The sequence below is a fragment of the Rhodococcus sp. 05-2255-1e genome (genome assembly GCF_002259025.1).
Taxonomy (GTDB): domain Bacteria; phylum Actinomycetota; class Actinomycetes; order Mycobacteriales; family Mycobacteriaceae; genus Rhodococcoides; species Rhodococcoides fascians.
Window position 1 is genome coordinate 112,640 of the sequence record NZ_NOZE01000005.1, and the last position, 57,055, is coordinate 169,694.

Below are 57,055 nucleotides of genomic sequence, written 5' to 3' on the forward strand. Positions count from 1 at the left end.
GCCCTGCCCCGTTCCGACGGATCCGCCCGTCGACCGCACAAAGGACAAGCCACGTGACGACGAGTAGCCAGATCGCCACCGGTGCCACTCAGATCACCGAATTGATGGCCGGAATGACCGACGCCGAACGCGCGTCGGCCACGCCCTGCACGGAGTGGACAGTCGCTGACCTGACGGACCACCTGGTGCACACCGCGGCCAACCTGGTGACGATGGCGCGAGGTGGGTCGATTGACTGGTCGGCCGCACCCGAGCCCTCCTCGGATCCGGTTCCGCTGTGGACCGCCCGGACCCGCGAACTGCTGACCGAGCTCGACGCAGGTTCACCGCTGCCGGCCGGCATGGTCGCTGCTGAACTTTCGGTGCACGCGTGGGACCTTGCGACCGCGCTCGGGCGCGGTACCGACGACTTCGACCAGACCGTGGCGGAGGAGGGGATGGTGTTCATGTCGGCCAATATGACCGATGAGCGCAGGGGTGGTGCCTTCGATCCCGAGCAGCCTGCACCCGACGGAGCAAACGCGTACGAGCGCATCGCGGCTTTTGCCGGGCGTACTGTTCGACGGTCCTGACACGTCCAGCGGCGCTCACTCCCACGGGATTCGATAGGGCTGAGACAGGGCTTCGGTCGTCGATGTCGGCCATTCCGACGGCCACACGATCAGCGGATCGGCTGTGAGCTCGTCCACCTCCGGAGGCAGCGGATTCGCGTCCACCTGGATTCGTTCCCAACTGCATTCACCCGACGCGACGCGGCGTGCGTAGTGGATCAGGTCGGCCGACGCTCGCGGTGAGGAGGCCACGCGGGCCAGTAGTTCCGTTGTGACGGTCCGGGTTTTCAGGTCTGCGTTCGAGGCGCGTGTACGCATGGCTTCGAGCTCTCCGCAGGATGCCATCAGTCGGTCGTAGGCAGCGCGGGCGTGCGGAGGCAGTGACTCGATCATGCGTCCCGCCATGGTTCGTCGCCGGTGCCGACGGAGAAGTCCTCGTCCGGTGTGTCGAGTACCGGTCGGATATCCGCGGTCTTGCCCGCTTCGACGGCTTGCTTGCCGTAGTCGAGGAGGTCGTTCAGCGGTCGCAGTGTGTCGTCGATCTGCTGGCCCACCTGGCCTTCGGGGTCGCCGAGCGCGTCGAGGAACCCGCCGAAGTCGTCGACCACCTGCTCGATCTTCACAATGAGATCCTTGGTCAGATCCATTGCCGTCAAAGCATATTTCGATGATGCTCTCCACCTGCCATGCAGTGCCGACCACCGGCACTTTCTTGAGCACGACCTTCAACGCACCGCGGGCGTTGTCGAGGGCCACTTCGGACTCGAGCAATTCGACGATCTTGCGGACCACTGCCAGCGCTGCGCCACGAAGTTGCTCGGCGATGGCTGTACAGATTGCGGCGATCGTTCGGCCGGCATGCCCTTCCCATCGCATTGCGGCGAGTTGTCGGTCGGCATAGTCGGTGAATGCCTGTGCGGCTGCACCGGTCCAGTGACCGTCGACGCGGCGTACTCCTGCAGCCAACGACTCGGCTGCGGCTTCCATGGCGTCGCCCGCAATCTGGTACGCCTGACCGATTCGACGGATTTCGTTCCAGGTGCCGGTGACAGGAATGGTCGCTTCGCGTAGCGGACTCCACCCGGAGAGTTCGAAGATCGTTCGGTCGATCTCGCCGAGCCACTCGGAGGCATCGGCGAGCACGTCGCGGATGTCGTCGATGGCGGGATTGGTTGGAGGATAATCGATTCCGTGAGGATGACCGTAGTCAGCGGCACCGTCGAATTCGTCTACATGCCCGGCCGCGGCGTGATCCGAACTCCCGCGGTCGCTGCCGGGTAGCGGTGGCACAGATGTGTGGGCGTTGAGCAGGTCGTAATTCTTTCGATCTTGATCGGCATACAACCAGGCAGCTTTGTTCAGCTCGGCCCCCATCTCGCCGCAGTTGGCCGACAGGTGAACGTGTCGGGTGCGGGTCATCTCTTGGAAGCGCGCGATATACGGACGCAGCTTCTTCAGAATCTCTCCGACCACGTTCTCGCCGAGGCCCGCGTTGTCGAGCAAGTAGTGGTGACTGGCCAGGGTATCGGCACCGATGCGATCGAGAAGATTACCGAGACCGGCGATTTCGGATGTTTTCGCCGCGAGCTGTTCGGTCATTCCGTCGAGCTCTTCCGTAGTGAGGAGATGAGGCCTTCGACGTCTTCGTCGGTCAGTGCGTTCTCGACATCACGGTCGGCAAGCACGACGAAGACCGCGACCTCTGCGGTGGCGAAACCGGTAGTCGTGACGACGTCGAATGTCGCTCGGGGAGGAGGGCAGTACGGCGAATCCGGTATGTCTTCCACCAGGGCTGTGTAGTGGACAGCCGGAGCTCCGTCGATCTGCAGATACTTGGGGTCCCCGATCCGAACGGTGGGTTCCAGAGACCCATCTTCGTTGGTGAAGATCATCGACGCTTTCTGCACCTCTCGATAGGCGAGGACAGTCAAGTCACCGGCACGACGACCGGTCATTCCGCTGATTGCCGAAGACTCGAACTCACCGCCTTCGCAATCGAATCGTCCGTGGAGACCCATTGCGCCGTATGTTGCGGTCGATCCGTCCTCGCCGACCCACTCCGAGAATCCGTCGTTCCAATTCTCCCAGTCAGCCGGAATGTCGTAAGTCCAGCCGAATTTGGTGGCGATGGGCTGCGGCTGCCCGTCGGGCACCTCGATTTGCGGTGGCGGGCGTTCCATCGACGGAAAACCCGGCGGCAGGGGCGGCGGCACTGTCGTCGAGCCCGTGGGTCTGGGTGACACCGGTGGCAGAGTCCGTACACCCTCGAACGGTTCCGGCACTTGCGGAGCCAGCTGCGGAATTGCCCACATGAGCCCGAACAGCAGCGTTATCAGTGCCGCGAGACGGACAAGAATTTTTCCCAGACCCATTGACGTACTCCCCCGGAAGTCGAACAGAAGCTAGCACGCGCGCCCGACAAGAACGGCCGACCACGTAAGCGGTGCAACTCTTGCTCCACTCGAATGTCTCGTCGCCGGGATCCTCACCGTTGGGGCCTGGCGTGGAGCATCCCGTGCAGCGACACCCTCGCCGGAGTGGCCGGTGGACTCGACAAGAACGGCCCGCACGACCCTCCACCGGTAAAGTGCCTGTTCATGAGAATTCTCGTCACGGGTGGGGCCGGGTTCATCGGCGCGAACTTCGTACATCAGACCCTCGCGCAGCGCCCCGACTCCCAGGTCACCGTGCTCGACAAGCTCACCTACGCCGGCAACAAGGCCTCCCTGGACCCCGTCGCCGATCGCATCGACTTCGTGCACGGCGACATCGCCGACGCCGATCTCGTCGACCGCCTCGTTCGCGAGACCGATCTCGTCGTCCACTTCGCCGCCGAATCCCACAACGACAACTCATTGACCGACCCGTGGCCGTTCGTCCACACCAACGTCATCGGCACCACCACGTTGCTCAACGCGGTCCGCGAACACGACGTCCGCTACCACCACATCTCCACCGACGAGGTCTACGGCGACCTCGAACTCGACGATCCGGCGAGATTCACCGAATCGACCCCGTACAACCCGTCGAGCCCGTACTCCTCGACCAAGGCGTCGAGCGACCTGCTGGTGCGTGCCTGGACCCGATCGTTCGGCGTCCGCTCCACCATCTCGAACTGCTCCAACAACTACGGCCCGTATCAGCACGTGGAGAAGTTCATCCCGCGTCAGATCACCAACATCCTCAGCGGCTCACGCCCCAAGCTCTACGGTGCCGGGCAGAACGTGCGCGACTGGATCCACGTCGACGACCACAACAGCGCCGTCTGGGCCATCATCGACGGCGGCCGCATCGGCGAGACCTACCTCATCGGAGCCGACGGCGAAGCCAACAACCGCACCGTCCTCGAAGCGATCCTCGAAGAAACCGGCAACGCACCCGACGCATTCGATTTCGTCACCGACCGCCCCGGCCACGACCTGCGCTACGCCATCGACTCGACGAAATTGCGCACCGAATTGGGTTGGACACCAACCTATGTCGACTTCCGAGCTGGACTGAAAGCGACCGTCGACTGGTACCGCGATAACGAGCAGTGGTGGCGACCGCAGAAGGACGCCACCGAGGCCGTCTATGCGACGAAGGAATCCGTACTGCCCTGAAAATCCGAAACGCTAGCTGCTGCGCGACATCCGATGTCGCAGCAGCAGGTACACGGCGCGCCGCATGAACGAGGTCATGAGTGCCTTGGCGTTCCCGATGCGAACGTCACTGTCGGACAACAACGTCGGGTCGCTCGCCTGGAGGGAGCGGTGGAAGTCGGCGGCCTGACGGGCCTGCTGGGTGGCGAGCTCGACGCTCCACTGTCCCGAGTTGATGCGAAACGACGCCAGCGGCTGGGGAATGGCAACGATGTCGCCGCGCAGCGCTACGGCGATGAAGGTGGCCTGGTCGATCAGGTACGGATGACTGTTGTCCCACAGTCCGACTGCGCGCAGTTCCGACAGCTTCATCATGACGCCACCGGGTTCACCGAAGATGTTGGCTCCGGCCCGAACTGCCGTTCTCGCGGCCACTCGACCCGACGTCTTTCCCTGTAGTCCGCCGAGTCCGCGCGCGGCGATGACGGTTTTGCTGTTGGCGTCGATCAACGTGCGCTGCGCGGCGACGAGTACCGCGGTCGGATAGGCGTCGAAAGCCTGTACCTGGGCGGCGAGCGCGGTGCGGTGGATGGTGTCGTCACCACACACGAGTTTGATCAGCTCCCCCGATGCTTCTTCGGTGACGCGATTCCAGTTGGCCTGTGCCCCGCCGCCCGCGGGTGTGGTGAGGAGGCGAATGCGTGGATCGTCGTACTTCTGGGCAACGGCCAGGGTGCCGTCGGTCGACGAGTGGTCGGCAATGACCAGCTCGAAGTCCGTGAACGTCTGGGCGAGAATCGAATCGATGGTCTCGGCCAGGTATTCGGCGTTGTTGTACGCCGGGACGACGACGGAAACTCGGGGTGTCATGGTGTGGGGTCCTGGCTCTTTCTGCGAAACGAGAAGTCGCGGTAGCCGAAGAAGCTGACGACTGCCATCACTGCTGTGACGACCAATTGGGAGGGGATGGGCGGGAAGTGGAACACCGAGACGGCGAGGGTCATCAGTGAGATGTTGGCGAGGAACGCTCCGAAGTTGACCACGAAGAACCGGAGCAGATCTCTGAAGAAGTGCCCGCGAACGCGAAACACGAGGTAGCGATACATCGCGAATGCGCACAGTACGTTGCAGAGATACCCGAGCACGATGGCGGCGTGGTAGCCGTATCGCTCGCCGATCAGCAACTGCCACACGATGAACCATGCGGTGCCCAGTGCGGTGTTGACGCCGCCGACGAGCAGAAATGCGATCTTCTGATTCTTGACGATGCGCATCAGTGGTCCCGGTGCACCGTTCATGCCGGCCGGAGGCGCGGGAGTCTGCGGTTCGGTCATCGGCCCACCGCCAGTGCCTGACGCGTCGCGAACAGGGTCGAGGCGATACCCGCAGGCAGTGTGCGGTGGGTGCGTCGATCGATCTGCGGCCAGACGGTCGACCGCAGTCGTAGGTCGCGTCCTTGGAACGCCGCGAGGGGAGAGGCGGCAAGCACTACGTTGGGCCGTCGACGAAAGACCGTTCGGCAGGCGCCGAGAATGGAACCGATGGTGACGGCCTCACCCGAGGCGAAGATCTTGACGGTCGGCGCGATACGTCGTTCGGCGGACACGGCGAGGGCGTCGGCCACCATTTCGGCGGCGTCGCTGACGTAGAGGTAATCGCGCAGGGTGTCCATGGGGACGTAGATCGACACCGGTGAGGCCATCAGGTATCCGCGGCACAGGTGCGAGATCAACCCTTGAGGTTTCGCGAGATTCTGTCCAGGGCCGTAGAGGTTGGCGAATCGGCCGACGACAACGTTGACCCCGGTGCGGACGCCGAATTCGGTCGCGACCGACTCGGACTGCAGTTTTGCGAAACCGTAGTCACCCAACGGGATCGGCGGTGTTTCTTCGTCGTGTGGGGCTCCCGGTGCGCCGGCGTAGACGCCTCCGGCAGACGACGCGAGAAACACCGTTCCGGTGTCCGTGCGGTCCGCAGCGACGGACTCGACCCGGGCCAGTACGGTCCGGATCAGATCGTTCTCTTCGGCGAATTGTGCTGCGCTGGTGCCGTTCACGCCGGCTCCGGCGGCCCAGACGACGTTCCACGCGCCGGTCCGAAACGAGTCGAAAAAGGCCGAACAGCGTTGCAGCAGAGTTTCTTCGGCCAGTGATCGGTCGGACCACGGGATTGCACTGGTGTGCACGTGATGTCCGCGTCGTCGGGCTTCCCGCGTCACCGATGCGCCGAGCAGTCCGCCGCTGCCGACGACCCAGGTGTGCGTCGCGTTCACGCCGGCGGTGCGGGATCGGTCGACGGTTCGGTGCGTCCGAGCGGCCCGTTTCCAGGGTCGGTCACGATCAGGTACGGCGGCTTGCCCATGGCGGTCTTGACGTTGACGCCGACGTACTCGGCCACCACTCCGAGTGAGAACAGGGTGGCTCCGAAGCCGAACAGTAGGATCACCATCGTCGATGCCCAGCCTCGCACTTCGGCACCGGAATCGAAGACGAAGTACGACACCAGCACATAGGCGACGAGAACGAGGCCCAGTAGCGCGAAGGCGATGCCGATGAAGGACACCAGTCGCAGACCTTTGGTGCCGCTGGAGAGCACCATTCGCCAGAAGTGCGACAGAAGCGTCCGCAGCCGGTATCCCGATCGACGGTCCACTTCTTCTCGCAGGGCCACCGGGCTCGTCGTGACGTCGCCTGCAATCCACCCGAGTGCGATGTCGAGGTATGCCTCGGAGCCGGCGTAGGCGGCAACGGATCGACCGACTTCGCCGAGGACCAGGCGGTAGCTCTGGTAGTCGACGGTGTTGTCCCCGGCCAGAGCCTTGGCGATGAGCCACTTCGCTCCGCGTGAGGCGGCGTTGCGCCAGAGTCCGTGCGGTGCGACGTTCGTCGGCTTGGCGTAGACGACGGTGGATTGCCGGTCGAGGGCGGTATCGAGCATGCCGCCGATCGCGGCCGGGTCATGCTGGCCGTCCTCGTCCATCGTGACGATCCACTCGCCGCCGCTCGATGCCATGCCGGCGAGGGTGGCGGGGTGCTGGCCGAAGTTACGACTGAGCCACACGCCACGAACGAACGTATGCGCCTGGGTCAGCTGCCGGATCACGGCTGCGGAGTTGTCGGGTCCGTGATCGAACACGAGGAGAACTTCCTCGACGATCATCGGCCGCCCGAGGGGCGTGTGGGTGACCTGCGTCAACGGGATGATCTCGTCCATCAGCGCGCTGAGCGTCCGTTCGCCCTGGTAGACCGGAACCACGATGGAGATGCGGTGCGGAGCAGCAGCGTCGGACGTCACGAGGTCTGACCCTATCTGCTGGACGTCGTACTGCCGAACTCCGGCGCGGAGGGGCGTCGACGTCGTCGAACATCGAGTACGACCAGGCCGATCAGCACCATCACCCCACCCGCCATGGCAGCGAGTCCGAGTCGTTCCCCGGGCGGCCGGAAGGTGAGTTCGAGGTCCGCTGCGTCGGTGCCGGGCGGCAGGTCTACGTACAGGAAGATATCGGCCAGGCCTTTCGTTTGCAGCGGCTCACCGTTCAGAGTGGCGGTGTAGCCGGGCCAGGCCAACCGCGAGAAGACGACGCTGCCGCCGGCGGGGGCGGAGACGGTGACGTGCTCGGAGTCCGCGTCGGACGAGATCGGGTCGGCGGAGGCGTTCACCGTCGCTACGACGCGTCCCGACGCGGCAGGAATCAATCCATCGACGCGTTCGAGGACGTAGACCTGCCGAGCGGAGTCGGGGGTGGGCGCGGTGACCCACTGCCAGCCTGCGGGCGCGGCCTCCCTCTCGGCCAGCGGATACTGCAGTTTCTGCAGCACGACGCGGTCGAGCTGCATCAGATCGGCATAGGTCTTGCCGGTGTACGGCTCGATCTCGAAGAGCCGATCGAAGGCGTCGGTGCAGGTCGAACCCTCGTGCTCGAAGCACAGCAGGTTTGCGAAATCGAGGTAGCCGACGGGGGTGTAGGCGTTGACGTAGTCCAGGCCCATCACCTTGGCGGAGTTGCCGTAGACCTGCGAGTGCCACGGCAGTTGCGGGTCGTCGGGCCCGTCGGCTTCGGTCTCGGTCAGCGCACGACTGCCGAGCTGCAGCGTCGAGCCCTGCCACTGCGGGAACTGCGCCTTGGCCTCGGACTGCGAGGTGGGGAGCCACCATTTGGCGAACGGCGGTTGATATCCGGCCACCTGGTACATCGCGATCGGCGCGATCGTGACCAGGATCAGCGCGGCGGTGGCCAGGGTGGAGAAGCGGTGGGCGAGCAGCAGGGCGAGTGCGCCGACCAGCAGGATCGCGAGCGCAGCAACGATGTGGCGGCCGAAGAACTCCGGACCCGACGAGCCTGCACGCAGCAGCAACACCAGCGTCAGCAGGCCGGCGGCGAGCAATCGGGGCCGCAGCTTGTCCAGAGTTCCGTATCGGCTGATCAGGGTGACGACGAGGATCAACGCGACGATGGCGACGAAGGGGAGGATGCGCGCTGGCCAGCGGATGGGGCCGATGTCGCTGGGGCCCGCCGTGAAGACCAGCGCGAACGCCAACAGAATCAGTGGTGCGGCCAGCTCACGCAACGCCGCGGGCACCCGACGCCACGCGATGAACGCGAGCGCAGGGACGAGGAACCAGGCGATGTAGGTGACCGGGGCTTCGGTGGTCTCGCCTGCCCACGATTCGATGCTGGTCACGGCCGTCGGGATGCTGGCGGTCAACGATTCCGACCACGGTGCCGTCAGGAAGTTGTCGTTGAACGTTCCCTCGTCACCGCTGCGCCAGGTGACCGCGGAGGTCAGTACTCCCGGCAGGAAGGTGACGGCCCCGCAGGCGGCCGCGGCGATGCCGACGCTGCACACCTTCAGCGCCGGACGCCACAGGCGCTGGAACAACCGTTCACCGATCGCGACCGAGCCGATCATGACGCCGGCCATGACCGCGGCGTGGACGTATCCCACGCTGATGGCCAGGTAGAGGAACACGAACGGCACGACGGGGCCGCTGTGGCCGCGGGCGTACTTCACCGAGCTCGCCCACGCGTTGGTGATGTACGCGGTGCCGATGAGGGCCGTCACCCACGAGGTGTTCTCGAAGAACAGGGTGAAGCCGACGAACGGCGCGCTCGCGCCTGCGACGGCGGCCCAGTTGGCGCGTGCCCCGTAGACGAGCGCGACGCGGTACACACCCCAGGCCAGCAGGATCGAGAAGCCCAGTTTGACGACCGTCGCGAGCAGTACCAGGTTGTCGATCGAGGGCGAGACGTAGTTGATCGCCATCTGCACCGGGTTCCACAGTCCGCCCTGGCCTTCGACGGGATAGTTGCCCGCCATCCACTGATCGAGCACGAGGGACGGGAAGTGACCGTCGCGCATGATGCGCCCGAGTTGAAGCCAGTTGGGGATGGCACCGGATTCGGTGTCGTCGATGTAGAAGAAGCGAGGGTCGACGCTGAGCACCAGGAGATAGCCCAGCACGACGACGGCAGCAATTGCCGCTCCCCATACGAGGCGCTCTCGTCTGCTGTCGGGCAGGGAGCTGCTCGCGATCTGGGTATCCGTGGTGGGCAAGGGTCAACTCCGTGAGTTCGGGCAAAGACACCCGACTGTAGCTGTCGTCCTGCTCCCGAGCCGAAACGCCGACGCATGCATCACGCAGATGTCCGCAGGAAAGCGGCTATTGCGAGTGACCACTCTCTAAGTTATGGTTTCGTCATTCTATGACGGAGGTCACATGAACCCGAACATTCCTTTCGATGTCGTGATCGCCGGCGGAACCGTGTACGACGGATCCGGCGGCCCTGGAGTTCGGGCGGATGTGGGCATCGTCGACGGCGTCGTGCGGGCCGTGTCGTCCACTCCCCTCGAGCCGAGCGCGACGACCGAGGTGGTCGATGCCACCGGCAAGTGGGTCACGCCGGGGTTCGTGGACGTACACACCCATTACGACGCAGAGGTGTTGGTCGGGCCGGGTCTCGAAGAATCCGTCCGGCACGGGGTCACGACGGTTCTCCTGGGCAACTGTTCGTTGTCGACGCTCTATTCCACTCCGGTCGACATCGCGGACCTGTTCAGTCGGGTCGAGGCGCTGCCGCGCGATCATGTGCTCAAGGCCGTCGATGCGCACAAGACGTGGACGAGTCCCGAGGAGTACATCGCGGCGCTCGAGCACCTGCCTCTCGGTCCCAATATCGCTGCATTGGTGGGTCATTCGGATCTCCGTGCGCACGTCATGGGGCTCGACCGCTCGACCGATCGCAGTCAGAAGCCCACCCGCGAGGAATGGCGTGCCATGTCCGACGCGCTCGAGAAGGCGCTCGACGCCGGGCTGCTCGGAATGTCGACCATGACGAACCCGTGGGACAAGTTGGACGGAGATCGATACCGGTCTCGTTCGTTGCCGTCCTCGTATGCGCGGTGGAGCGAATTCCGTTCTCTGCACAAGATTCTGCGTCGACGCGGTCGGCTGTTGCAGAGCATTCCGAACCTGAACACCAAGTACGACATGTTGTTCTTCCTCGCCTCGGCCACCGGGGTCGGCCGCACTCCGCTCAAGATCTCGTTGCTGGCGGCGGCCGATGCCAAGGCGTCGCCGTGGATCCATCGCGTCTTCGGCCCGCTCGCCCGGATGGTCAACGGCCCGGGCAAGGGCCAGTTCCGCTGGCAGCACCTCCCCACCACGTTCGACGTGTATTCCGACGGCATCGATCTCGTGGTGTTCGAGGAATTCGGCTCCGGCCGCGCCGCGCTACATCTGCGAGAAGAGTTGGGCCGCAACGAGTTGCTCTCCGACGAGGCCTACCGCCGCTGGTTCCGTGCCGACTTCGAGAAGAAGTTCAGCTCGCGCGTCTGGCATCGCGACTTCGCCGACGCCGAGATCACCGAATGCCCCGACGCGTCGGTCGTGGGAAAGAACATCGCGGAGGTCGCAGCCGAACGCGGTGTGCACGTGGTGGACGCATTCCTCGATCTGGTGGTCGAGCACGGCCGAAAGTTGCGCTGGCACACGACGGTTGCCAATCACCGCAAGCGGCAGATGGACAAGCTGATCAATCAGCCCGGGGTGACCGTGGGGTTCTCCGATGCCGGTGCTCATCTGCGCAACATGGCGTTCTACAACTTCGGCATTCGGTTGCTGCACCGCGTGCACGACGCGCGAAACGATCGCCGGCCGTTCATGACCGTGGAGAAGGCCGTGCACAAGCTCAGCGGCGAACTGGCCGACTTCTACGGTGTCGACGCCGGTCACCTACGGGTGGGGGACCGTGCCGATATCGTCGTGATCGACCCGGAGGGCCTGAACGAGGATGTCCTGGCCTATCGCGAGGAGACCATGCCGGAATTCGGTGGCCTGAGCCGCATGGTCAATCGCAACGACCGAGCAGTCACCGCCACTCTGGTCGCGGGCCGAGTCGTGTTCTCCGGCGGCACCTTTGCGCCCTGGTTCGGTGTGTCGGAGCGGGCCGGTAGCTTCCTGCGGGCAGGCACTCCCACGGCTCCTCGACGCCGGGAGCGTGTGTGAGTGGCGAGTCAACAACAGCGCCGAACCGAGACCATCGGAAAACTGCTCGACGCGACTATCGCATCGTTGTGCGAGAAGGGCTACGCCGCAACCAGTGTCAGTGAAATCGTCAGCCGGGCCGGGGTGTCGTCCGGTGCCATGTTTCGGCATTTCGACACCAGGCTCGACCTGATCGTCGCCGCAGCCGACGAGGTTCGTCGACGTCAGTTCGAGGAGTTCCGCCGCGGCCTGTCCGGTTTCGGTAGCGCGTCCATCGAGCACTGTCTCGAACTGCTCAGAGCAGCGTGCCGCGCCCCGATCAACGGGGCCTGGTACGAGCTGTTGACCGCCGCCCGCAGCGACGACGAGCTGCGAGAGAGACTGCAGCCGTTCACCGTTCGATATCACGAGCAGATCGCCGAACTTGCTCGTGCGCTTCCCGTTGCCGGCGTGATCGATCCGCAGCATCTGGAAACGGTGGTCTTCAGCGTCGTCCACCTGCTCGACGGCGAGGCGTTGGCAGCCGTGGTCCATCCGCAGCCCGAGCAGGAAGCCATGCGGCTGAGGATGATTGCTCACCTGTTGCGTGGCGGCGCACTGCATCCCCTGACCGACGCGGGATGACCCACTGGACGGTGCGCATCGCCGGTGCCGAGCTTCCCGTCTTCGAATACGGAAACCCGGCTGCGCGCTCGACGGTGTTGCTGGTGCACGGCTATCCCGACAACCGTCACGTGTTCGATCCGCTGATCACTGCGCTCGGCGACACGGTCCGGGTGATCGCCTACGACACACGAGGCAGCGGAGCGTCCGTGCTGGAGCCTGCGGCGGACGTTGCCATCGAGCAGCTGGCGCGGGATGCCTTCGCGGTGGTCGAGTCGATTCCGGGCCTCACCGGCAAGGTCCATGTGTTCGCCCACGACTGGGGGTCGGTCCAGATGTGGGAGGCGATGGCCTCGCCTCGGGCGAGCACCGCATTCGCGTCGTACACGTCGGTGTCGGGGCCGAGTCTGGATCATCTGCGGCAGGTGGCACGGGCGCGGTCGGTCCGGCCGTATCGATGGCCGTCGCTGGTGGGGCAGTTGGCCAGGTCCTGGTACGTCTTCGGGTTTCACGTGCCCGTCCTGCGAACGCGAATACCGGCACTGCTGGCCCGACTGCAGGCCGAGGGCGAGCCGACCCCGACGGCGGCCGACCAGCAGCGCGGCATCGCGCTGTACCGGGCCAACGTGCTGCGGCGGGTGTTCCGTGGACCCGATCCGCGCTGCGTCGTCCCGACCACCGTGGTGGTCCCGACACACGACCCGATGCTGTCGACGAACCTCACCGAAGGTCTCGATCGGTGGATCCCCGACCTGCGCGTCGTTCACGTCGAGGCGGGCCACTGGTGGCCGCACACGCACCCGGCCGACGCCGCTCGGGTGCTGCTGGAGAGGGTGCGCGAAGGGGAGTAGGTGGCGGGCAGTGCGGCGAGCGTCGGACGGATCGGCCTCGGGCTGTGCAACCATGGTCAGTGGTCTTCTTCTCGGTACGGCCACACCTGTGATCGCTCGAACTGTCACTACTCGAACTGGATGGGGTATTTCTCGGTATGGACGGCACTGCTCTCGATCGTCTCGGTTCCTCGGACGTGCCGGCTGCCGCCGGCGGTGACGACGCGGCCGAACTGACAGTTCAGAGGCTTCTGTTCGACGGCCCGTCGCCCCTGGTCAGCGCGGACATGTACAGCGAGGTCAGGAAGGGCAACGCCGAGCGCACCCGCACCGGTGTCCGGATCGCCAAGCGCAGCGTCGTACATACCAACAGCTACTTCGGACGGTTCCCGGCCAGCTACTGGCAGCGGTGGACCACCGTCACCGAGGTGGTGTTCCGGGCGACCGTCGCCGGTGCCGGCCGGATCGATCTGGTGGCCACGGACTACAAGGGTCACGAGCGCACGATGGCCAGCACAACGGTCGATTCCGCGAACGCGTCGACTCAGTTGGCCGTTCCCGTCGCCACCACGCAGTTCCTCGACGGCGGCGCGCTGTACGTCCGCTTCACCACCACATCGAGCGAGTTGTCTGTGCAGGACGCGGAATGGACCGTCGCCGCACCGGAGAAGCTGCGTCCCACCTCGGTGGTGATCTGCACGTTCAATCGCGCCGACGACTGCGCCAACACCGTCGCAGCCATGGCCGACGACCCGATCGCTCTGCTCGGCGTCGACAACGTCTACGTCGTCGATCAAGGCACCGATCAGGTGCAGACTCGGGAGAAGTTCCAGCGCGTGGCGGCCGAGCTCGGCGACAAGCTCGTCTACATCACCCAGCCCAATCTCGGTGGTGCCGGCGGGTTCACCCGTGGCCTGTACGAGGTGCAGGGCAAGGGCGGCGATCCGGCCAACGTGATCTTCATGGACGACGACGTGCTGTGCGAGCCCGAGGCGATCGTGCGCATGAACTCGTTCGCGAACATGACCGTCGAGCCGGCGATCATCGGCGCCCAGATGCTGTACCTGCTGCACCCCGACCGCGTGCACGTCGGTGCCGAGGTGGCCAACCTGCAGAAGCTCGAGGCCGGAGTCCACGTCAAGAACGCGGTATCGGACAAGAGCGCATTCAAGCGCAAGCGTCAGCAGGACGTCCGCGTCGATGCCGGATACAACGGCTGGTGGTCGTGCCTCATCCCGTCGGAGATCGTCGGGCAGGTCGGCTACCCGTTGCCGCTGTTCTTCCAGTGGGACGACATCGAGTACGGATACCGTTCGCGCGCAAACGGATTCGCCACCGTCACGCTGCCGGGCGCAGCGGTGTGGCACGCCGACTTCGCGTGGAAGGACTGGGACGAGTGGCACCGCTACTTCAACCTGCGCAACGGCATGATCACCGCCGCCCTGCACATCGAACTCGACGGTAAGGCGCTGGCCAAGCAGCTGTTCACCGATCTGCTCCGCTACCTGGTGTCGATGCAGTACGGCATGGCGTACACGCTGATCAAGTCCGTCGAGGACTTCCTGGCCGGTCCGGAACATCTGCTCGACGGCGGCATGGACGCGGCCGGTTCTATTCGGCGTGAGCGCGCAGCCTACGGAGAAACCAAGCGGCACAACGCCAACGACGTTCCGGGGGTGCGTCCTGCCGATATGTTCATCACCCCGGCCGGCCCGCACCCGAAGAAGAGCATGGAATTCGCCGTGCTCGCCAAGCGCGTCCTCAACCAGTGGCGCGGCACGGTCGATCCGGGCCCCGTTTCCATCTCGGCCGACGACGCGCACTGGTGGCACGTCTCGCTGTTCTCTCACGCAATCGTCACCGACCGCTCGCAGGAAGGCGTCCGAGTTCGCAAGCGCAACAAGGCACATGCCGTCGAGCTGCTCAAGCGCGGTGTGTCGGCACTCAAGCGTCTGCGCACCGAGACACCCGCCGTGGCAGCGTCGTACCGCGCCGCCGTCCCGCAGCTGACGAGCCGCGAGAACTGGGCACGCCTGTACGGGCAGTAGCTAGTTCGTGCGGACCTTGGGTGCCGTGCGAATCCGTACGACGACCTGTTCGTTGTCGGCGGTGTACCCGAGGTAGTCGAATTCGGTGCCGGTGCGTGCGACGAATTCCGTCCAAGCCCGGTACTCGTGGTTGCGCCAGCCGGGGAAGTTGAAGTACTCGTCGAACACGATGACGGTGCCCACTGCGAGTCGATCGGCCACGAGGTCCAGCACGGTGACCGTCGACGAGTACAGGTCGGCGTCGAGGTGCAGGAAGGCCAACTTCTCGTGGTGGCCCTTCAGGAATCCCGGCAGAGAATCCTCGAACAGCCCCGGGACGATCTGTGCGCCGGGCACTTCGGGGATCGTGTCCTGCTCGAACAGTCCCTTCGGAAAGCCCGTACGCCAGGTCTCGGGTAGGCCGGAGAACACGTCGAATCCGGCGACGACGGTGATGTCCTTACGCGACGCCAATTCCTCGGCGATGATCTCGAGCGTCGTCCCGCTGGCCACTCCGAACTCGAGCGCCATGCCGCGGATGGAGACTTCACCGAGGGCGAATCGCAGAGTGGCGTGCGGCCGCAGGAAGGTCGGGGCCTCCGGCATCATCTCTTCGGCGAATTCTGCGCTCTGGGCGGCGGCCTCGACGTCGGAGGCGTACGGAATGTCGCGACGCATCCGCATCTCGAGACCGCGAATGAAGGCGTGCAGGTCATCGATCTCACGTCGTTGACGTTCGAGGACGTCGAGCAATTTCGCTTGCTGATCGCTGGTCTGCTCGGCCAGCTGCGCGGTCTGCTGCGCCAGAACCTCACCGATCGCTCGTTGGAGTTTCTCCCGTGCCGACGACTTGATGCGATCCGCGAGCTTCCGAGGTTCCGTCATGGGCACACGGTAGCCGGTAAGGGCGCGTTCGCAAACACGTCAGGGCTTACGAAAGTGCTCTCGACGGCCGAGTCCGCGCAACCGGAACCACTCCGCCAGACCGCGAGGATTCCTGGTGGTGATCAGGAAGAACCAGGTGAAGCGAATCCACTCCTGCGGCAACAGCTTTCGCATTCCGGGCTGCGACATGAGGTAACCGCGGTTGCGGTAGGTGAAGTACCGCTTGGTCGCATCCTCCGGGTACTGCGTGTGCATCCGGCCACCGAGGATCGGCTTGAATTCCTCGGCTCCGTTGGGGTGCACGTACGCGGTGGTGAGACACGTTCCGAACTTCAGGCCCGAGCGCTGCAATCGGCGGTGTACTTCCACCTCGTCGCCGCGCACGAACAGGCGCAGATCGGGCACGCCGACCGCATCGATCGTCGACGCCTTGAACAGGGCACCGTTGAACAACGATGCGATGCCTTCGAGCAGATCGTCGTCGGGATTCTCTGGGTCGATCAACTCCGAGCGAAGACGACGCCACTCGACGCCGCGTCGCAGCGGAAACGCCAAGCGATCCGGATCCTCGATGTCACAGACGACGGGGGAGACCTCGTCCAGTCCGTGCGCGAGCGCGCAGTCGTAGAGGGTCTCGAGCACCTTCGGGCCCTCGGGGCGGCCGTCGTCGTCGGCGAGAAACACCCAATCCGCGCCGAGCGACAGCGCATACAGAATGCCCAGCGCAAATCCGCCTGCGCCGCCCAGATTGTGCTGCGAGCCGAGGTACGTCGTGGGCAGGGCAGTCGACTCCACCAACTCACGCACGGCCGGCTCGTTCGCATTGTCGACGACGACCAGATGATCGAGCGGACGCGTCTGGGCACCGATGACGTCCAACGACAGAGCCAACAACTCCCGACGCTTGTGCGTGACGATGACCCCGACGATCTTGTCAGGCACCGGCTGTATCTTCCCGCTCGATCTCTTTCAAGATCTGCGCGACGTGGTCCCCGGCGTCGTCGCCGTCGTATGCCCGCACCACGTCCTCGATGCCGCCCTGCTGGCGAATCTGGCCGTGATCGATCCACATCGCGGTGTCACACAGCTGAGCCAGGAATTCGTTGGAGTGGCTGGCGAACACCAGGATTCCCGAGCGCTTCACCAACTGCTGCAGTCGGTGCCGGGCCTTCTTCATGAACTCCGCGTCGACAGCCCCGATGCCCTCGTCGAGCAGCAGGATCTCCGGGTCGATGCTGGTGACGACGCCCATCGCGACGCGCACCCGCATACCTGTGGAGTAGGTGCGCAGCGGCATGTCGAGGTAGTCGCCGAGTTCGGTGAAATCGGCGATCTCGTCCATCTTCGCGAGCATCTGCTTGCGGGTCTGGCCGAGGAACAGCCCACGAATGATGATGTTCTCGTAACCGGAGATCTCCGGGTCCATACCGACGCCCAGATCGAACACCGGCGCGACGCGGCCGCGGATGGTGGCGCTGCCACGCGTCGGCTCGTAGATGCCCGAGAGCAGCCGCAGCAGCGTCGACTTGCCCGCGCCGTTGTGACCCACCAGACCGACGCGATCGCCGTCCTTCAGGTTCATCGTGATGTTCTTGAGGGCCTCGACGACGACGACGTCGGAGGAGTTGCGGTCGATGGCGCCACCGGCTTTACCGAGGAACGCCTTCTTCAAGGACCGCGTCTTGGCGTCGAAGATCGGGAAGTCGACGCATGCGTCATGAGTACTGATGCTGATGGACAACTGCTGACCCCTAAACCCAGTAGGGCACGCGGGCCCGGTACTTCTTGAGAGCGACGATAGCCAGCGCCCACCCGACGACGGTGAACCCGAGCACGATGTACCAGTGGTACGCCTGCTGGTCCTCGCCGATCAGAGGGGCCCGGATGATGTCCAGGTAGTGGAACAGCGGGTTGATCTCGACGAGCTTGGCGCGTTTCGCGGCCTCGCCGCCCATCTGGACCAGTCCCGAGGTGGTCCACACGATCGGCGTCATGAAGAACATCAGCGTGACGAAGCTGCCGAGGATCGGGGCGATGTCGCGGTAGCGGGTGGCGATGATGCCGAAGAGGATCGACACCCACACCGCGTTGAGCAGGATCAAGACCAACGCCGGGATCGCGAAGATCACGGTCCAGTGCAGTCCGCCGGGGGGCCAGAAGATCGCGATGATGATCACGTAGATCAGCAGGTTGTGGCCGAGCAGCAGGAGCTGACGCCACACCAGGCGATACACGTGCACGCTGAGCGGACTGGGCAGCTGCTTGATCAGACCCTCGTTGGCGACGAAGACGTCTCCGCCCTCGAGAATCGCGGCACTGATGAGGTTCCAGATGATCAGGCCGACCGTGACGTGCGGCAGGAACTCGCGCAGGTCGATGTCGAGAAGCACCGAATACAGCAGGCCCATGGCGATGGCCTGAACGCCGGTGGCGATGGTGATCCAGAACGGGCCGATCACCGACCGTCGATAGCGCTGCTTGATGTCCTGCCAGCCGAGATGCAGCCACAGCTCACGCTGGTTGAAACCGGTCCGCAGATCGCCGAACGCGCGCCGATAAGTCTGTGAGTCCGAAACCGGAGCAGGCATCTGTTCTCCTGCCTCGCTCTCGGGATCCTTCGCTGGTGCCGACACGACGGTCGACACTACCTGCAATCGACCATGCAGCTCATTTTGCAAGCGTGTGTGTGGTGTTACAGGTACTGGCCGGTACCGCTGCCGTGGCCGCCGCCCGGTGTGGGCATGACACCGGGAGGCAATGCGCCCTGACGCATCTGCTCGAGCTGGGCCCGTGCGGCCATCTGCTGAGCGAACAGTGCCGTCTGGATGCCGTGGAACAGTCCTTCGAGCCAGCCGACGAGCTGAGCCTGCGCGATCCGCAGTTCGGCGTCGGTGGGCACGACGTCGTCGCCGAACGGCAGCACCAGACGCTCGAGCTCGTCGCGCAGCTCCGGGGCCAAGCCCTGCTCGAGCTCCTGGATGGACGATTTGTGGATTTCCTTGAGCCGATTGCGGCTGGCGTCGTCGAGAGGTGCCGCGCGCACTTCTTCGAGCAGTTGCTTGATCATCGTGCCGATGCGCATCACCTTGGCGGGCTGTTCCACCATCTCCGAGAGGTCCGATCCGTCGGACGACTCCTCGTTTGCCGCCGAACCCGAAGCGCGGGCTGCAGCAGCGGTGGCTTCTTCGCGGCTCAGTGCGAGTGGCTCTCCGTTGGGGCCGATCACGACGACGTGATCGCCGGATGCATTGTTCGACTCGGATTGCGTCATGAATCCATCTTTACGCGTCGCCTGCCGTTGCGCGATCGACAGGGGCGATTATCCTGGTTCGGTCGTTCGCAACCGGGGTGTCAGGAGGATCGAAGCGTGCGTTGTTGGCTGCCGTTCCCTGGGGAAACGGGACGTGAAACACACCCTCGGCGGGTCGGCGCTTAGAGTGTCCGGCATGGGGTACGACGTCGCACGGGTCAGAGGGTCCATTCCCTCCCTCGGCGACGGGTGGATTCATTTGGACCCTCAGCTGGGAATGCTGATTCCGGATCGCGTGTCGACGGCCGTCTCCACGGCGTTCCGGCACAGTGCGTCCAATCATTCGGCCGGCAACATCGCTGCCAAGCGGAGTGCTGCTCTGCTCGAATCCGCCCGCGTCGCAATCGCAGATCTGGTCGGTGCCTATCCGTCCGGGGTGGTCATCGGACCGGATCGGGCGACGCTGCTGACGTGGCTCGCCGATTCTCTGAGCTCCCGGCTCGGGCTGGGAACCGGCTTGGTGCTCTCGCGTCTGGATGAGGAAGCCAACGTCGCGCCGTGGCTGCGGGTCGCCAGCCGAACCGGTGCACACGTGCGCTGGGCCGAGGTCGAGATCGATACGTGCGAGCTGCCCACGTGGCAGTTCGAGGAACTCATCACCTCCACCACCCGGCTCGTCGCGGTCACCGCGGCGTCGCCGATCGTGGGTAGCGCTCCCGACGTTCGCGTCGCGGCGGATCTGGTCCACGAGGTCGGTGGACTCATCGTCGTCGATGCCGCCGGAGCAGCCCCCTACGCACACGTCGACATCAAGGAACTCGGAGCCGACGTCGTCGCGATCGACGCGGCCGCGTGGGGTGGGCCGTCGGTGGGTGCGCTGATCTTCCGCGATCCGACACTGCTCGACCAGTTGCCGTCGATGTCGCTGAACCCGTCGGCGAAGGGGCCCGAGCGGCTCGAGGTCAGTGGTCATCAGTACGCGCTGCTGGCCGGTGTCGTGTCGTCCATCGACTACCTGGCGAACCTCGACGACGCAGCGACGGGCACCCGTCGTGAGCGGCTCGAGCTGTCGATCGGGTCGCTGCAGCACTATCAGGATCGGCTCTTCGAGCATCTGATGGCTGCGCTCGCCACCCTCGATCACGTCATGGTGCTCGGCACTGCGCCCACGCGTATCCCGACCGTCAGCTTCACCGTCGACGGTATGCCCGCGGTGAAGGTGTCCGAGCAACTGGCGCAGGCGCGAATCGGCAGCGTCAGCGGGGTCCACGGTGGCAGTCGTCTGCTCGACGCCCTGGGCGTCAACGACGAAGGTGGTGCCGTCACCATCGGACTCGCTCCCTACACCACCCGGTACGAGATCGATCAGCTCGTGAAAGCTCTCGCTGCGCTCGCCCTGTGAGAGCGGCTGCGCCGCACGTGCGCGAGGTGCGTCCGGGTCGTTCCGCAGGCTTCACTCCGGCCTCGTAGCCCACTACGAAGTTCCACTCACGACCCTCGGACGCACATCACTGCACGCGCAGGATGACTTTCCCGATCGTCTCGGCGTCGTCGAGCATCCGATGGCCTTGTGCTGCTTCGGTTATCGGGATTTCGGCATGCACGACGGCGGTGACCCGGCCCTCGGAGATCATCGGCCACAGGTGTGCGGTCATGTCGGCGACGATGTCGGCTTTGCTCGACGGTCCGGTCTCGGGGCGTCCCCGCAATCCGGCCGCGTGTACCGAGCCACGCTTGGCGATGAGCTTGCCGAAGTTCAGTTCACCCTTCACGCCGCCCTGCATTCCGATGGTGACGACGGTGCCGTCCATGGCGAGCGCGTCGAGGTTTCGGTCGAGGTATTTCGCGCCCATGTTGTCCAGGATCAGGTCGGCACCGTGATCGTTTGTCTGTGAACGGATTTCGGTGACGAAGTCCTGATTCTTGTAGTCGATGAGGATGTCGGCACCGAGGTCCGCGCACATGTCCAGCTTGTACTTGGATCCGGCGGTCACGGCGACGGTGACGCCCATCTGTTTCGCGACCTGGATTGCGTGCGTACCGATTCCGCTGCCGCCGCCGTGGATCAGCAGTACTTGGCCCGAACGCATGTGCGCATCCATCACCAGGTTGGACCACACCGTGGACGCGACCTCCGGAAGTGCTGCTGCCACATGGAGATCGAGGCCCGCAGGGATCGGGAACAGCTGGGTGGCAGGCACGGCGACCTGCTCGGCGTACCCGCCACCTGCCAGAAGCGCGCAGACCCTGTCGCCGACGTTCCAACCGCTGACGCCGTCACCGAGCTCGGAAATGATTCCCGAGCACTCGAGACCGAGGATCTCGCTGGCACCCGGGGGCGGCGGGTAGTTGCCCTGACGCTGCATCAGATCGGCACGGTTGACGGCGGTGGCGGAGACGTCGACGATCACCTGTCCGCGGGCCGGTCGTGGATCGGGAACCTCGGTCCACTCCATGACGTCGGGATCGCCGAATTCTTTCAGTGTGATTGCACGCATGCATCCATGATGCGCCACCACTGTCGCAGGCGCTTTACAGGTCCCAGAGGTTGATGCCGAAGTCGCCGGCGTGACTGTCGATCTGTTCGAGTTCGGCGTCGGAGAAGTCCAGATTGTCCAGCGCCGCGACGTTGTTCTCGAGCTGCTCGACGCTCGATGCGCCGATCAGTACCGACGTCACTCGCCGGTCGCGCAGCGCCCAACTCAGCGCGAGCTGAGCCAGTGACTGACCGCGGGCCGACGCGATGTCGTTCAGTGCGCGAAGGTGCCCGATGTGGTCGTCGGTGAGCCAGTCCGGGTTCAGCGACTTGCCCTGTGCTGCGCGCGAATCCGCGGGAATGCCGTCGAGGTACTTGTCGGTGAGCATGCCTTGAGCGAGGGGAGAGAATGCGATGACGCCTGCGCCGATCGCGTCGAGGGTACCCAGCAGTTCGGGTTCGATCCACCGGTTGACCATCGAGTAGCTGGGCTGATGGATCAGCAGCGGAACACCGGCGTCGGCGAGCAGATCCGCCATCTTCTGCGTGCCCTCGGGCTTGTACGAGCTGATGCCCGCGTACAGGGCCTTCCCCTGCTGGACAGCGCTGATCAGCGCGCCGGCTGTCTCTTCGATGGGGGTGTCGTGGTCGGGGCGGTGGCTGTAGAAGATGTCGACGTGGTCGAGTCGCATACGCGTCAACGACTGGTCGAGTGAGGACAGCAGGTACTTGCGGGAGCCGCCGAAGCCGTACGGGCCGGGCCACATGTCCCATCCCGCTTTGCTGGAGATGATCAGTTCGTCGCGGTACCCGGCGAAGTCCTCGGAGAAGATGCGGCCGAAGTTCTTCTCGGCGCTTCCGTACGGCGGACCGTAGTTGTTCGCCAAGTCGAAATGGTTGATTCCCAGATCGAAAGCGCGACGAAGAATCGCGCGCTGCTTCATCAATGGAACGTCGTCGCCGAAGTTGTGCCACAGGCCCAGCGACACAGCCGGCAGTACCGGCCCACGCGATCCCACTCGGCGATACGACATGGATTCGTAGCGATCGGCGGCGGCAACGTACGGAGGGTCGATGTAGGGATCTGTCATAACTCGACCCTAGGTCGCATCGGCGAATCGGACCCCGAACCACGGCAAGCTACTCGTGAGTAGATTTCCTGCCTAAGATGACTCGCGTGACGGCCGAATTAGCCATTGGTCCCGGGGGGGACCCGCAGTGGCTCGACACTGCGGAAATGAGAGCTTGGCGTGCCTATGTCGACGGCGGTCAACGATTGATGGAGGTATTGAACAGGGATCTACAGGACAGACACGACCTGTCGATGGCGGAGTACCGCATCCTGGTGATGCTGTCCGAGGCGGACGACGGCTCCATCCGCATGAGCGAGTTGGCCGACGGGGTCCTGTCCTCCCGAAGTCGCCTCACCCACCAGATCAGGCGGATGGAAGTCCAGGACATGGTGCGCCGCAGTACCTGCGCGCACGACGGCCGTGGCGTCCTCGCCGTCATCACCGAGGAAGGTCGACGACGACTGACGGAGGCAGCACCCACGCACGTCCGCAGCGTCCGGCAACATCTGGTCGATCTGCTCACCCCGACCGAACTCGAGGTCCTGGGCGACATCTTCCAGAAGGTGGACGCCGCAATGGACGCATCGGCAACCCGACCCCGACGCTGACAGACCGGCAACGAGGGGCGATTGGGCCGGTGCCGCCCTGGCCGTTAAGATCGCACACGGAAGCGTGGCAGAGCGGCCCAATGCACTCGCCTTGAAAGCGAGAGACGTGTAAAAGCGTCCGGGGGTTCAAATCCCTCCGCTTCCGCCATATGTCGATTGATCGAGCCCGGTCCGCCCGCGAGGGTGGACCGGGTTTGTTCGTTTGCGAAGCAGCGAATTCTCGGCGTGGCATCAATACCGGTTCAGTGGGTACTACCTGCCAATGAGCGAAGAAGCGCGGCGCAACGACGGCGACAACGAGGGACCTCTGGAAGAGGAGCTCGAGGAAAGTTTCGACGCTGTCGTCACCGAAGGCGGGGAGCGATTGCATCGCACCGTACGCACCGTGCTGATCACCGGACTCTTCGGTGGACTCGAGGTCGCTCTGGGGGTGATGGCGTACCTGGCGGTGCTGGACGAGACCGGCAGTCACCTGCTGGCGGGCCTGGCGTTCGGAATCGGCCTCGTGGCCATCTATCTCGCGCATGGTGAGCTGTTCACCGAGGATTTCCTGATGCCGATCGCCGCGATTGTGGCCCGCAACGGCACGCCTGCGCAGCTCGCGAAGTTGTGGATCGGGACGCTGCTCGCGAATCTGCTCGGCGGTTGGTTCGTGATGTGGTTGATCGCGCACGCGTTTCCGCAATGGCTCGAAGTGTTGTCCGAGTCGGCGCATCATTTCGTCTACGCACCCTTGGATCTTCAGTCGATCTGCCTCGCTGTTCTCGGCGGCAGCACGATGACACTGCTGACCCGCATGCAGCAGGGAACCGAATCCGACGTGGCGCGGATCATCGCTGCCATGGCGGCGGGTTTTCTGTTGGCCGGATTGCAGTTGTTCCACTCGGTTCTCGATTCCCTGCTGATCTTCGGGGCCATCCACGCAGGAGCGGACGTGAGCTACCGCGAGTGGATCGAATGGTTCGGATACACAGTGCTGTTCAACATCATCGGCGGCGTCGTGTTGGTCACGGCGCTGCGCTTGGTGCGCACGAAGGAACTCGTGAAGTCCGAGCGTGACCAGAATTCTGAGTAGTCAGCGGAACCGGGAGTCACGGACTGCTGTTCGACACCCAGCGCTCCAGGCTCCGCCGAGTCTCGAAGCGTCGTACAGCTTTCGAGATCGGGTCGATGAATTCGATTGCACTGGCGAGTAATTGGAGTGGAGCAGTGAAATCGTCGACGGCTCGCCCGGTTGCCGTCGGGTAGAGATCGTCACCCAGGATGGGGATGCGCAACGAGTTCATGTGCAGACGTAGCTGGTGGGTTCGTCCCGTCGACGGTGTCAGTCGATACCGTCCGATGCCCTCGCGGTGTTCCAAGAGTTCGACGACGGTGTGCGCGTTGGGTTCTCCGGTCACTTCGCGTGCAGTGAACTGGCCCTTGTCCGAGACGATTCGACTGCGTACCTCGGTAGGCAGGGTGAGGGACGGTTCGTAGGTCGCGATGGCCTCGTACTCCTTGCGGACCTTTCGATCCTGAAACAACGTCTGATACGCCCCGCGGAGGGCAGGGTCGACGACGAACAGCACCAGGCCAGCGGTGACGCGGTCGAGTCGATGAGCGGGCACCAGTTGCGGCAGATCGAGTTCGAGGCGTAGTCGCACCAGAGCGGTCTGCAGAATGTGGCCGCCGCGCGGGATCGTCGGTAGAAAATGCGGCTTGTCGATCACCAGTACGGCGTCGTCCCGGTGCACGATCGAGATGTCGAATGGCACAACGGTTTCCGTCGGCAGGTCGCGGTGGAACCAGACAGCATCGCCGGGGACGTACGGCGCATCAGCGGATACAGGCCCGCCCATGTCGACGACCTCGCCCGCAGCGAGCATCTCGTCGATGCGTCCCGGCGAGATCCGTTGCTCGGTCGCCGTCAAGAACTCGCGGACGGTGGGCCATGTCCCGTCCTCGGGCATTCGGACGCGTGCGGGGTCGAGGCCGTAGCGCTTCGCCAGGGGCGGTTGCTGGCGTCGTCTCACCGACCGAGCGTATCCGCCCGCCGAGATCGCACTTGTGCAGACAATCGACAGCGATTCACCTACACAAGTGCGAACTCGCTACTCGCAGCCGATGCCGTCGTTGTCGCGGTCGAGGTGGGGGCCATAGCCGTACTCGTCGCGGTAGACCGGTGCAGCTCCGGCGTCGCGGGCGGCGTCGCAGTTCTGGTACTGGAACCCACCGTTGGGCCGGGGTGCGGGGGCGGGCGCACCCTGCGGTGCGGGCGGGGGAGCGAAAGCAGGCGGCGGCGGAAGGATGCAGAACTGAGCCGAGCCGGCACCGCACAGGAAATCGGTGATCGGATCTGCCGAAGCAAGGGCGGGGGTGGTGACCATGGCTGCCGCAGCGATCACGCTTCCGATGCCGATTCTGACCAGCAGATTCTTCGTCTTCATGTTGCTCCAATTCGAGGGGGGTGCGATGGAGCTTCCTCGACGGATCCTTGAACTGTCAACGAAGTCATTCGCGCGACCGACAGCCGTGCTGAGCAGGGCGGCACCGAAATGCGCAGGGTCGACGCGTTTGGAAACCGTCACGAGGGCGTATTTACGAACGTATGAGCGAAAACGAGCAGGTCAACCAGAACCCCGAGAAGGATCCCGACGACTGGGTCACCGGCGACGAGCCGATGACCGGTCCGCAGAAGAGCTATCTGAGCACCCTCGCTCAGGAAGCAGGGGAGGAAGTTCCCGACGACCTGAACAAGGCGCAGGCGTCGGAAATGATCGACAAGTTGCAGGGCGAAACCGGCCGCGGTTGAGCCTGCTCCGTCAGAAGTCCACTCGATGTGACATCGACCCCCGAAAAGTCCACCGAATGTCACATTGAGTGCCTTCCGAAGCACCTCCCAGTGGCAGCATCCGACCAGGTAGACCGTTATTTCTTCGGTACATGTAACAAAGGATTACGCAGACTTTTGTACCCGGGATTTCGCGGCTACTGTGAGCGGACCCACAGCCCTCGGCGTGTCTGCGTCGCGGTGGGTACGTTGTGAAACGGATGTTGTTTGTGTTGCGCCCGCGAGGGTGCGCCTGGGGAGGATGGCAGATCAGATGCACCGTCGTGTGTTGGCAGTAGCGGGGGCTGCGCTGGCTGTGACCTTGCTGTCGTCGGGTATCGCCGGAGCGCAGCCGCTTCCGGGTACCGGCAGTGCCGATGGTGGCGGGGCGGCACCTGGCATGCAGGCCCAGTCCGCGCCCAAGCCTGCCGCAAGAATCGACCGAGTCGACATGCTGACTCCGCGTCGTGCGGCCGTGTGGGTCGATTCGCCGGCCATGGGTCGGTCGATCCAGGTGCAGGTTCTTCTTCCGGCCGCGCAGGCCGTGTCCCGTCCGACGCTCTACATGCTCGACGGGGTCAGTGCCGGCAAGGAATCCGATTACAAGGAAAGCACTTGGACGCAGAAGACCGACATCGTCGATTTCTTCGCAGACAAGCCGGTCAATGTCGTGTTGCCGGTCGGCGGATCGAGTAGTTACTACACCGACTGGAATGTGCCCGACCCCGTCTTGGGCGTCAACAACTGGGAGACGTTCCTGACGGCGGAGTTGCCGCCGCTGATCGACGCGCGGTTCTCCGGTAACGGCACCAATGCCATCGGCGGAGTGTCGATGGGTGCCCAGGCCGCGATGGATCTGATCACTCGTCACCCCGATCTCTACACCGGAGTTGCCGGTTTGAGCGGGTGCTACGACAATTCGCAGAACAACCTCAAGGACGCCGTGCGCGCCACGGTCGCTACCAACGGCGGCAATGCCACCAACATGTGGGGCGAGAACGCCGACGCGAAATGGATCGAACACGATCCGTCCCGCAACGCAGAAGCATTGCGCGGCAAGGACGTCTACGTGTCCGTCGGCACCGGCCTACCCGGCCCGCACGAGCTGGGCCCCGGCGGCGGTGGAGTGCAGGAAGCTGCGATGGGCGGACCGCTCGAAGCGGCAGCGCTGTACTGCACCACGCTCTTCGACACACGCCTGCGCTCACTCCACATACCGGCCACCTTCACCTACCGCCCCTACGGCATTCATCAGTGGCCGTACTGGCAGGACGATCTTCGTGAATCCTGGCCGACGCTCGAGCGCGCGCTAGGACTGTAGAGCGAACTTCAGGAACGCGTCGTTCTCGTGCGGGTCGCCGATGGTGACCCGCACTCCGTCGTTTCCGTAGGAACGCAACAGCACGCCCTGTTCGGCTGCGCCCGAGGCGAATTCACCCGAACGTTCGCCCAGTGGCAGCCAGATGAAATTGGACTGGGATACGCCCACGTCGTAGCCACCCGAGACCAGGGCGTCGCGCACTCGATCACGCTCGGCGATCAGCGCATCGGTGCGAGCCAGCAACTCGGCCGAGGCTTCGAGCGACGCCAGAGCCGCCTGCTGAGCAATGGTGCTGACGGCGAACGCAATTCGAACCTTCGACAGTGCGGTGATCACCTCGGGGTCGGCCACTGCGTAGCCCACCCGCAAACCGGCGAGGCCGTACGCCTTAGAGAACGTCCGCAGCACGATCACGTTGCGCCGACCGCGAGCGATCTCCACCCCATCGGTGTGATTACCTGCCGCGTCGGGCCGGGTGTACTCGAAGTAGGCCTCGTCCAGAACGACGAGGACGTTGGACGGCACCGCGTCCAGGAAGGCCACGAGCTTGTCGCGCTGAACGACGGTTCCGCTCGGGTTGTTCGGGTTGCAGACGAAGATGAGCCGGGTGCGCTCGGTGATGGCGTCGAGCATCGCGTCGAGATCGTGCACGTGGTCCGAGGTCAGCGGCACCTGAACGGGCGTCGCTCCCGTCACCCGGACGATGATCGGGTAGGCCTCGAACGAGCGCCACGCGAAGATGACTTCGTCACCGGGGCCACAGGTGATCTGAACGACCTCCTGGCACAATGCGACCGAGCCGTTTCCGGCGGCCACGTTCTCCGGGGGCACTCCCAGCTTTTTCGCCAACGACTCGACGAGCGCCGTCGCGCGGATGTCGGGGTAGCGATTGACGCCGCCGGCCGCTTCCGCGATCGCTTCACGGACACTCGGCAGAGGGCCCTGTGTCGTTTCGTTACTCGCCAGCTTGATCGCACCGGGAAAGCTGCGGCCGGGTACGTAAGCGGGGATGGCGTCGAGGTCGGGGCGGATGTGCACGGTCACGTCAGTCATTATGCGCCGACCCTGTCGGTAGTTGACTTCTGCCTGTCCGTGTCAAAGCTGTGCAGGACGGCCGCGATCGTCCTATCTTCGTACAGTATGTCGGGAACTTTCAGCGACTTCGCAGTCCTTCGGTCCGCCCCCGCGCCCACAGTCGGCGCGGACGACGAGGTGGATACGGCCGCATCGAAACCCGTCTCGCAGGAGAAAGTGCCGTTGACGGCCGTCGAGCCCGATGGGTCACCGCGCGGCGGGATCGTCGTGTTGCACGAGGCCAGGGAGATACCCGAGTCGCTAAAGGATCTCCTGCGCGCGCTCGCGTTGGAAGGGTGGCTGGCGGTAGCGCCGGACCTGTTCCATCGGGGGCACGGCGACGACAAGGAAGTGTTCGGCGACGACCTTTTCGCCGATTTCGACGCCACCTCCGACTGGCTCGTCCAGCGCGGGGTGTACTCCGATTGCATCGGCGTCATCGGATTCGACGATGCCGGAACGGCCGCGTTGATCGTGGCTACCAGCCGTCCGGTCGGAGCGGCGGTCAGTGTCGCCGCAGCAGGGATCGTGGAGCCGCTCAATGCGGACGCCATCGCATTGGTCGACGCCGCGCCCAAGCTGCAGGCGCCGTGGCTCGGCCTCTACGGCGAGAACGACCCCCACACCCCACCCGAACACATCGAAGCCCTTCGCGATGCCGCCACGCGCGCCTCAGTGGCCACGAACGTCGTCAGCTACTCCGGTGTGGAGCATCGCGCCGATCATCCTCGGGAACAGCCGGGCAGCAGCGACGACACCGACCCCGCCGAGGCCGCTCTCGTCGATGCGCAGACGCGCATCTTCGACTGGTTCGACAGCTTCATGCGTTGACGAGCAACAAGCATCTTTTACGCGAACGCCGCGCGAACCTGGGGCGTCGACCAGCCGTTTTGCCTTCTGGCCTCAGCCGTGTGTAATCTCTTTCCTCGGCGGTCCGAGAGGGCCGGCAGCCTAGGAGGCGTGCCAGAGCGGCCGAATGGGAGTCACTGCTAATGACTTGACCCTTCACCGGGTCCGGAGGTTCAAATCCTCTCGCCTCCGCCACGCTGATCCGCAAGGATCGGCACGTCGGTTCTTCGGAACCGACACAACTGAACATGCGCCCGTAGCTCAACGGATAGAGCACTTGACTACGGATCAAGAGGTTAGGGGTTCGAATCCCTTCGGGCGCACAGAAGAAATGCCCCGGAGCTGCAGCGATGCGGTTCGGGGTATTTTCGATGACCATCCGAGTTGCGCCCGGCTCAACACTTACTCAACACATTGGTCGGAATTCGGCACGAAAGTGTTGAGTTCACGGTGTCGGGGCCGGACAGCCTCAGTCCCAACATTGGAACGGCTCGACCATGACACAGTGGCGTCGTGACGATCAACGAGTGGTGGCTGACGGACCCTGCCGAGCGGTATTGGATGGAGACGATCAGGCGCGACGATTTCGGCGATGGAAATCAGAGTCCCGTTCGCGAAGCGAAACGGAGTCTCGACTCCGTACTGGGAGCTCGTCAACCACGTTCGGGACGGCGACGTCGTACTCCACTGGACGACAGCCCGGGATGGGAAGCCATCCAGGTTCGTCGGTTGGTCGATCGTCGACGGTGAGCCGTACGAGGTCGACAACCTCGTGTACAACGACAACAGCCCCGCGAGCGGCCGAGAAGCTCTGTTGCGCGACTACACGGAGTTCTCGACGTCGGTTACCTTCCAGGATTTGAACGAACGCCTACCCGCCATCCGCTCGGTGCAGGATGTCCTCGAGATCGGCCGTGACGGAAGCGTCTACTTTCCGTTCGCATTTCTCTCGAATGGAACCCTCCGCCCCAAACAAGGTGGGTACCTCAGCAAATTCCCCTCCGCGCTATTCGGTGTGCTGCCAGAACTTGCTGTCGCGCAGATCCACTCTTCAGCCGACCGAGGCGTGGATGGCAAGGGATCGGAGACGTCGTCGACGGCGCGTTCGGATCGCCGGCAAGCCCTCGAGGCAGGTCACGTGTCGGACCCCAAGGTCCGGCGAGCGATCGAGATGCAGGCTGTGCGGCAGGCGATTCAGCACTACGAGTCGCTCGGGTACGAGTGCAAGGATGTCGGCGCATCCCGGCCTTTCGACCTCCTGCTTTTCGGTTCTGGGGACCTAGCCAGCGAGCGGCATGTCGAAGTGAAGGGCTCGACGGGGAACCCAATGCCGTCGAACTCACCCACGGCGAGGTCAATCACGCACGGGAATTTCAACCAACCGACCTATTCGTTGTCAGTGGTATCACTTGGCTTCGCCACGGGAGTGATGTCGTGACCAGCCCAGGTCATGGGCGAGTATTCAGTGAGTGGGCTCCGAGAGACGAGGATCTTCTACCGATCCGATTCAGACACGCCGTCCCTGACCAGCATGACCTGACGCCACCCGAGTTACAGATTTGATGACTCGTCGGAGTAGTTCGAGGGTCCGTACAGATCTAGAGTTGCGGTCAGATCTGGCGCAGAATTGATCCGTTGGATGTAATGAGCTTCGGTGACACGCGTCGATGAATGCCCCAGCTGGGTTTGCGCGGTCTCGATGCCATAGGTTTCCTTGATCAATGTGGCAACCGTCTTGCGGAAAGAATGCGGTCTCACCCAGGAGAAATCCGCGCCGAGCGCAGCCCTCCACGATCGTCTGACGTTGGATGGCGAAAGCCAGTTTCCGGTGCTGGTCACGAATACTGCCTCGTGAGGGTTGATGAATATCGGCGATTCTGCCCGGCGCCTCAGTATCGTCGCTGCGAACTCGGGCAGAACCAATGTCAACGGCGGGGAATCGCCTTTCCTGTGTTCCTGACGCCATAGGCGCTCGCCCGCAACCCGAGGAACTATCAAAGTCGCCTGAATCGTCGCGGTCGCAGGGCTGACGTCGAGACGGAGATCCGGATAGCGAAGAGCTAGCACCTCTCCGATCCGAGCCCCAGTCGCAATCAGGAGGTCCATGATGTCTTGTAGGTCTTGGCCAGGCTTGGGGCCAGGCTTCCGTTTCACCGTCCCGTCCGCGAGAACCTCTTCGTGAGCGCAATAAGCTGCGACTCGGCTTCGGATCTCGTTCAGCTCGTCAAGAGTGACGGACCTGACCGGCTGCCTGGCCTTCTTCGGCAGCGCCACTTCTCGGACCGGGTTCTGTGGCATGAGGTCCAATCGGACGGCTTTGGAGAAGACTCCTGTGCACACCACACGTGCAATGCGGGCGCTACTGGGAGCTCGCGCGGCCAGTTCTCGGAGGAACGAATCTACGGTGCCTGTGCGGACTTCCCTGACAAGTAGTTCACCGATGGCCGGTGCACACAGCTTGTTCCAAACATCGAGATAGCGGCTGTAGGACTGCGCTGCCAGTGATGGTTCCTGCTCGGCAAACCAACTCGAGGCCAGGGCTGAGACGGTCGAACTACTCGTCAGGCCGCTTGCGCGGGTTGGTGCCAGCCTGTTCTGTAACTTCGCGTTCAAGTTCCGCCGAGCGGCCTCTGGGGACCGGCCGCTTGCCTCGACCAAGCGGCGCACGCCGTCGGAATCTCGGATACGAACCTTTGCGACGAAAGCCGACCCGCGCTTTGTGTTCGTGATCTTTCCCCACTCTCCAGGGGCAGTGCGCTGCCTAGCCATCCTCTTCGTCCTGTGTGTTCATGCCCAGTTCTGTCATCCGTCGAAAGAGCTCCTCCGAGCGTCGTCGTGCATCCTCGTACAGATACTGCATCGACTCGATATGTTCGGCGGATTCGTTCTTGGACAATCCGTTTCGTAGTTGTACCCGGGCGCGACGCATGGCCTTGAGTGCATCGAGCCATTCGCGAGTGATTCCGACACGATCGTTTCTCGGGTCGAAGGTGTCTCGGACCCACATGTCGAGAGGAGTTTCTGATTGCTCTTCGGTCCATTCCGAGCTCGGTCGCATGAGTCCGGCCTCGCCGCTAAACCAGCGGAGGGCATCGTGAGATTCTTGCGGCAGCCCAGGGAGTACTTCGACCTTCCCTTTGGGAAGGTCGGGGAAGACCAACTGTGCAGGTGAGACTCCCAGTGCCGCAGCCAATACGAGCAGTTCCGAGATGTCAAGGCTCTTCTTTCGACCTGTCTCCAAGTCTGCAACCACCGACCGGGAGATTCCCCACCCGAAGTCGACGGTTCTGTCGGCGAGCTTTGCCGCGGACAGTGCGGAGTGGTCTTTACCCCGGAGTCGGCGAACTTCCGAGGCGACCCGGGCAACGATTGATTCCGCCCAAGACTGCGTCATGGATACGCAGTCTAGCTGAAAATACGTCGGTCTTGTGGGTGGGGTACGTAGTTGCTACTCTGTGGTGGAACCACATGGACTGATCCGATAAGTCCCCCAAAATGTGGCTCTACCACACAATCAGTGGAGGTGCTGAAGATGCCCAGACGGCTGCTGTCTGTCCCGGAGGCTATGGCTTGCACGGGACTTGGACGATCCAACTTCTTCAACAAGATCGCGTCCGGAGAAATCCGGAGCGTGAAGGTCGGCAAGCGTCGGCTCATCCCGGATACGGCCATCGATGAGTACATCGAAGGTCTCGAGGCGGAATCCGACGCCAGTTCAGGCGTCGCGTAAGGCCCGGGGCCAACTGCCCCTCAGGAAACTGAAACGCCCCCGGAGAATCTCGGTGTTACCAGCACCGAAGCCGAGGGCGTCGAAACCACAACCCGTGAGGAAGGAGTTTCGCCACCGATCATAAAGCGTCTTGACAAGTGATTCAAGACATTTCGCTGACGCACCGTTCTCCGCCCCTGATTTCGGTCAGGGGCCGAACGGGCGATGACGCACGCTTCGATTCGCGATCGCGCGGTCGAACCCCTCTGCTCGCACTCGAACAAGCCTTCGCTGTGAACCGTCTAGCAAAGGCCTGATGTGTCGCAGCAGCGTCGTTTTCTGGCAGAGCCCGACGTTACACCAGCCTGCCGCCGGCCTGTGCACCCTGTGTAAATCCTCTGAGACCGGCCTCGAGGCACCACACGCTCGACTGATCATCGAACGAGTGGCGATACCGAGCAGCCGCGCGTCCATCGTGACGCGGGGCTATCGGACGTGGAGCGGACAACGTGGGTGCGGAAATTGGCTCAGGGGCCATGGGGGGTCCGAGACAGACCGACGAAGTACCACGCCTTTGAACCCAGTCACTACTGAAGAGGACCCATGAGAACCCCTGACCATCATCGAATCGAGCCTCACTTGCTTTCGCTCGCACGTCGTTTTCACCCGTCACTGCCTGTGCGGATTGGCGATCGAGCCGGAATCCCCAAGCCTGCCTTGGCATCAGCGGCCAAGCGTGATGAATATCCAGGCTGTAGTCATAACGAATCCAATGACGCACTGCGCGAGCTGTATTCGGCCGTACATCGAATACCAGCAAGGCTTGAATCGCCCGTCTATCGGTCATCACCTGATTGGCCACCAGTGCCAGTGTCGCGTGCATCAGGTGCAATACACGCCACAGGCGTATCGGATCCGACAGAGCCCACTCGAACCACAGGTCCTTCACCGCTGATGCTTCCCTCTCATGTGTTGTCGGGCAATAGACCCCATTCGGGTGATGCCTCCGTCACCAGTAAGGCGACCTATTCACCCATTGCCCGCCGCGGCTCAGATACATCCCTCAGGAGACTGGGGTGCCATGCGTCCCTCGCAACCATTTCGCTTATCACCCGCAACTCCTGCAATGGAAGTGAGACCCGCCATGCCCGCTGACATCATCGCGTTCTGCAACCAGAAGGGTGGCGTGGGCAAAACCACCGAGACCTTCCACCTCACCGACGCCGCCGCGCGTGCGGGCAAACGAGTTCTCGTCATAGATATAGACCCGCAAGGCAACCTCAGTACGGTCCTCGCCGCACAGACTCTTGCTCTCGACGACCTTGGTGTCGCAGACGTGCTTTCGGACTCTTCGGGAGCAACGATCGGCGACACAGTCGTACCCTGCATCTGGCCAGGTGTCTTCCTGGTCCCGACAGTGCCCGGGAACGAATCACTCGCGTATGTGAGAGACCAGCTGGTGGTTGCGGGAGCGGGGCGCGAACGCCGACTTCGAGATGCACTCGAAACCGTTGCTGATCAGTACGACGTCATCCTGATCGACTGCCCGCCCAGCTTGGACCTGCTGACCATCAACGCACTCGTCGCGGCACGCAAAGTTGTTGTCGTCAGCCAATCTGCGCTGTTCTCGGCGAACGGCTTGGCGCGATTATGCCGGACAATTGACGCAGTCAGACGAAGCTACAACGCCGACCTCCGCCTTCTCGGTGCGGTGATCAACCTGCACGAGAACCAAACCATCGCCGGCCGAGAACAGCTCATCGAGATTGCAGCCAGCATTGACATTCTCGGTGATCCAGTGCCGAAACGAGTCGTCATCAAAGACTCGATGGAATCGCAGACCAGTCTGAAGGACTGGGGAACAACCCAAGCGCGGAGCCTGTGGACTATCTACCGCGACACAGTCGAGATCCTCATTGATGGAGAGCAGTGATGGCGCGGCCCGAGCGGATGAAGAGCGCACTGGCCGGACAAAGCCCCGTGAACCCACCTCACCCGGGCAACGACACGTCTCAGCCTGTCGCAGAAACCCTACTGGTACAGAAGAACTCGGAATCAACGGTGGATCACAGCAAGTGCAAACGCTCGTACTATCTCTACACGGCCACTGTCGACGATCTCCTCAACGCCGCGGAGGCACTATCCGCGACACCGGGAGCGCCGCGTGGCCCATCGGATCTGGTCAACGCAGCGGTGGAGGAGTACCTCGAGTCGCTGCGTCTCCGGTTCAACGACGGCAAACCGTTCCCCAAACGGACAGGTCCGCTCGCGCGTGGACCCAGGATTCGCTGACCGGTCTATTACCTAGCCACTGCACTTTTCACCCGCTATCGCGGGTACATCGCACACCAAGTCGGTCCGACGCAGCTGCCGACCGACACATTCCCGGAGATCAGGAGGCAACATAGGTGGATAGTTCCGTACTCGGTATCGAGAACCTGCCGTTGCTTACGTTGGACGAGGCGAAAGCTCGGGCGCTCGACATCGACTTCCGTCGCTGCGGTTCAGCGTGGATGCACGGCAAGATTGTTCCGCACTGGTTGCTGCAGGCCGCAATTCGGTCCGGTGCAGTTGTCTACGACCGTTCCGTTTGGGGTCAACTGGCTCTGTCTGCACACTTCACCGAAGCAAATCGACATGAAATCACCTTCGTTATCACCTACGGGTTGGACGGTGCACCGAACGTCGTTGACGGGAAGACAACCGACTACCCATCGAACATCAACCAACTCGATGATGCCGCTCAGAACGCCGTACCATCGACGCTCGTTCCTAGCCCTGAAAGTGCATTAACTTGGCTGGCGCTCCTGGTTGATTCAATCAACGAGCTGCATGACCGAGCTCGAGCGCTCGTGCGGTGGTGGCCGCGCTAGTCGGATCTTCCTGCCCCTGTCCACGAAGGCGTTTTACGACGGCAGAGTGCTCTCCATGGTGCGCCGTTCGGAAGCCACCGCTCAGGCCGAATCGCTAACGTTGGCCATAAAGCCGAGGCCGTAGAGGGTGGAGAAGCTAAGATCGGTTCGGGCGTTGCACAAAAGGTGGAGGCGTTGTAACAGGGGTTCGCGGCCACCATGCGACTCCACGATAACGTCCTCCTCGAATGATCCTGGAGGTGGATGTTGCCCCCGCAGGCAGGCATCTGTTCGACATTCCGTTGTCCGATACAGCCCCACCTGCCACCGTCCGGATCTCCTACTCAGGCCAGGACCGATGAGACTGACACCGTCGTTACGGCACGGGCTCCAGTCCGATGCGCCTGGACAGGCCAGGGGTCATATTGTGGAGGGGTGGACACCTTGTTATCGACCAGCGTTTTGGTACAACATAGCGACGTCGTCGCGGATGTGGCGAAAGGGAAGGGTACGCGGACTGTCGGGGTACCGATCCACGAGGCCCGCTTGACGGAAGCGTTCGCTCAAGACGCACACAACCTTATGCCTCCTGGAGCAGGTCGTAGCCTCCATCTGCTGTTGGAACCACGAATCGGTCGAGGTCGGCCGGATGTGCTCCTACTTGCAATCTCATCAAGTGGACTTATTTCGTACCTACGTAAGGCCAATCGACTCGCGACCTTCACCGAGGCGCAGGTTATTTCTGGCGATGTCGACGAACCTGTAGGGGTGTCGGCTACTTACGCCCGAGACCTGCGGTCGAAGATGCAGGCCGCAAACTGGAAAGATTCGCAGCTCGCGCATGCGAGGAACCTCGTCCACGACTCACTCGCAGTGGAGGCGAAGATGTCGGACTGGCGACGTGCGGTGAGACAGGTGGCGCGATTCGGGCCGATGGCCCACCGCACTGCAATTTTGATGCCAGAGAACGTTGCGGCTCGCGTCGACCTGCCCACGTTAGGTGTATACGAGAGCGGTCTGATTAAAATGTCGGGCGATCGGCTGTCGTGGCTACGTACCGCGCCTAAGCGTCCGCTTGGTGACGCGCAAAAACTCTGGCTTCTCGAGCTCCTGCATCGACAGCTACAGCGCGATCAGATTCCCTCTGCAACGCGCATTTCCTCAACCGCGTGAAGCAAGTTGGTGACGCGTCCAGCGTAAGCGGGCGGCAGCACTACCCGGTCTCGTGCAATACGGCTGTACAGGCTCGATGCCTCGTTGAGTGACTTTTCGACTGCGTCGAGTCGAGTCGGTACGTCCGCTGAGGTGGTGCCTGCCTCGGCCCTTCTGGACAGTTGCGCCATGAACTGCACTTGGGCCTCCGCCCGTGTCCAGGACGATAAGGCACGGGCGGCGAAGGTTGCGCTGATTTCTGGGAGCACGATGTCGTCGCTGTAGGGGAGGTTCATAACGTATGACAGTTCCTCTTGTGCCTTCAATGAGGCCCACAGAGCGGGTAGATACACCCTCGCAGTTGGGGGCTGACCACCGGCGGGAGACGGTTGCCATTTGGAGATGAAGAATTGTCTTAAGGTGTAAAACCAGCCAGAAGATATTGCGGTAGCGCCAGCGGCCAGACCTAGGAGTCCTTCGAGATCCGAATACCCCCAATGTACTTCATATTCGTTGACCTCTGACAGGGTGTAGATAAGCCGGAGCAAGTTGGACAAGCGGTTCGAGTCCCACGGTGCGGGCGGATAACCTTTAGTTGCCCGATTGACAACTATGTAGAAACCCTGAACATCTATGGTTGTGACAACGTCGAGCCAGTCGGCAATGTCTTTCCAGTTACTTAACGCGCCCTCATCGATGGCGACACTGGCAATGGTTCTATCTCCTCCCCATGCGTCGACGGCAGATCGGGCGTACTGGAGTGCTAGAGGTGTCCAGATATCTGTAAAAGTCGACTGGATGCACGTGGGTGCTATCAAACGGTTGTGAATTCCGACCGCAGTATTGGCGGCCTCGATTGACGCTATTTGGTTGGCGACATCGCCAGCGCTTTGTGACCACTTGATTCGGCGGAAGTTCAAAGCGTGAGATGAATGGCGTCGAGCCGAACCCGCTGGGGTTGAGGAGTAGATATAAGATTGAGGATCGAGGAGCGCATCGAGGCCCCTCGACCGAAGTCCCGTCACCGTTGTGGTGAGTGCGGCGACATCTTCGTCACCAGGGCTGAGCACGACTCCGGAGAGGGAGCCCTGATCGGAGACGTCGAAGATCTTGCTGCCCTTGCCGTATCCGTGCTGAACATAGAAGCTCATACCGTAACTCCAAGTCGGCGTAGCGGAATTGACACATTTCTATACCGCTGGCTGGGGCGCGGAGCCAGCAGACGCGTGATGACTACCTGCAGGTCCTCTTCGCACGACACGCCCTCAAAGGAGGAGGCGTCGAAGCTTTGTAGTCTCCGAAAGTACTCGCTACTGTCTATTTTTTCATACCAGAATGGATGGTGCCCGACAAGCGCTTCAAATGCGACAATCCCGATCTGAAAAAGATCTGTTCTGAAGTCGATTTCTGCGATCCGTCTCATCTCGAATTGCTCAGGTGCGGCGTATCTACCTGTGCGTGGCGATGCGCCGTACGCATCGGTGAGCGGCGAAAGATCATTGTGGTACGCAATTCCCAGATCAAGCAGAACCGGAGAACCTGCATCGTCGAAGACGATGTTGCCGGGTTTGATGTCGCGATGCACAATTCCTGCGTCCGACCACATTGCGTTGACTGCTCGAAGTAGCGCAATAACCAGACGTCGAGAAAGATCCTCGTTTCCACCGAAATTCTTAATAGCCTGATCGAGAGTCCCCCCTGGGTAGTAGGGCTCTGCATACCAAATGTAGTCTCGTCTTGAGAGCCTGCATTTTCTGGGCGGCTCGACGAGCTTTACCACGTGGGGCGAATCGACCTGGGACATACCCTCGATCTCGCGGCCGAAGCGGGTCGGAAACGGGATGGAGTCGTCGGAGTCAAAGTCGTCCTCCGGAAGTGGCTCCTTTACAATTTTGATGACAATGTCGTCTGATCCGCTACGGCCCCGGTAAGCAACCTTGTAAGAACCCTCACCTAGCTCAGGTAAGGCCAGTTGATAATCGGCAAATGCTTGCATCAACTCGTCATCGGAGAAGGGGACCGTCATGCGCTTTCGCTCTGGCTCACCCGACAATATTCGCATACTGGGAGTCGATCTGCACTCAGTAGCAGTGAACGGGAGTGTGGGGTAGCGGTCAACGGGCGTGTGGGCCAATTCGCAAGTATGTCTCGAATCGACCCTTGTGGTGCTTATTTCACAAACTTGATTTTGCAGCAGTGCCTCAGAAATGGTCGTTTCTGGGCCACCGATCTGTGAGACACGGGCGCGGCCAGAATCAACTGAGTCGGTTTGGTCTGAAGAGTGACCGCGATGGCGGGTTGGGTCCTCGATGACGTATGCCCCACAAACGAACGTTGCCGGGACACTCGCAGGTGAGACACCTAGTATTCGAAGCACGGCAGTTGTTCGCCGCGTTGCGACTCGGTTACGTCATGACCTATGAAGGAGACAGGGTTGGAAGCGGCCGGGCGAACCTCTGCACTCCGTATGGCTGTTGTCACTGCGCATTCAGGGGGCGGAGGAGCGTTCTCAATTGAGGATGACATCCGAATGGTCAAGTCCTCACTTCTCTACGCCGATTCAGTAACTCTCTTTTCGTACTCAGCGGCCATGCTCGAAGACTTCTGTGCCGCGGACCTCGCTGGCTACGAGCGACGAATGGAATACCTAGCTGCCCACACTGACGACGTACTCCGGGGGCTCGGACTCGACCCTTCGGTTCTACAAGACTCAACCCTGACAGGCAGGCAACGGAAAGAGATACGCCGGCGCGCTCGGAGAATCAATGCCAGCATGATGGAGGCCGTCGAACACCTGCTGTCCATCCAGGAGCTGACACCCGACCTTCACGACATCGGCTCAGTACTGGAATCAGGGCACATGAAAGACCTCCAGCAGGTCATGGATCTCGGACTATTGACGCTCGCTCCGGATGGTTTCGCACTCGACCCGACCCAAGACAAGGCTTCGGTATACACCGAAGCACTGGGCCGCCTGCTCAAAGATCGTCGCTTGCAACCGGTCCTGGACGAGAGGATGTCGCGGCGTGTCTTGGACGCGCAGTCGTCCGGCGAACCGCTAACGGATGACTACACCCAGGCGCGAGCTCGTAGAGCCGCCGTGGGTGCGGGGTTGATTGCGCAACTGCCCACGTTCCCCGAGGCGTCAATGAAAGACGTTATCGATGCGCGAGATCAGCTGCGCGAACCGTTGCTGTCCTACCGCGCCGAGATGAAAATCGCCGCGGAAACGATCAAGTCAGATGCGTTCGACTACTTCAATTTGGAAGCTGACATCCAAGATCTGTTCAGAGACCAAGTCGAGCCCAAGTTGCGTGACTTTCAACGCGAGCTGGCCAAGACAAAGGTCGTGCTAGATGCCGCTAATGCGATGAAGACCACGGTCGCCGCCGTTGTCTCCGGCGTAGGCGTAGAAGCATCTCTACTGCTGTCTGACGCGCAAATCACTCTGCCCGACCTCGCCACCATGGGCTTGGGTAGCGCTGCGGCGGGTGGCGTGATCACTAGTGGGTTGGGTATTGCGAAGGCCCGCTTCGACGAGATCACCAAACGCAATCAAGAGCCCTATTTCTATCTTTACAAACTCAGCAAACAGCTGTAGCTACCTAACGCTGCCCGATTCGAGAGGTTTGCCGCTGACACGCTTGACGCCAGCTCGATGCTGATTGTGCCGCCGGAAGCTAAACGACGAGTTGGGATCTGTGCATGGCTATGCATGATCATGCGTTGTCTTGCTAACGGTCGTTTCTGGGGCACCGATCCGTGAGACACGGGTGCGGCCCGAACGAAGGCGCGATCGCAGGCCGTCGGCGCGGTCCCGAACAGGGCCCGGAGCCGTTTAGGTCCCGCCGGATCATGTCAGTTTCAGACGACGGCTGCACTCTTTGCAGGCGTTTCGAGGGTGAGTGCACGTGTCTTCTGACATTCTGATGTCAGAAGTGCGGTGCACGGTCGCATGTTCGGCTCTCGGTGACAGGGAGGCTTGTGATGGACCCCGACAAGCTCGATGTCGTGGAGACCGGTGTGCTGACAGCGTCGGGGGAGCGGTGGTCCCAGGCCGAGGTCCGTTTCGCTGTCCTGGCTCCCTTGCTGGAGATGCATCCGGTGCGTTCGGAAGCGGTTGACGATGCAGCACAGCGGTTGGAATTGTCCAGGCGGCAGGTCTACACGTTACTCGGCAGGCTCAGGAACGGGACGGGGACAGTCACCGATCTTCTGACGAAGGTCTCGTCGGGAGGGCGTGGCCGCAGCCGAGTAGCGGCTGACGTCGAGGACGTGATCGGCGACCATCTCACTCGATATTTTCTTCACTGCCAGAAGCCGAGTGTCGCTGCGCTGCACCGACGTATCGCGCTGGCCTGTCACCGCGCGGGTCTGCCGGTGCCGGCCAGAAACACCGTCACTGCGCGTATCGCCGCCCTCCATCCGGCATCGGTCGCCAGGTCCCGCGGAGGACCCGATGCCGCCCGCCCGCGTCAGTCCGCCGGCGACAGTCCACCGACGGTTTCGGGGATTCTCGATCAGGTCCAGATCGACCACACCGTCGTCGATCTGATGGTCGTTGACGAGTACGAGCGGCAACCGATCGGTCGCCCTTACCTGACGATCGCCATCGATGTCTTCAGCCGTTCCGTACTCGGATTCGTCGTCACTCTGGAGCCGCCATCAGCGGTATCGGTCGGGTTGTGCCTGGGCCGGGTGTGCTGCGAGAAGCAGACATGGCTGGAGGCATGCGAGCTCGCGGAGCAGGTGCAGTGGCCGATGGCAGGGAAGCCAAAACAGTTGTATCTCGACAACGCCTCCGAGTTCAAAAGCGAAGCGCTGCGCCGCGGATGCGCCCAGCACGCCATCACACTCGAATACCGTCCTCCGGGCCGACCTCACTACGGCGGGATCGTCGAACGCATCATCGGAACGGCGATGACGGCGGTGCACGAGCTGCCTGGGACCACCTTCTCGAACCCAGCGGACCGAGGAAGTTACGACTCGGACAAGCACGCGGCGTTGACATTGCATGAGTTGGAGCGCTGGCTGGTCCTGGCCATAGCCTCGTATCACGCGAGCGTTCACACAGGGATCGGGAACACTCCGGCCGCCGTGTGGGCCGGCGGGGTCGCCGCAGCTGGTCATGCCCCTCGTGTGGTGCTCGGCGAAACCGCGTTCCTGGTGGACTTTCTTCCCGTCATCCGGCGACGTTTGACGCGCACGGGCTTCGTTCTGGATCACGTGCACTACTTCTCGAACGCGCTCAAACCGTGGGTTGCGCGGCGAGAGGATTTGGGGCGGTTCGTGATACGACGTGATCCACGCGATCTGAGCAGAATCTGGGTCCTCGAGCCAGACGGTGCCGGCTATGTCGAGGTGCCGTACCGGACGATGTCACATCCCGCGGTGACACTGTGGGAGCACAGAGCTGCTATCGCCCGTCTCCGCGAACAAGGTCGGTCGAACGTCGATGAGAGCGCACTGTTTTCGATGATCGAGCAGATGCGCGAGGTCACCGACCGCTCGCAGAAAGCCACCCGCAAAGCCCGGCGCAACCGTGCCCGCCGCATGCATCTCAACGGTGCCGCGTCTGCACCGATCTCGGCGATCCACCCGCCGGTGGAGCCTCGAGCGGGCGGCGGCACCGCAACGCCGGTCTTCAGAGACATCGAGGAATGGTGAGGCGATGACCGCATCGACAGGAAGCAGCGACGAACCCGCCGAGTCGTCCATCGAGGATTTGGGGCACCTGCGGGAGTCGGTTCGACCGCTCACCGCACTCGACGACGCGGAGCGGATCCGGTTGATCCGGTCGGAGAGGTGGATCGGGTATCCGCAGGCCCGTACGGTCGTCGACCATCTGGAGTCGTTGTTGTCGTGGCCAGACCGGCAGCGTATGCCGAACTTACTGTTGCTCGGTCCGACGAACAACGGCAAGTCGATGATCATCGAAAAGTTCCGGCGCACTCATCCGCCGATCAGCTTGTCCGACCGCGAGCAGATACCGGTGTTGTGTATGCAGATGCCCCCGGACCCGTCACCCGGCCGGTTCTACCTCGCACTGCTCATAGCGTTGGGAACACCGACCCGACCACGCAATCGGGTCCACGAACTCGAACAGCAAGCATTGATGCTGCTCCGCGCCACCGGCGTGAAGATGTTGATCATCGACGAGCTCCACAATGTTCTCGCCGGCCGCGACAACGTCCGCCGCGAATTCTTGAACGTGCTGCGGTTCCTGGGCAACGAACTACGCATTCCTCTTGTCGCTGTCGGCACCCGTGACGCCTACCTCGCCATCCGTACCGATCCCCAGCTGGAGAACCGATTCCACCCCATGACTTTGCCGGTCTGGACCAACACTGCCGACACCAGATCGCTGCTGGCCAGCTTCACCACGAGCTTCCCCCTCCGCAAACCCTCGCACCTGACATCACCGGAGATGACCGACTACCTCCTCACTCGCTCCGAGGGCACCATCGGTGAACTGGCAACGCTGCTCACTGCCGCAGCAGTGACCGCCGTCGACAGCGGAGAGGAAGCGATCACCTCCTCGGTGCTCACGCGCACTCCGTACCTCGGTCCCACCGAGCGACGTCGCCAGTTCGAACGCCACCTCGCGTGAACGCGCGGCTCGCGGCGATGCCCGATGATGCGTACGTTCGCCCGTGGCCGCTGCACCCGCCGCCACAGCCCGGCGAGGCCCTCTCGTCCTGGTTGGCCCGGATATGCGAGCTGTATCCGCACATCAAGTCTTCTGACCTGCTTGCAGACCTCGATATCGATTGTGCTGTCGAGGATCTCGACCGCTACACACCGGAGCCGATCCTCGCCGAGCTGGCCGGTCGCGGCGCAGTCCCGGTAGAGAGGGCGCGGATGATGACGTTGGCGGGGTGGACACCGTGGCTACTCGACAGCACCGACCCCGCCGACTGCGACTTCGACACCTACGTCCACCAATTCTCGATCCTGCTACCGGCCGACCTCGCGAGGGAGGATCGACGCCGCCGCACACCCACGCACGACGCATGGTTGCCGTGGGCCAGCACTCCGCGCAGTCGGGCATGCCCGGCGTGTATCGACAGCCTCGAATCCACTGCTGATATCAACATGACTCTGCTGCAGCAATATCCGGTGCTGAGCAGCTGCCTCGACCACCGTTGTCGACTCGAACCCTGCTCTGCTTTCCCTGGTCATGCAATCTTCTGGGACCAAGTCCGGTTCGGTTCGGACGAACGGGTCTCGCCCGTTCCGGTTCCCTCAGCGGTCACGGAACTCGATCGGCGCACCACCGAGGCTCTGACGACCGGATGGGTGGAACTCGGCCCAGGCCGAGTGCACGCCGCAGTCTGGTTCCGGCTGCTGCGCACCGTCGCCGACGAAGTGTCCACACCACTGGTTCGCACCGGACGGTGGGCGACAAGACTCGTTGCGATCTGGAAGGCCGCCGGTCGTTCTCGCCCGCTCCGGACCGCGTGGGTTCCGTTCGAGGACCTGCACTGGGACGAGCAGGCGAAAGTTCTGGAGGCCGCAGCGATCGGCATTGCGATGGTCGAAAGCGGTGAGGTCGACGCCGGCGGTGCGCACGCATCTCTGCTGAGCCCACGTCCCTATGAGCCGGTCGATCCCGGGACAGCTCCGACGCGCTCGTCTAATCCCGCACCCGAGCGCGATTTGTGGGCTGACGCGCACGCTGCGGCCGAGGCCGCCATCGCGGCAGCGCGCGTCGATCCCGCATCCGCCAGTTCGTTGTACAACTTCCTGCGCTGGGGGTGCCGCACCGCAGCGGCGCTGGATGAGACGGTGCAACTGTTCCTCGACCACGGGATCCCGCTGCAACATCCGCCGACGTAGCTATCACCCGATGGAGCGGGGTTGTCCGCGACGCACACGCTGCGACGGCCGAGAAGCCCGTTTTCGCGCCGGGGTCATAGTCACCAACGTTATGTGTGCGGTGACCGACGAGAATTTTCCTTCCCGCACCGTCTCCGCGGAAACGCCTGCTCAGCGTGCTTTCGGCCTGAGAAGTCTATCGGGAGGGCCCGCTACAGTCCAGCCATGACAGATCGCCAGCTCGTAGACGGCCCGACCACGATCCCGGCTGTCGTGCCGGGTGCCGCGGCGGTGTTTCCAGACCTACCGCCCGAGGTTGCTGCTCGGATCGAGCGTTCCATGGCCGCGTCCCGCTCGACCGGTACCCGCCGGGCCTACACCTCGGCGTGGCGACGCTTCGAGACCTGGTGCACCGTCGCCGGGCACCACGCGTTGCCGGCGCATCCCGCGACAGTGGCGGCCTACCTCGTCGCCGCGGCCGACACGCTCACCGTCGACGGGACGCGGGCGTACGCGGCCGCGACGTTCGGCAAGTGGATTGCGGCGATCGCCGACCGCCACCGCGCTACCGGACACGACAACCCGTGCGGGCACGAGATGGTGCGCGCCACCCTCGCCGGTATCCGGCGGGACTACGCGTCGGCGGGGGAGCGGCCCCGCAACCCGCGCGCACCGCTGCTGACCTCCGACATCACCACGATCGTCGACCACGCCCGACGCACTACAGCGGGGTGGGCGTCGGAGGTGCTCGAACGCCGCGACACCGCGCTGCTGCTGATGGGATACACCGGCGCATTTCGACGCAGCGAACTCGTAGCGCTGGAATGCCGCGATGTGCGCCGCGACCGTCTCGACGGTGCGCACGTACGGATCCGAAGATCGAAGACCGACCAGGACGGAACCGGCATCGGAACGGTGAAAGCGCTTCCGTTCACCGACTGCCACGAATCCTGCCCGGTCTGCGCGTGGGTGCGATGGCTGCAGATCGTCGCCGCGTTCGACACCGGGGGCAGAGCCGCCGTCATTCGACTGCTTTCTCGCGCAGCACAATTCGACTCCCATCTCTGCCGCGGCACCCTGCCGACCGCCGAGAAACGGTCGCCGCTGTTCCGGTCTGTCCGCAAGAACGGCAACCTCTCCGACACTGTGTTGTCCGGGGCAGCGGTCCATGCGGCGATCCGCCGCCGCGCAGCTCACGCCGGGTACGACCCCGAGACTGTCATGCAGCTCGGCGGCCATTCCCTGCGGGCAGGATTCGTCACCCAAGCCTTCCGTAACGGTGCCGATGCACATGCGATCATGCGCCAGACCGGGCACACCACACCCGCAATGGTCGAGACATATGCCCGCGAGCACGCCCCTCTGGTCGGCAACGCGGTCACCGAACTCGGTCTATGACCGGGCGTGTGACTTCACCCGTGAACGCCGATAGGGCGACCGGGGTAGATGCTGACCACGACGACTGCACCGGTTCGATTCGACCAGCGGATATCACGAACGTGGCGGTGCCGAAGCGGGATCGGCACACGTGGTCACTGTTCGAGGACTGGTGCACCGCCCATGACGAAACACCACTGGCGGCCTCCCCGGATTCACTTGCTCGGTTCCTCTCGGCGCACCCCGCGGCGTCCACGACCCAGCGCCGCCGGATCGCGGTGATCGACGCCGCCCATTCCCGGCACCTGTTACCCCAGCCGGGCCGTGCGGAGGTCGTCCGGGCTGCGCTGGACGTGGCGCGTACGGCGCGCCTGCACGAGCTGGCAGCCGTGATCGGCGGCGTCATCGCGCGCCTCCCCGAATCCGGTTGGCCGTCCGAACTGTTCGCGCGGCGAGACGCCCTCGTCCTGGTCTTTGCCTCGACCGGTCTGCCGTACACCCAGATCGCGGCCCTGCGGCCCTGCGACGTCACCGCCGATCCGAGGATCGATGCCCTTCGTATCGACACAGGCCGCGGCGTTCGCACCGTCACTCCTCTCGCACTGATGGAGACGGGTATCTCGCCGCGGACGGTGTTCCAGCGCTGGTTGGAGGTGCTGGGCCATCACACGCGGTACCCGAACACTCGAATGCTCGCCGACGCTCTCGATGCCGTGGGCGGTACCGGGCTCAGCGGATTCGACCGGTACGTCGATCCGGCCGGTCGACAGCCGCTGTCGACCGCAATCGACCGGTGGGGTCACACCCCGCTGACTGCGACTGCACTTACCGCCCATGCGGTCGCCGACATCGTTCGAGCGCACCTGGACGGACGAGCACCTGTGCACCGACACCATTCGGTGCAGGCACGGCAGCCGAGCACAGATCTCGTACCCAAGCCCGCCTCGGCTTCGCTACTCGACCCCGGCTACTACGAACACGGGACTCGGGCACGCCGAGACGCACACCAGCTACTCGGTGGCGTCGATTCGACGCTCGACGACGTCGAAGAGCGTGCGGATTCACTGTTGAAGCGGCTTCTCGAATTCGTCGAGGCAGAAGTGCCGCCGTGAGGTCGGCCGTTCGTGCCGCGAAGATGGTCCCTGCACCCGTTCAGGCCGCTTCTGTGGCGTGGAGACGCTCGACGAGACCGGGGTGAACCGATCGATCAGATCTCCGCTTGCGTGAACTCGACTGTGTCGCCCTCCGGTGCACCGACATTCCGGGAGCAATCGCCGGAGGGAACTTCGGTTCGGGTGAACCCCTCAGGCTCGGTGTGCGTACACCACAGTGAAGCCCACCGCTGGCGTGGGCACGAGGACAGGACACGTGATGAGCACTTCAAGGTTCCGTATGGCAACGTCGCTGCTCGCGTCGGCGGCGGTGATCGCCCTCGCCGGGTGCGGTTCCACCGAACCCACCGGTTCGGTGGCGGTGTCGAGCACTCCGGTGTCCACGTCGGCGGACGCGAAGGCTGCGACACCCGATGTGGCACCGTCCGAACCCGGACTGGTGGTGTACGCCAGTAACTACTCTGTGAGTGACACGGTCTCTCGGGTACAGCGCGCGCTGGAGACGGCGGGAGCTGTGGCAGCCACTGTGGATTTCGAGAAGTTGGCACAGGGAGCAGGTGAGACGATCCGCCCGACCACCGTGGTGATCGGGGGGAATCCGAAAGCGGCGTCGCCGTTGATCGCCGCGGACCAACGGGCCGCGATCGACCTTCCACAGAAGTACCTGGTCTGGCAGGCCGCCAACGGAACGGTGTTTCTGGCATACAACTCCGCCGAGTACATCGCGACGCTCGCAGGCATCCCGGTCTCGTCCGACGCCCTCGACGGACTCCGGGCCGGCTCGGCATCGACCGCGTCCGATGCGACGGGATCCTCGGCGGCCGCCGCAGAGGGCACCGATGTGTCCGCAGCGCCGGGATACCTGGTCGAGAAGACCAGTGATGCATCGGTTGCAGCGTCCATTGCCCGATACGAGGCAGCGTTCGCGGCCAAGAATCAGCCCACAGTCGCAACCGTCGATCTCGCGTCCGCCGCTGCCGAGACACCTCTGAGGCCCACCATGGTCACCTACGTCGGTAATCCTGCGGTCTCGACTGCGCTGGTCGGAGCGCAGCAGACCATGGGGATCGACCTCCCCGCCCGATACGTGGCGTGGCAGGATGCCGAAGGGATCGTTCACGTGGCTCACCCCGATATCCGTGTACTCGCCGCTCGGCATTCGATCTCGCCGACCAATCCTGTTCTCGACATGGTCGCCGCCGCCACGACCGGTTTCACCGATGCCGCTTCCGGCTCGGGCAGTTAGGTGGACGGTGTCGAATCCGGCTCACAGCACAACCACCAGCTCGTCGATGCGTCCGAAGTCGCCATGTCGGCGCTCTTCCGCGAGCACCAGCACGCAGTGACTCGATTCGTCAGCCGCTACACCCAGACCCGCGAGCAGTGTGAGGACATCGTCCAGGAGACGATGTTGCGCGCGTGGCGCGGGATCGACCGCATCGATGTGACGGCAGCATCGACGCGGTCCTATCTCATGACCATCGCGCGAAACGTACTCACCGATCAGTGGCGGGCGAGCACGAGCAGGCCGACTCTCGTCCACGATCAGATCGCACTCGCCGCCGAGTGCATCGACGACGAATTGGGCGGGGTCCTCGACGGGTGGCTCATAGACGAGTCGCTGCGTCGGTTGTCCGAGGAGCATCGAGCAGTCATCGTGCTCATCTACTACGAGGGTCGAACCGTCTCCGAAGTGGCCGCGCACCTCGATATCGCGGTCGGCACGGTCAAGTCCCGCTCCTATTACGCTGTGCGTGCCCTACGCCGGATCTTCGACGAGTTGGGATTGATTCCATGAGCTCAGCGCACGACGAGATCCGACCACTGCTCGGGGCGTACGTACTCGACGGACTCGAGCGCGACGACCGAGCAGCGGTACGACGACACCTCGACGACTGCCTTGCCTGCCGAACCGAAATCGACGTCCTGGCACCCGTCGCAGGAGTGCTTCGACGTCGCAGGCAGCCAGCAGATCTCTCACCGGTGCACTCGACGGCCGGTGCAGACCAGCGACTCGACCACCTGCTGAGCGCGATGAGGCATCAACGGACCTCCGAGAAGAGGCGGCGGCGAGTGTGGACTGCGGTGTCGGCGACCCTCGTTCTGGGAGTCGCTGCGGCGATCGTCCCGCTCAGTACCCTCGCCCGCTCCGACGATTCGACAACGGTGAACGATGCGGGTGCCCGCCCGCTCGTTCTGTCGAGCACCGTCGGGGCCACAGGTGACCTCGAGCTCACCACGAAAGCCTGGGGCACATCGATCGACGTCGACGTTCAACAACTCCCCGGCGCAGGCATCCTCACTCTGCAAGTGGTCGGCAACGACGGGACTCGACAACAAGCAGCTCAATGGTCGGTCACCGCGAGCCGAGCAGCAGCGGTGACCGGCGCAACGTCCCTTTCTGTCGAGGACATCCACTCGATCGTGATCGACGATCCGGCGGGCAACACGATCGCGCGGGCCTCTCGCTGAGACCGAGTCGTCACGGACACGGGCAGGTTTCGATGCGGTGCCTCGGACAGCGTGTCGGTCGCGTGGCCGCCCGAACGGCTGGACCGCGGTCGAGTGAGATCGGGACGCTGACGACGTACCCCGGATCGACATCCGAGTCCGAACGCGCTGGCTCTGCGTTCGCCGCACCGCATCGGTCCGTCGCTCGTTTTCCGGACTCATTCCAGAAAAGTCGTGCATACTTTCGGTCGGTTCGGTACCCACTGTGGCATATACCAAGGGGGGTATGTAAGTACCCTAGGGGGTATCCGACCTGATCTGGAATCGAAGTCGATGAGAAGACGGGTGCAATAGGCACCACACGGCCTGTCGTGGTTATCTCATAGGTGTGTTCAGGCAGCGGAGTCGTCAAACGCTCAGCAGTGGTCGTCGAGGCGAGCCACCGAGAGCTGGCGTCTACGGCTCACGGTGCGTTTCCCCATGGCCAGCAGTACGTGTGGCGTGGGTCAGCAGTGAGTGCGGCGTATGACAGATGATGACGTGTGGTCCGGAAAGCACGCCCGAGCGCACGATGCCCCGGTCCGCTCACTCAATGCGTCGGTGTTGCGATGGAGGATCGACACTGCACGGTCCATTCCACTGTTCGATCCCGACGACGGCGGCGACGCGGCTCGCTGTCTGGTGCTGTTGGAGTCTCCGGGGCCGAAAACGATACGTCCGGGCGGGACCAACATGTGTTCGTTCGACAATCCAGATCGAACGAACCCCGTGCTGAAATCGGTGTTCGCCGACGCGGGTATCGACCGGGTGCAGTGCGTCAAGTGGAATATTGTGCCGTGGGCAGTGCTCGATGACGCCGGTCATCCGGTATCGCCGACGGCATCCGTTCTCGGTGAGGCGGGCCCATATGTCGGCGAGCTTATGGCCTTGCTGCCGAAACTGGAGGTGGTTTTCGTTCTTGGTGCGAAGGCTCTCGATGGCTACATGCGCGTCATCACTGCATCTGCTCCCACCCGCCTCCTCCCGGTGATAGCGGCACCGCACCCCTCGGCTCGCAACGCACACGCACCGGCGGCTGCTCGCCAGCGGTTGATCAACGCAGCACTGTCGGTCGCAACGCACCTGGAGAAGGCACCTGAACCCCGCACTGTGCTGAGGTAGGGCGGATCGTGCTGCTGCTGCCTCCGACCGGTCAGTCCTGGTGGGGCTGGCGTTCGCCGGTGTCGGTGTCGATGTCGATCACCTCGTCCGGGCTGTCGGGGTGGTACTGGATGATGTGTGGTTCGGCGGCACCCCGGCGTGCACCGTCTCGATATGAGAACCAACATCCCGCGAACAGCACCACTGTCACGATCGCTGCGACGACGGTCCAGCCCTCGAACCCGCCGGCGAGGGCCGTGAGAAAGGCCCCCGCAGCAGCTGTTCCCGCCATCAGCAACAGCCAGGTCAGATAATTTTCGGTGACTCGTGCCCAGACGCGTCCGCGGCTGCCCCGTCTCGGGGTATCGGAAGTCGGTGTGTCTGCATTCGGTGTGTTCATCGTGATCGTGAGTCCTTTCCGGGGTCAGTGGTCGATTGGATCAACGCTGTTCGTTCGGTATCAGCGTTCCGAGTGGGTACTACCCGGCGGTCGGTTCAGCTGGGTTGAAAAAGTTTTCCTTGCACGCTGCCGCGGAGAGTGTGGGCGGCGACTGTGCCCCAGGCTGCGAGCAAGGCCGCATACAGTCCGATTGCAAGGGCCTCGACCGCGGCCGACCCCAGAGCGCCGCCGAGGGCAGTGGCACCGGTGACGCAGGTGCCGATGGGGAAGGTGAACGACCACCAGGTCAGTGAGAATGTCAGTCCCTTCTGGGCGGCATGGATGGTGAGGGCGGTTGCGAGGGTGAACATCAAGACGCCGAAGCCGCCCATCGTCAGTCCGTACAGAATGCCGAACACGTGCAGGCCGGTTGCGACGGAGGCGGTCTCGCCGGTGAACACCAAGGGTGCATCGTTGCCGAGCAGGTTCGCGGCGGTGATCGATTGACCGATCATGCCGAGGGTGATCCACACCGTCGGTGCTGCCTGGACCGGCGGGATTCCGCCGTGGACGAGCCGTCCGTAGATGAGCGTCATGGTCAGCATTCCGATGATCAGTGACAGCCCGAACATCGCGTAGCAACCGGACAGCATGGCCAGGCGCCATTGCCCATCCGCGATATGAGGGAGCAGCAGCGCACCGGTGGAGGCGGACACCATCGGCGGTACGACGGGCATCAACCACGCCGGGAGTGCGACGGCGGTCTGGTGATCGTGGGCGGTGATCATCAGGTAGGGCACGAGAATGCTGGTGATCAGCCCGAGGGCTGTGCCAGCGGTCCACAGGACGGCAAAAATCACGGTTGCGGGCGCCGCTCCGATGACGTCTTTGCCCAGCAGCATCGTCCCGGCACCGACGGTCAGCAGCGCCATGGGGGGTGCGCCGTAGAACTGCACCATCACCGGATGCGCGGCGTGCTCACGCGCATACTGCCGGTGTCGGATCCAGTGCACTGCGAAGGCACCGGAGAGTGTGATCAAGGCGACCGACGCTGCGATCCACACGATCGTTGCGAACACGTGCAGTCCGGGGATGTGGGCGGGCAGGGTGGCGGCGGCGTTGGCGACGATACCGGTGCCCATGACCGAGGCGAACCAGTTGGGGGTGATGTGTTCGAAGATCTGGCTCGGGTGGTCGAGGTCGGAGAGCACCGGCCACTTGCGCGGCCGCTCGGTATCGTCGCCGCGCCGAGACGTGATGGAGGAGCGGTGCAGAGCTGTCGTGGTCATGACTTCCAGCGTCCTCGCACACAGTCGTCACCGGTAGACACCGATTACCTGGCCGGTCCCAACCTCAGGTTATGACTGCGGGGATTTGAGGGCGACGACGAGCAGGTCGCTCGACGGTCCTCGCAGTTCACGGCCCGCGGGCCACACGGCACGCAGGAACCGGCGCAGGTCGAGCCCCTCTGTGTGAACGCGGGCCAGCGTTCCGGCGGCGATCTCGGCGGATACCGCGAGGGAGCTGAGTACGGCCGGTGCGAGGCCGCCGATGACGGCAGCTTTGATGGCAGTGGTGGAGGACACCTCGAGCAGTGGCGCGGCGAGTGGGCCCGCAGTCCGGAGCGCACGTTCGAGCGCGAGACGTGTGCCGGACCCGGGTTCGCGGGTGACCAGCGGTGTCGCGGCCAGTTCGCTCGCCGTGATCGTTCGTCGAGCCCATTGATGATCGGGGGCGACGACGACGACGAGTTCGTCGCGGGCAACGTCCTTCGAGTGGAGTCCGCTGGGCAGATCGGGGCTTTCGACGAATCCGATGTCGGCGCGGCCGTCGAGCACCGATGCGGCTACGTCGACAGAGTTTCCGGAGGTGAGAGTCGGTGTGATGGAAGTGTCGTGGGAGCGCAGTGTGATGAGCCATCGCGGTATGAGGTATTCGGCGATGGTGAGGCTTGCGGCGATACGAATGTGGCTGTGGCGGTCGGTGCGCAGCATTGCGATGCTCGTGGCGAGCTCGGCGGCTTCGGCGATGACGCGCTCGGCCCAGCCGGCGACCAGTTCGCCGGTTGCGGTGAGGGTGGCACCTCGCTGCCCGCGATGCAGGAGTGCTACCCCGATGCGGCTTTCGAGTGCTTTCAGGCGTGCGCTCGCCGCTGGCTGCGACATGTCATGCGCCTCCCCTGCGCGTCCGATGCTTCCCAGCTCGGCGACGGACAGCAATAATTCGTAGCTGATCAGGTCGGTCACATGGGTCGGCAGGGGCACGGTGCCAGCGTAGAGACTGCAGTCGTAGCGGGCGCGGAGCCCACAGGCGCGTTTGCCGGAAAAGTCCCCATTCGATGCTCAATGCTCGCGGGAAGTGGAACGGGGTCGCGGCACTGGATCCCGTGGTTCGTTCACCCTCACTGACGCCACCTGCTTTTATCCAGTTCTCGTCACCCAGGATTGCCTTGGTTCGTGCGAGTTGTTTCGAACTTCACCGGTGCTCTCGCAGCGTGAGCTGGGACAAGGCAGGGGATGAGTCGGACGTAGGCGACCATTCCGATCAGCTCCACCAGTGTCTGCGTCACCACGACCACGGCAGCAAGAGACAGTGCTGGTGGCAGCGCGAGCGCCAGCGGCAGAACGACCAACGAATTTCGGGTGGCACCGGAGAAGATCAAGGCCCGAGCGTCCGGGACGTCCAGGCGGGTCACTCTGGCCGTCGCCCATCCGACAACCGCCATGATGACCAGGAACGCGACGAAGATCGGCACCGCGGCAAACAGCTGGGAGCCTTCGGAGCGGACTGCGTCGATCTGCGATGCCACGACGACGGCAAGAGTGGCCATCATGACCGGCACCATCGCCGCGGCCATCACATCCATGATCTGGGTGCCGATACGCCGACGACGCGCAAGTGCTTGCGTCAGGGCCGCCAACACCAGAGGAACAACGATCAACAGCACGAACGCTTCGACGAACGGTGCAATGTCGATGATCTCCACCAGCTCGGACCCGACGAACAACCACAGGTAGAGCGGCAGGAACGCGATCTGCAACAACATCAACAGCGGCGCGCTCGCGAGGAGCCGTTCCGACGCTGCACCGGCCAACCCACTGAAGACGATGACGTAGTCGATGCAGGGAGCCAACAACACCAACAGCACACCGACGAGTACCGCCTGATCAGCAGCAACGAACCGGGTCAGAGCGAATACGACGATTGGAACGAGCACGAAATTCAGTACTACGACGCTGAGCAAGAATGTGCCGTCGCGCAGCGATGCGCCGATGGCGGAGAACGGAACCGCGAGGAACGTAGCGTAGAGCAACACGATCAGTACCGGATTGATAGCAATCTCGAACGCATGCGCCGACGACGGCGCACCCAAACCGACACCGCCACCGATGAGCAGGGCCAGCAGGTAGAGCGGGATCTGGAACTTCTCCAGCCACGCCACCACCGAGGTGGTGCTCGATATGTTCATGCGGTGCCCACCGCGGTGTTCGCTGAGATCAGCCAGGTGCAGTCCGGATTGCATGGCGTCGGCGCGTCGGGTGTGTCCCCGAGCCGGGCCAGCGCGTCGGTCAAACTCTCACGCAGAGCGGTCAATTGAGCGATCGATTCGTTGGCGTGCGCGATGTGGGACTCGATGGCGGGGCCGAGTTCGGCTTTGACTGCTGCGCAGGAGTCTTTCTCCCAGACACGAAGGAGAAGTTTGATCTCCGGCAGCGACAGGTTCAGGCTCTTGGCGGCGGTGATGAACGCCAAGCGTTGCCGAGCGCGGTCGTCGTAAACGCGGTAACCGTTCGCCGAACGGTCCGCCGGGAGCAGGCCCTCGCTTTCGTAGAACCGTAGCGTGGTCGCCGGGACGCCGGTCGCCGATGACAGCTGTGAAATGCGCAGAGCGGACATGCGCACGAGGATAAACCTTCGAGTCGGGTGGAAGGTCAAATCCTTGACCTTCCACGCAGGTGCTGGGGCTAACGTCGGGCCATGTTCCCAGCGAGACCGCGCCCGGACGTCCGGGCGCTCATCCGTCTAGACCTGACGCCTCTCAGCGAGATGAAGGCCCCGTCGGCGTGCACGCTCTCAACGGCTGACCAACCTGAGGGTATCGAGTTGTGGGCAACGATCCTCACCTGCGCTACCAGCCGCGGACGGTCGACGGCGGACTTGTATTCACCTTCCCGTCACGTAGTGCTCGGAGTCGGAGTGGGTCCGCGATCAGTCGGGTGAGGCTGCCTGAGGGGTCGGTCCGAGCCGGACATTGACCCAGTGTCGGACCGGAGGGATCGACCACATGGTCCACAGTGCGAGGAGCGCAGTGCTGGCGGCAAGAATGCTCGCGGCGACGTCGAGCGGGAAATGTACGCCGAGGTACAGCCGGGAGGCAGCGACGGCGAGCGCGAACAGCACTGATGTCGTGCGGGCCAACCGCCGGACAATTACGTGCGCCCGAGCGGTGAGCAGGACCACAAGCCCGATCATGGCCGCAGCCACCGCTGTATGTCCAGACGGGAACGACCACACGGTGTCGGGAGGAATCAGCCAGAACCGTTGCGGGGGACGGGGTTCGCGGATGCTGTATTTCGCGATTGTCGACACGACGAGGGTAGATGCCATCACTGCCAGGGCCCATGCCGCGTCGACCCGTCGGCCTCTCCACGTGAGCCATGCGGCGATACCGATCGCCACCACGATTCCGACGACCGGTTGTGCGCAGTCCGTGACAAATTCGGCGAGGGCAGTGGCCCAGCCGGCGCGATGAAGGGCGATACGGTCGTGGAACCGCAGACCCGCCTCTGTCACAGCAGTGGTGGAGGCGAGAGTGCCGGCGGCGAGCAGTGCGGCAAATGCGAGCAGAGCGGCGGCAAACGGCCGAATCCACGGACGAGCAGGAAACATAGGTGACTTTCCTTGGTTGGGTTGCGTGGGATGGACGGTGGGGTGCCAGGTGCGGCGACGACCGGTGGCGAGTAGGGCGGCCACTGCGATGACCTGGATTGCGGGAACGACGGTGAGCGACGCGGGAATCGAATGTCGTAGAGCAGATCGGTTTTCGGCTGGGGAACGGATGGCTTTGCCGCTCCGTTCGTCGATCACGAGAACGCAGACGCGCCAGTGCGCCGGCGATCCAGAGGAAGTGCACGGCGATGACGGGGTGGGCGTAACCGGAAACGTCGACGCCCAGAAGCGGCGGCTTGGTGTATGCCACCGGGCCGGAGACCGAGCGCACCATCAGCGCTGCGACCTCGTCGGATGCGGTGACCACACCCCGACGACGAAGGCGGTAGCCCCCCGCGAGGCGAGGGGGCCGGTGATCGAGCGGGCACCTTCGTAGACGAAGTCCGCGAGCATGCTGACCGTCCCGAACGCGACAACGAACCGACACGCCCCCCATCGATGGTCGTGGCGGTTCGGTGGATTTCTTTCTGGAAGCGCGCGGCGGGAACCCGGTGCGGCGGATGGGTCACCGGCGTGTTTGGGCTGCGTCACTATGCTGCCTATCGGTAGCGGGGACGAGGAGGACCGGGCGGTGGGCGTGGCGGGCGAGTGTCGCGGACACCGATTCGCCGACGGCCCTCTCCACCAGTGACATCATCCCGCCGCGGGTGGTACCGATGATGATCATCAGGGCGTCGTTGGCGTCGG

At 63.5% G+C, this 57,055-nt stretch carries 57 protein-coding genes and 3 tRNA genes (1 of these 60 only partly in view); 32 read left to right on the top strand and 28 right to left on the bottom strand.

All coding sequences use genetic code 11. The features are described from left to right. Positions 1 to 53 precede the first annotated feature (53 nt). A complete protein-coding gene (locus tag CH262_RS02020) occupies positions 54 to 572 on the top strand; it encodes a maleylpyruvate isomerase family mycothiol-dependent enzyme (protein ID WP_094716769.1) in 519 nt (172 codons plus the stop codon). Positions 573 to 587: 15 nt separating this feature from the next. Here the strand turns inward: CH262_RS02020 and CH262_RS02030 are convergent, their stop codons facing one another. Both CH262_RS02030 and CH262_RS02035 read right to left on the bottom strand, forming a co-directional pair. Beyond that, the gene (locus tag CH262_RS02030; protein WP_256988626.1) at positions 588 to 2,150 is read right to left on the bottom strand and encodes a WXG100 family type VII secretion target; all 1,563 of its coding nucleotides are present in this window, start codon (positions 2,148 to 2,150) and stop codon (positions 588 to 590) included. Continuing rightward, complete coding sequence (locus CH262_RS02035; protein WP_094693480.1) at positions 2,147 to 2,923, bottom strand: hypothetical protein; 777 nt, start codon at positions 2,921 to 2,923, stop codon at positions 2,147 to 2,149. The genes CH262_RS02030 and CH262_RS02035 overlap by 4 nt, the downstream gene beginning before the upstream one ends. A gap of 225 nt (positions 2,924 to 3,148) precedes the next feature. Here CH262_RS02035 and rfbB point away from each other — a divergent pair, with 225 nt between their 5' ends. Beyond that, entirely contained in the window at positions 3,149 to 4,153 is a 1,005-nt protein-coding gene (gene rfbB, locus CH262_RS02040) for a dTDP-glucose 4,6-dehydratase (RefSeq protein WP_032407817.1), read from the top strand. A gap of 12 nt (positions 4,154 to 4,165) precedes the next feature. Here the strand turns inward: rfbB and CH262_RS02045 are convergent, their stop codons facing one another. The 5 genes from CH262_RS02045 to CH262_RS02065 are packed head-to-tail and all read right to left on the bottom strand — an operon-like array spanning position 4,166 to position 9,690. After that, the gene (locus tag CH262_RS02045) at positions 4,166 to 5,002 is read right to left on the bottom strand and encodes a glycosyltransferase family 2 protein (protein WP_032384743.1); all 837 of its coding nucleotides are present in this window, start codon (positions 5,000 to 5,002) and stop codon (positions 4,166 to 4,168) included. After that, positions 4,999 to 5,466, bottom strand: coding sequence for a GtrA family protein (locus CH262_RS02050; RefSeq protein ID WP_032374162.1), 468 nt, complete (start codon positions 5,464 to 5,466; stop codon positions 4,999 to 5,001). The genes CH262_RS02045 and CH262_RS02050 overlap by 4 nt, the downstream gene beginning before the upstream one ends. Further along, positions 5,463 to 6,404 carry an NAD-dependent epimerase/dehydratase family protein gene (locus tag CH262_RS02055; protein WP_032374161.1) on the bottom strand — a complete coding sequence of 314 codons (942 nt, stop codon included), beginning with the start codon at positions 6,402 to 6,404 and terminating at the stop codon, positions 5,463 to 5,465. Before CH262_RS02055 ends, CH262_RS02050 begins: the two co-directional genes overlap by 4 nt. Beyond that, a complete protein-coding gene (locus tag CH262_RS02060) occupies positions 6,401 to 7,396 on the bottom strand; it encodes a glycosyltransferase (RefSeq protein WP_094716788.1) in 996 nt (331 codons plus the stop codon). The genes CH262_RS02055 and CH262_RS02060 overlap by 4 nt, the downstream gene beginning before the upstream one ends. Before the next feature lie 41 nt (positions 7,397 to 7,437). Then, positions 7,438 to 9,690 (bottom strand): hypothetical protein, encoded by a 2,253-nt coding sequence (locus CH262_RS02065; RefSeq protein ID WP_094716771.1) that lies wholly within the window; start codon positions 9,688 to 9,690, stop codon positions 7,438 to 7,440. 163 nt (positions 9,691 to 9,853) lie between these two features. On the opposite strand from CH262_RS02065, the gene CH262_RS02070 reads away from it, so the two are divergent. The 4 genes from CH262_RS02070 to CH262_RS02085 all read left to right on the top strand — a co-directional run bounded on the left by CH262_RS02070 (position 9,854) and on the right by CH262_RS02085 (position 15,101). Beyond that, positions 9,854 to 11,641 (top strand): N-acyl-D-amino-acid deacylase family protein, encoded by a 1,788-nt coding sequence (locus CH262_RS02070; protein WP_094716772.1) that lies wholly within the window; start codon positions 9,854 to 9,856, stop codon positions 11,639 to 11,641. Beyond that, positions 11,642 to 12,244 carry a TetR/AcrR family transcriptional regulator gene (locus CH262_RS02075; RefSeq protein ID WP_094716773.1) on the top strand — a complete coding sequence of 201 codons (603 nt, stop codon included), beginning with the start codon at positions 11,642 to 11,644 and terminating at the stop codon, positions 12,242 to 12,244. Further along, entirely contained in the window at positions 12,241 to 13,074 is an 834-nt protein-coding gene (locus CH262_RS02080; protein WP_094716774.1) for an alpha/beta fold hydrolase, read from the top strand. The genes CH262_RS02075 and CH262_RS02080 overlap by 4 nt, the downstream gene beginning before the upstream one ends. Positions 13,075 to 13,211: 137 nt before the next feature. Next, complete coding sequence (locus CH262_RS02085; RefSeq protein ID WP_094716775.1) at positions 13,212 to 15,101, top strand: glycosyltransferase; 1,890 nt, start codon at positions 13,212 to 13,214, stop codon at positions 15,099 to 15,101. Here the strand turns inward: CH262_RS02085 and CH262_RS02090 are convergent, their stop codons facing one another. The 5 genes from CH262_RS02090 to CH262_RS02110 form a co-directional block, all read right to left on the bottom strand. Further along, on the bottom strand, positions 15,102 to 15,965 hold the full coding sequence (locus CH262_RS02090; protein WP_032371676.1) for a TylF/MycF/NovP-related O-methyltransferase: 864 nt from the start codon (positions 15,963 to 15,965) through the stop codon (positions 15,102 to 15,104). Between the two features lie 39 nt (positions 15,966 to 16,004). After that, a complete protein-coding gene (gene glfT1 / locus CH262_RS02095; RefSeq protein ID WP_094716776.1) occupies positions 16,005 to 16,907 on the bottom strand; it encodes a galactofuranosyltransferase GlfT1 in 903 nt (300 codons plus the stop codon). Next, complete coding sequence (gene wzt / locus CH262_RS02100; protein WP_032374153.1) at positions 16,900 to 17,706, bottom strand: galactan export ABC transporter ATP-binding subunit Wzt/RfbE; 807 nt, start codon at positions 17,704 to 17,706, stop codon at positions 16,900 to 16,902. The genes glfT1 and wzt overlap by 8 nt, the downstream gene beginning before the upstream one ends. A gap of 10 nt (positions 17,707 to 17,716) precedes the next feature. After that, positions 17,717 to 18,553, bottom strand: a complete 837-nt coding sequence (gene wzm, locus CH262_RS02105) for a galactan export ABC transporter permease subunit Wzm/RfbD (protein ID WP_179274891.1) — start codon at positions 18,551 to 18,553, stop codon at positions 17,717 to 17,719. 104 nt (positions 18,554 to 18,657) lie between these two features. Further along, positions 18,658 to 19,236, bottom strand: coding sequence for a bacterial proteasome activator family protein (locus tag CH262_RS02110; protein WP_094716777.1), 579 nt, complete (start codon positions 19,234 to 19,236; stop codon positions 18,658 to 18,660). Positions 19,237 to 19,411: 175 nt separating this feature from the next. On the opposite strand from CH262_RS02110, the gene CH262_RS02115 reads away from it, so the two are divergent. Next, entirely contained in the window at positions 19,412 to 20,617 is a 1,206-nt protein-coding gene (locus CH262_RS02115; RefSeq protein ID WP_094716778.1) for a cysteine desulfurase-like protein, read from the top strand. 106 nt (positions 20,618 to 20,723) lie between these two features. On the opposite strand, the gene CH262_RS02120 is transcribed toward CH262_RS02115, so the two are convergent. Both CH262_RS02120 and mgrA read right to left on the bottom strand, forming a co-directional pair. Further along, positions 20,724 to 21,713, bottom strand: a complete 990-nt coding sequence (locus CH262_RS02120) for an NAD(P)H-quinone oxidoreductase (protein WP_032366525.1) — start codon at positions 21,711 to 21,713, stop codon at positions 20,724 to 20,726. 34 nt (positions 21,714 to 21,747) lie between these two features. Next, positions 21,748 to 22,782, bottom strand: coding sequence for an L-glyceraldehyde 3-phosphate reductase (gene mgrA, locus CH262_RS02125; protein ID WP_032366524.1), 1,035 nt, complete (start codon positions 22,780 to 22,782; stop codon positions 21,748 to 21,750). Positions 22,783 to 22,859: 77 nt separating this feature from the next. Here mgrA and CH262_RS02130 point away from each other — a divergent pair, with 77 nt between their 5' ends. From CH262_RS02130 to CH262_RS02140, 3 genes are all read left to right on the top strand, one after another. Beyond that, entirely contained in the window at positions 22,860 to 23,372 is a 513-nt protein-coding gene (locus CH262_RS02130) for a MarR family winged helix-turn-helix transcriptional regulator (RefSeq protein WP_048319194.1), read from the top strand. A gap of 58 nt (positions 23,373 to 23,430) precedes the next feature. Continuing rightward, a tRNA-Ser gene (locus tag CH262_RS02135) sits at positions 23,431 to 23,520 on the top strand. 114 nt (positions 23,521 to 23,634) lie between these two features. Next, entirely contained in the window at positions 23,635 to 24,447 is an 813-nt protein-coding gene (locus CH262_RS02140; protein WP_094716779.1) for a formate/nitrite transporter family protein, read from the top strand. Between the two features lie 16 nt (positions 24,448 to 24,463). On the opposite strand, the gene CH262_RS02145 is transcribed toward CH262_RS02140, so the two are convergent. Together CH262_RS02145 and CH262_RS02150 are read right to left on the bottom strand one after the other, a co-directional pair. Next, entirely contained in the window at positions 24,464 to 25,387 is a 924-nt protein-coding gene (locus CH262_RS02145; RefSeq protein ID WP_179274892.1) for a pseudouridine synthase, read from the bottom strand. Between the two features lie 78 nt (positions 25,388 to 25,465). Then, the gene (locus CH262_RS02150; RefSeq protein WP_094716781.1) at positions 25,466 to 25,801 is read right to left on the bottom strand and encodes an excalibur calcium-binding domain-containing protein; all 336 of its coding nucleotides are present in this window, start codon (positions 25,799 to 25,801) and stop codon (positions 25,466 to 25,468) included. Between the two features lie 161 nt (positions 25,802 to 25,962). On the opposite strand from CH262_RS02150, the gene CH262_RS02155 reads away from it, so the two are divergent. Next, a complete protein-coding gene (locus tag CH262_RS02155; protein ID WP_027494766.1) occupies positions 25,963 to 26,166 on the top strand; it encodes a DUF3072 domain-containing protein in 204 nt (67 codons plus the stop codon). Positions 26,167 to 26,458: 292 nt separating this feature from the next. Beyond that, positions 26,459 to 27,505: an alpha/beta hydrolase gene (locus CH262_RS02160; protein WP_094716791.1), complete on the top strand. Its 1,047-nt coding sequence runs from the start codon at positions 26,459 to 26,461 to the stop codon at positions 27,503 to 27,505. Here CH262_RS02160 and hisC read toward each other — a convergent pair. Further along, entirely contained in the window at positions 27,494 to 28,549 is a 1,056-nt protein-coding gene (gene hisC, locus CH262_RS02165; protein WP_094716790.1) for a histidinol-phosphate transaminase, read from the bottom strand. The genes CH262_RS02160 and hisC overlap by 12 nt on opposite strands. Before the next feature lie 96 nt (positions 28,550 to 28,645). On the opposite strand from hisC, the gene CH262_RS02170 reads away from it, so the two are divergent. The 5 genes from CH262_RS02170 to CH262_RS02185 all read left to right on the top strand — a co-directional run bounded on the left by CH262_RS02170 (position 28,646) and on the right by CH262_RS02185 (position 30,866). Next, on the top strand, positions 28,646 to 29,410 hold the full coding sequence (locus CH262_RS02170) for a dienelactone hydrolase family protein (RefSeq protein WP_032407826.1): 765 nt from the start codon (positions 28,646 to 28,648) through the stop codon (positions 29,408 to 29,410). 123 nt (positions 29,411 to 29,533) lie between these two features. Further along, positions 29,534 to 29,623: transfer RNA gene (locus tag CH262_RS02175), tRNA-Ser, on the top strand. 55 nt (positions 29,624 to 29,678) lie between these two features. Then, positions 29,679 to 29,751 (top strand) — tRNA-Arg (locus CH262_RS02180). Positions 29,752 to 29,941: 190 nt separating this feature from the next. Further along, positions 29,942 to 30,178 carry a hypothetical protein gene (locus CH262_RS27225; protein ID WP_141216545.1) on the top strand — a complete coding sequence of 79 codons (237 nt, stop codon included), beginning with the start codon at positions 29,942 to 29,944 and terminating at the stop codon, positions 30,176 to 30,178. Between the two features lie 22 nt (positions 30,179 to 30,200). Further along, a complete protein-coding gene (locus tag CH262_RS02185) occupies positions 30,201 to 30,866 on the top strand; it encodes a hypothetical protein (protein ID WP_141216546.1) in 666 nt (221 codons plus the stop codon). A gap of 113 nt (positions 30,867 to 30,979) precedes the next feature. Here CH262_RS02185 and CH262_RS28390 read toward each other — a convergent pair whose 3' ends face one another. Beyond that, a complete protein-coding gene (locus CH262_RS28390) occupies positions 30,980 to 32,197 on the bottom strand; it encodes a tyrosine-type recombinase/integrase (protein ID WP_094634713.1) in 1,218 nt (405 codons plus the stop codon). Continuing rightward, the gene (locus CH262_RS02195) at positions 32,190 to 32,822 is read right to left on the bottom strand and encodes a helix-turn-helix domain-containing protein (protein ID WP_094634712.1); all 633 of its coding nucleotides are present in this window, start codon (positions 32,820 to 32,822) and stop codon (positions 32,190 to 32,192) included. Before CH262_RS02195 ends, CH262_RS28390 begins: the two co-directional genes overlap by 8 nt. Before the next feature lie 123 nt (positions 32,823 to 32,945). On the opposite strand from CH262_RS02195, the gene CH262_RS02200 reads away from it, so the two are divergent. From CH262_RS02200 to CH262_RS27935, 5 genes are all read left to right on the top strand, one after another. Further along, positions 32,946 to 33,158, top strand: coding sequence for a helix-turn-helix transcriptional regulator (locus CH262_RS02200; RefSeq protein WP_230595287.1), 213 nt, complete (start codon positions 32,946 to 32,948; stop codon positions 33,156 to 33,158). Positions 33,159 to 34,281: 1,123 nt separating this feature from the next. Further along, complete coding sequence (locus CH262_RS02205; RefSeq protein WP_094634734.1) at positions 34,282 to 35,070, top strand: ParA family protein; 789 nt, start codon at positions 34,282 to 34,284, stop codon at positions 35,068 to 35,070. A 128-nt stretch (positions 35,071 to 35,198) separates the two neighbouring features. Then, positions 35,199 to 35,429 carry a hypothetical protein gene (locus CH262_RS28010; RefSeq protein ID WP_249305506.1) on the top strand — a complete coding sequence of 77 codons (231 nt, stop codon included), beginning with the start codon at positions 35,199 to 35,201 and terminating at the stop codon, positions 35,427 to 35,429. A 116-nt stretch (positions 35,430 to 35,545) separates the two neighbouring features. After that, positions 35,546 to 36,010 (top strand): hypothetical protein, encoded by a 465-nt coding sequence (locus CH262_RS02215; RefSeq protein WP_094634710.1) that lies wholly within the window; start codon positions 35,546 to 35,548, stop codon positions 36,008 to 36,010. A gap of 414 nt (positions 36,011 to 36,424) precedes the next feature. Then, the gene (locus CH262_RS27935) at positions 36,425 to 37,162 is read left to right on the top strand and encodes a hypothetical protein (protein WP_143546090.1); all 738 of its coding nucleotides are present in this window, start codon (positions 36,425 to 36,427) and stop codon (positions 37,160 to 37,162) included. Here CH262_RS27935 and CH262_RS02220 read toward each other — a convergent pair. Beyond that, on the bottom strand, positions 37,123 to 38,292 hold the full coding sequence (locus CH262_RS02220; RefSeq protein ID WP_094681423.1) for a hypothetical protein: 1,170 nt from the start codon (positions 38,290 to 38,292) through the stop codon (positions 37,123 to 37,125). The genes CH262_RS27935 and CH262_RS02220 overlap by 40 nt on opposite strands. Beyond that, positions 38,289 to 39,167: a serine/threonine-protein kinase gene (locus tag CH262_RS02225; RefSeq protein ID WP_170944868.1), complete on the bottom strand. Its 879-nt coding sequence runs from the start codon at positions 39,165 to 39,167 to the stop codon at positions 38,289 to 38,291. The genes CH262_RS02220 and CH262_RS02225 overlap by 4 nt, the downstream gene beginning before the upstream one ends. 747 nt (positions 39,168 to 39,914) lie before the next feature. Between CH262_RS02225 and CH262_RS02230 the strand changes: the two genes are divergently transcribed. The 10 genes from CH262_RS02230 to CH262_RS02275 all read left to right on the top strand — a co-directional run bounded on the left by CH262_RS02230 (position 39,915) and on the right by CH262_RS02275 (position 51,060). Next, positions 39,915 to 40,742 (top strand): hypothetical protein, encoded by an 828-nt coding sequence (locus tag CH262_RS02230; protein WP_143547045.1) that lies wholly within the window; start codon positions 39,915 to 39,917, stop codon positions 40,740 to 40,742. A 386-nt stretch (positions 40,743 to 41,128) separates the two neighbouring features. After that, positions 41,129 to 42,808, top strand: a complete 1,680-nt coding sequence (locus CH262_RS02235) for a Mu transposase C-terminal domain-containing protein (protein ID WP_094681422.1) — start codon at positions 41,129 to 41,131, stop codon at positions 42,806 to 42,808. Positions 42,809 to 42,812: 4 nt separating this feature from the next. After that, positions 42,813 to 43,751 (top strand): TniB family NTP-binding protein, encoded by a 939-nt coding sequence (locus CH262_RS02240; protein WP_094681421.1) that lies wholly within the window; start codon positions 42,813 to 42,815, stop codon positions 43,749 to 43,751. Between the two features lie 17 nt (positions 43,752 to 43,768). Continuing rightward, positions 43,769 to 44,980, top strand: coding sequence for a TniQ family protein (locus CH262_RS02245; RefSeq protein ID WP_094681484.1), 1,212 nt, complete (start codon positions 43,769 to 43,771; stop codon positions 44,978 to 44,980). Between the two features lie 204 nt (positions 44,981 to 45,184). Further along, entirely contained in the window at positions 45,185 to 46,357 is a 1,173-nt protein-coding gene (locus tag CH262_RS02250) for a site-specific integrase (protein ID WP_027494235.1), read from the top strand. A gap of 107 nt (positions 46,358 to 46,464) precedes the next feature. After that, positions 46,465 to 47,448, top strand: a complete 984-nt coding sequence (locus CH262_RS02255; protein ID WP_230074816.1) for a recombinase — start codon at positions 46,465 to 46,467, stop codon at positions 47,446 to 47,448. Between the two features lie 259 nt (positions 47,449 to 47,707). Then, a complete protein-coding gene (locus CH262_RS02260) occupies positions 47,708 to 48,694 on the top strand; it encodes a DUF302 domain-containing protein (protein ID WP_080729192.1) in 987 nt (328 codons plus the stop codon). Next, positions 48,695 to 49,246, top strand: a complete 552-nt coding sequence (locus CH262_RS02265; RefSeq protein ID WP_027494238.1) for a sigma-70 family RNA polymerase sigma factor — start codon at positions 48,695 to 48,697, stop codon at positions 49,244 to 49,246. Next, positions 49,243 to 49,920 carry a zf-HC2 domain-containing protein gene (locus CH262_RS02270; protein WP_027494239.1) on the top strand — a complete coding sequence of 226 codons (678 nt, stop codon included), beginning with the start codon at positions 49,243 to 49,245 and terminating at the stop codon, positions 49,918 to 49,920. Before CH262_RS02265 ends, CH262_RS02270 begins: the two co-directional genes overlap by 4 nt. 504 nt (positions 49,921 to 50,424) lie before the next feature. Continuing rightward, positions 50,425 to 51,060, top strand: a complete 636-nt coding sequence (locus CH262_RS02275) for a uracil-DNA glycosylase (protein WP_051364861.1) — start codon at positions 50,425 to 50,427, stop codon at positions 51,058 to 51,060. A gap of 31 nt (positions 51,061 to 51,091) precedes the next feature. Here CH262_RS02275 and CH262_RS02280 read toward each other — a convergent pair whose 3' ends face one another. The 7 genes from CH262_RS02280 to CH262_RS02315 form a co-directional block, all read right to left on the bottom strand. Continuing rightward, entirely contained in the window at positions 51,092 to 51,439 is a 348-nt protein-coding gene (locus tag CH262_RS02280; protein ID WP_051364864.1) for a hypothetical protein, read from the bottom strand. Between the two features lie 95 nt (positions 51,440 to 51,534). Next, the gene (locus CH262_RS02285; protein WP_080729195.1) at positions 51,535 to 52,707 is read right to left on the bottom strand and encodes a TDT family transporter; all 1,173 of its coding nucleotides are present in this window, start codon (positions 52,705 to 52,707) and stop codon (positions 51,535 to 51,537) included. 69 nt (positions 52,708 to 52,776) lie between these two features. Further along, entirely contained in the window at positions 52,777 to 53,682 is a 906-nt protein-coding gene (locus tag CH262_RS02290) for a LysR family transcriptional regulator (protein ID WP_230074817.1), read from the bottom strand. Positions 53,683 to 53,852: 170 nt separating this feature from the next. After that, positions 53,853 to 54,887, bottom strand: a complete 1,035-nt coding sequence (locus CH262_RS02295) for an arsenic resistance protein (protein WP_051364866.1) — start codon at positions 54,885 to 54,887, stop codon at positions 53,853 to 53,855. After that, positions 54,884 to 55,315 (bottom strand): MerR family transcriptional regulator, encoded by a 432-nt coding sequence (locus tag CH262_RS02300; RefSeq protein ID WP_027494242.1) that lies wholly within the window; start codon positions 55,313 to 55,315, stop codon positions 54,884 to 54,886. Before CH262_RS02300 ends, CH262_RS02295 begins: the two co-directional genes overlap by 4 nt. Positions 55,316 to 55,627: 312 nt before the next feature. After that, entirely contained in the window at positions 55,628 to 56,506 is an 879-nt protein-coding gene (locus tag CH262_RS02305) for a phosphatase PAP2 family protein (RefSeq protein WP_051364869.1), read from the bottom strand. A gap of 367 nt (positions 56,507 to 56,873) precedes the next feature. Beyond that, positions 56,874 to 57,055, bottom strand: the 3' portion of a protein-coding gene (locus CH262_RS02315; RefSeq protein ID WP_027494243.1) for a universal stress protein. The gene runs 379 nt beyond the window's last position; the window shows 182 of its 561 coding nt (coding positions 380-561); its start codon lies beyond the right edge, outside the window; it ends in the stop codon at positions 56,874 to 56,876.

What these genes read in the sequence shown, in the direction of transcription:
- CH262_RS02150 (WP_094716781.1), bottom strand. Translation starts at nt 25,801, where the DNA reads ATGAAGACGAAGAATCTGCTGGTCAGAATCGGCATCGGAAGCGTGATC.
- CH262_RS02070 (WP_094716772.1), top strand. Translation starts at nt 9,854, where the DNA reads ATGAACCCGAACATTCCTTTCGATGTCGTGATCGCCGGCGGAACCGTG.
- CH262_RS02280 (WP_051364864.1), bottom strand. Translation starts at nt 51,439, where the DNA reads ATGAACACACCGAATGCAGACACACCGACTTCCGATACCCCGAGACGG.
- CH262_RS02195 (WP_094634712.1), bottom strand. Translation starts at nt 32,822, where the DNA reads ATGACGCAGTCTTGGGCGGAATCAATCGTTGCCCGGGTCGCCTCGGAA.
- rfbB (WP_032407817.1), top strand. Translation starts at nt 3,149, where the DNA reads ATGAGAATTCTCGTCACGGGTGGGGCCGGGTTCATCGGCGCGAACTTC.
- CH262_RS02090 (WP_032371676.1), bottom strand. Translation starts at nt 15,965, where the DNA reads ATGACGGAACCTCGGAAGCTCGCGGATCGCATCAAGTCGTCGGCACGG.
- CH262_RS02035 (WP_094693480.1), bottom strand. Translation starts at nt 2,923, where the DNA reads ATGGGTCTGGGAAAAATTCTTGTCCGTCTCGCGGCACTGATAACGCTG.
- CH262_RS02120 (WP_032366525.1), bottom strand. Translation starts at nt 21,713, where the DNA reads ATGCGTGCAATCACACTGAAAGAATTCGGCGATCCCGACGTCATGGAG.
- CH262_RS02080 (WP_094716774.1), top strand. Translation starts at nt 12,241, where the DNA reads ATGACCCACTGGACGGTGCGCATCGCCGGTGCCGAGCTTCCCGTCTTC.
- CH262_RS02050 (WP_032374162.1), bottom strand. Translation starts at nt 5,466, where the DNA reads ATGACCGAACCGCAGACTCCCGCGCCTCCGGCCGGCATGAACGGTGCA.
- CH262_RS02250 (WP_027494235.1), top strand. Translation starts at nt 45,185, where the DNA reads ATGACAGATCGCCAGCTCGTAGACGGCCCGACCACGATCCCGGCTGTC.
- CH262_RS02110 (WP_094716777.1), bottom strand. Translation starts at nt 19,236, where the DNA reads ATGACGCAATCCGAGTCGAACAATGCATCCGGCGATCACGTCGTCGTG.
- CH262_RS02235 (WP_094681422.1), top strand. Translation starts at nt 41,129, where the DNA reads ATGGACCCCGACAAGCTCGATGTCGTGGAGACCGGTGTGCTGACAGCG.
- CH262_RS02225 (WP_170944868.1), bottom strand. Translation starts at nt 39,167, where the DNA reads ATGACGGTCCCCTTCTCCGATGACGAGTTGATGCAAGCATTTGCCGAT.
- CH262_RS02115 (WP_094716778.1), top strand. Translation starts at nt 19,412, where the DNA reads ATGGGGTACGACGTCGCACGGGTCAGAGGGTCCATTCCCTCCCTCGGC.
- wzm (WP_179274891.1), bottom strand. Translation starts at nt 18,553, where the DNA reads ATGCCTGCTCCGGTTTCGGACTCACAGACTTATCGGCGCGCGTTCGGC.
- CH262_RS02275 (WP_051364861.1), top strand. Translation starts at nt 50,425, where the DNA reads ATGACAGATGATGACGTGTGGTCCGGAAAGCACGCCCGAGCGCACGAT.
- CH262_RS02085 (WP_094716775.1), top strand. Translation starts at nt 13,212, where the DNA reads ATGGACGGCACTGCTCTCGATCGTCTCGGTTCCTCGGACGTGCCGGCT.
- CH262_RS02170 (WP_032407826.1), top strand. Translation starts at nt 28,646, where the DNA reads ATGTCGGGAACTTTCAGCGACTTCGCAGTCCTTCGGTCCGCCCCCGCG.
- CH262_RS02230 (WP_143547045.1), top strand. Translation starts at nt 39,915, where the DNA reads ATGATGGAGGCCGTCGAACACCTGCTGTCCATCCAGGAGCTGACACCC.
- CH262_RS02300 (WP_027494242.1), bottom strand. Translation starts at nt 55,315, where the DNA reads ATGTCCGCTCTGCGCATTTCACAGCTGTCATCGGCGACCGGCGTCCCG.
- CH262_RS02140 (WP_094716779.1), top strand. Translation starts at nt 23,635, where the DNA reads ATGAGCGAAGAAGCGCGGCGCAACGACGGCGACAACGAGGGACCTCTG.
- CH262_RS02130 (WP_048319194.1), top strand. Translation starts at nt 22,860, where the DNA reads ATGACTCGCGTGACGGCCGAATTAGCCATTGGTCCCGGGGGGGACCCG.
- CH262_RS02155 (WP_027494766.1), top strand. Translation starts at nt 25,963, where the DNA reads ATGAGCGAAAACGAGCAGGTCAACCAGAACCCCGAGAAGGATCCCGAC.
- CH262_RS02220 (WP_094681423.1), bottom strand. Translation starts at nt 38,292, where the DNA reads ATGAGCTTCTATGTTCAGCACGGATACGGCAAGGGCAGCAAGATCTTC.
- CH262_RS02285 (WP_080729195.1), bottom strand. Translation starts at nt 52,707, where the DNA reads ATGACCACGACAGCTCTGCACCGCTCCTCCATCACGTCTCGGCGCGGC.
- mgrA (WP_032366524.1), bottom strand. Translation starts at nt 22,782, where the DNA reads ATGACAGATCCCTACATCGACCCTCCGTACGTTGCCGCCGCCGATCGC.
- CH262_RS02160 (WP_094716791.1), top strand. Translation starts at nt 26,459, where the DNA reads ATGCACCGTCGTGTGTTGGCAGTAGCGGGGGCTGCGCTGGCTGTGACC.
- CH262_RS02205 (WP_094634734.1), top strand. Translation starts at nt 34,282, where the DNA reads ATGCCCGCTGACATCATCGCGTTCTGCAACCAGAAGGGTGGCGTGGGC.
- CH262_RS02295 (WP_051364866.1), bottom strand. Translation starts at nt 54,887, where the DNA reads ATGAACATATCGAGCACCACCTCGGTGGTGGCGTGGCTGGAGAAGTTC.
- CH262_RS28390 (WP_094634713.1), bottom strand. Translation starts at nt 32,197, where the DNA reads ATGGCTAGGCAGCGCACTGCCCCTGGAGAGTGGGGAAAGATCACGAAC.
- CH262_RS02245 (WP_094681484.1), top strand. Translation starts at nt 43,769, where the DNA reads ATGCCCGATGATGCGTACGTTCGCCCGTGGCCGCTGCACCCGCCGCCA.
- CH262_RS02270 (WP_027494239.1), top strand. Translation starts at nt 49,243, where the DNA reads ATGAGCTCAGCGCACGACGAGATCCGACCACTGCTCGGGGCGTACGTA.
- CH262_RS02240 (WP_094681421.1), top strand. Translation starts at nt 42,813, where the DNA reads ATGACCGCATCGACAGGAAGCAGCGACGAACCCGCCGAGTCGTCCATC.
- CH262_RS02045 (WP_032384743.1), bottom strand. Translation starts at nt 5,002, where the DNA reads ATGACACCCCGAGTTTCCGTCGTCGTCCCGGCGTACAACAACGCCGAA.
- CH262_RS02260 (WP_080729192.1), top strand. Translation starts at nt 47,708, where the DNA reads ATGAGCACTTCAAGGTTCCGTATGGCAACGTCGCTGCTCGCGTCGGCG.
- CH262_RS02030 (WP_256988626.1), bottom strand. Translation starts at nt 2,150, where the DNA reads ATGACCGAACAGCTCGCGGCGAAAACATCCGAAATCGCCGGTCTCGGT.